Annotated in this window: 49 protein-coding genes and 1 tRNA gene (1 of these 50 running past the window's edge); 26 read left to right on the forward strand and 24 right to left on the reverse strand. The window is 69.7% G+C overall.

Annotated features, from left to right (window positions below; genetic code table 11):
• Positions 1 to 24, reverse strand: the 5' portion of a protein-coding gene (locus tag GWK15_RS11295; protein WP_168041376.1) for a class I SAM-dependent methyltransferase. Its footprint begins 576 nt before the window's first position; the window shows 24 of its 600 coding nt (coding positions 1-24); its start codon is at positions 22 to 24; its stop codon lies off the left edge, out of view.
• 116 nt (positions 25 to 140) lie between these two features.
• On the opposite strand from GWK15_RS11295, the gene GWK15_RS11300 reads away from it, so the two are divergent.
• Positions 141 to 1,514 (forward strand): PleD family two-component system response regulator, encoded by a 1,374-nt coding sequence (locus tag GWK15_RS11300; RefSeq protein WP_168041377.1) that lies wholly within the window; start codon positions 141 to 143, stop codon positions 1,512 to 1,514.
• Positions 1,515 to 1,535: 21 nt separating this feature from the next.
• On the opposite strand, the gene rpmG is transcribed toward GWK15_RS11300, so the two are convergent.
• From rpmG to GWK15_RS11345, 9 genes are all read right to left on the reverse strand, one after another.
• Entirely contained in the window at positions 1,536 to 1,703 is a 168-nt protein-coding gene (rpmG, locus tag GWK15_RS11305) for a 50S ribosomal protein L33 (RefSeq protein ID WP_168041378.1), read from the reverse strand.
• Positions 1,704 to 1,891: 188 nt separating this feature from the next.
• On the reverse strand, positions 1,892 to 3,313 hold the full coding sequence (locus GWK15_RS11310; protein ID WP_168041379.1) for a S41 family peptidase: 1,422 nt from the start codon (positions 3,311 to 3,313) through the stop codon (positions 1,892 to 1,894).
• Between the two features lie 83 nt (positions 3,314 to 3,396).
• Complete coding sequence (gene rnr, locus GWK15_RS11315; protein WP_245211523.1) at positions 3,397 to 5,553, reverse strand: ribonuclease R; 2,157 nt, start codon at positions 5,551 to 5,553, stop codon at positions 3,397 to 3,399.
• Positions 5,554 to 5,801: 248 nt separating this feature from the next.
• On the reverse strand, positions 5,802 to 8,504 hold the full coding sequence (gene topA, locus GWK15_RS11320; RefSeq protein WP_168041381.1) for a type I DNA topoisomerase: 2,703 nt from the start codon (positions 8,502 to 8,504) through the stop codon (positions 5,802 to 5,804).
• A gap of 11 nt (positions 8,505 to 8,515) precedes the next feature.
• Positions 8,516 to 9,619, reverse strand: a complete 1,104-nt coding sequence (gene dprA / locus GWK15_RS11325; protein WP_168041382.1) for a DNA-processing protein DprA — start codon at positions 9,617 to 9,619, stop codon at positions 8,516 to 8,518.
• A 156-nt stretch (positions 9,620 to 9,775) separates the two neighbouring features.
• Entirely contained in the window at positions 9,776 to 11,005 is a 1,230-nt protein-coding gene (locus tag GWK15_RS11330) for an MFS transporter (protein WP_168041383.1), read from the reverse strand.
• 63 nt (positions 11,006 to 11,068) lie between these two features.
• Entirely contained in the window at positions 11,069 to 11,506 is a 438-nt protein-coding gene (locus tag GWK15_RS11335; RefSeq protein ID WP_168041384.1) for an EamA family transporter, read from the reverse strand.
• A 112-nt stretch (positions 11,507 to 11,618) separates the two neighbouring features.
• Positions 11,619 to 12,215 (reverse strand): glycerol-3-phosphate 1-O-acyltransferase PlsY, encoded by a 597-nt coding sequence (gene plsY / locus GWK15_RS11340; protein ID WP_168041385.1) that lies wholly within the window; start codon positions 12,213 to 12,215, stop codon positions 11,619 to 11,621.
• Positions 12,212 to 13,489, reverse strand: a complete 1,278-nt coding sequence (locus GWK15_RS11345) for a dihydroorotase (RefSeq protein WP_168041386.1) — start codon at positions 13,487 to 13,489, stop codon at positions 12,212 to 12,214. Before GWK15_RS11345 ends, plsY begins: the two co-directional genes overlap by 4 nt.
• A gap of 181 nt (positions 13,490 to 13,670) precedes the next feature.
• Between GWK15_RS11345 and GWK15_RS11350 the strand changes: the two genes are divergently transcribed.
• Positions 13,671 to 14,102: a GFA family protein gene (locus GWK15_RS11350; protein ID WP_168041387.1), complete on the forward strand. Its 432-nt coding sequence runs from the start codon at positions 13,671 to 13,673 to the stop codon at positions 14,100 to 14,102.
• A gap of 78 nt (positions 14,103 to 14,180) precedes the next feature.
• Positions 14,181 to 15,074 carry a class A beta-lactamase gene (gene bla, locus GWK15_RS11355; RefSeq protein WP_168041388.1) on the forward strand — a complete coding sequence of 298 codons (894 nt, stop codon included), beginning with the start codon at positions 14,181 to 14,183 and terminating at the stop codon, positions 15,072 to 15,074.
• Here bla and GWK15_RS11360 read toward each other — a convergent pair.
• From GWK15_RS11360 to ruvX, 4 genes are all read right to left on the reverse strand, one after another.
• Positions 15,059 to 15,538 (reverse strand): DUF3592 domain-containing protein, encoded by a 480-nt coding sequence (locus GWK15_RS11360; RefSeq protein WP_168041389.1) that lies wholly within the window; start codon positions 15,536 to 15,538, stop codon positions 15,059 to 15,061. The two genes, bla and GWK15_RS11360, sit on opposite strands and share 16 nt — an antisense overlap.
• Complete coding sequence (locus tag GWK15_RS11365) at positions 15,535 to 15,978, reverse strand: GNAT family N-acetyltransferase (RefSeq protein ID WP_168041390.1); 444 nt, start codon at positions 15,976 to 15,978, stop codon at positions 15,535 to 15,537. Before GWK15_RS11365 ends, GWK15_RS11360 begins: the two co-directional genes overlap by 4 nt.
• Positions 15,975 to 16,910 (reverse strand): aspartate carbamoyltransferase catalytic subunit, encoded by a 936-nt coding sequence (locus GWK15_RS11370; protein WP_168041391.1) that lies wholly within the window; start codon positions 16,908 to 16,910, stop codon positions 15,975 to 15,977. Before GWK15_RS11370 ends, GWK15_RS11365 begins: the two co-directional genes overlap by 4 nt.
• A 302-nt stretch (positions 16,911 to 17,212) precedes the next feature.
• On the reverse strand, positions 17,213 to 17,710 hold the full coding sequence (gene ruvX / locus GWK15_RS11375; RefSeq protein ID WP_168041392.1) for a Holliday junction resolvase RuvX: 498 nt from the start codon (positions 17,708 to 17,710) through the stop codon (positions 17,213 to 17,215).
• A 46-nt stretch (positions 17,711 to 17,756) separates the two neighbouring features.
• Here ruvX and gatC point away from each other — a divergent pair, with 46 nt between their 5' ends.
• From gatC to GWK15_RS11405, 6 genes are all read left to right on the forward strand, one after another.
• The gene (gatC, locus tag GWK15_RS11380) at positions 17,757 to 18,053 is read left to right on the forward strand and encodes an Asp-tRNA(Asn)/Glu-tRNA(Gln) amidotransferase subunit GatC (protein ID WP_168041393.1); all 297 of its coding nucleotides are present in this window, start codon (positions 17,757 to 17,759) and stop codon (positions 18,051 to 18,053) included.
• The gene (gene gatA / locus GWK15_RS11385) at positions 18,053 to 19,540 is read left to right on the forward strand and encodes an Asp-tRNA(Asn)/Glu-tRNA(Gln) amidotransferase subunit GatA (protein WP_168041394.1); all 1,488 of its coding nucleotides are present in this window, start codon (positions 18,053 to 18,055) and stop codon (positions 19,538 to 19,540) included. Before gatC ends, gatA begins: the two co-directional genes overlap by 1 nt.
• On the forward strand, positions 19,537 to 20,988 hold the full coding sequence (gatB, locus tag GWK15_RS11390; RefSeq protein ID WP_168041395.1) for an Asp-tRNA(Asn)/Glu-tRNA(Gln) amidotransferase subunit GatB: 1,452 nt from the start codon (positions 19,537 to 19,539) through the stop codon (positions 20,986 to 20,988). Before gatA ends, gatB begins: the two co-directional genes overlap by 4 nt.
• Positions 20,989 to 21,052: 64 nt before the next feature.
• Complete coding sequence (locus GWK15_RS11395; protein ID WP_168041396.1) at positions 21,053 to 22,168, forward strand: AI-2E family transporter; 1,116 nt, start codon at positions 21,053 to 21,055, stop codon at positions 22,166 to 22,168.
• Between the two features lie 70 nt (positions 22,169 to 22,238).
• Positions 22,239 to 22,871 carry a glutathione S-transferase family protein gene (locus tag GWK15_RS11400; RefSeq protein ID WP_168041397.1) on the forward strand — a complete coding sequence of 211 codons (633 nt, stop codon included), beginning with the start codon at positions 22,239 to 22,241 and terminating at the stop codon, positions 22,869 to 22,871.
• 92 nt (positions 22,872 to 22,963) lie between these two features.
• A tRNA-Ser gene (locus tag GWK15_RS11405) sits at positions 22,964 to 23,056 on the forward strand.
• 61 nt (positions 23,057 to 23,117) lie between these two features.
• Here the strand turns inward: GWK15_RS11405 and GWK15_RS11410 are convergent.
• A complete protein-coding gene (locus GWK15_RS11410) occupies positions 23,118 to 23,630 on the reverse strand; it encodes a hypothetical protein (protein ID WP_168041398.1) in 513 nt (170 codons plus the stop codon).
• A 796-nt stretch (positions 23,631 to 24,426) separates the two neighbouring features.
• Here GWK15_RS11410 and GWK15_RS11415 point away from each other — a divergent pair.
• From GWK15_RS11415 to GWK15_RS11425, 3 genes are all read left to right on the forward strand, one after another.
• The gene (locus GWK15_RS11415) at positions 24,427 to 24,885 is read left to right on the forward strand and encodes a hypothetical protein (RefSeq protein ID WP_168041399.1); all 459 of its coding nucleotides are present in this window, start codon (positions 24,427 to 24,429) and stop codon (positions 24,883 to 24,885) included.
• Entirely contained in the window at positions 24,882 to 27,002 is a 2,121-nt protein-coding gene (locus tag GWK15_RS11420) for a hypothetical protein (protein WP_168041400.1), read from the forward strand. Before GWK15_RS11415 ends, GWK15_RS11420 begins: the two co-directional genes overlap by 4 nt.
• A 131-nt stretch (positions 27,003 to 27,133) precedes the next feature.
• Complete coding sequence (locus GWK15_RS11425) at positions 27,134 to 28,117, forward strand: BREX system ATP-binding domain-containing protein (RefSeq protein WP_168041401.1); 984 nt, start codon at positions 27,134 to 27,136, stop codon at positions 28,115 to 28,117.
• 250 nt (positions 28,118 to 28,367) lie between these two features.
• On the opposite strand, the gene GWK15_RS25915 is transcribed toward GWK15_RS11425, so the two are convergent.
• From GWK15_RS25915 to GWK15_RS11435, 4 genes are all read right to left on the reverse strand, one after another.
• On the reverse strand, positions 28,368 to 28,850 hold the full coding sequence (locus tag GWK15_RS25915; protein ID WP_245211611.1) for an integrase core domain-containing protein: 483 nt from the start codon (positions 28,848 to 28,850) through the stop codon (positions 28,368 to 28,370).
• Entirely contained in the window at positions 28,793 to 29,152 is a 360-nt protein-coding gene (locus tag GWK15_RS25920; RefSeq protein ID WP_338147235.1) for an IS3 family transposase, read from the reverse strand. Before GWK15_RS25920 ends, GWK15_RS25915 begins: the two co-directional genes overlap by 58 nt.
• Positions 29,153 to 29,202: 50 nt before the next feature.
• Complete coding sequence (locus GWK15_RS25925) at positions 29,203 to 29,469, reverse strand: transposase (RefSeq protein WP_245211524.1); 267 nt, start codon at positions 29,467 to 29,469, stop codon at positions 29,203 to 29,205.
• A 129-nt stretch (positions 29,470 to 29,598) separates the two neighbouring features.
• The gene (locus GWK15_RS11435; RefSeq protein ID WP_168041402.1) at positions 29,599 to 29,772 is read right to left on the reverse strand and encodes a hypothetical protein; all 174 of its coding nucleotides are present in this window, start codon (positions 29,770 to 29,772) and stop codon (positions 29,599 to 29,601) included.
• A gap of 493 nt (positions 29,773 to 30,265) precedes the next feature.
• Here GWK15_RS11435 and GWK15_RS11440 point away from each other — a divergent pair, with 493 nt between their 5' ends.
• The 8 genes from GWK15_RS11440 (at position 30,266) to GWK15_RS11475 (ending at position 36,199) form a co-directional block, all read left to right on the forward strand.
• A complete protein-coding gene (locus GWK15_RS11440) occupies positions 30,266 to 30,934 on the forward strand; it encodes a hypothetical protein (RefSeq protein ID WP_168041403.1) in 669 nt (222 codons plus the stop codon).
• 113 nt (positions 30,935 to 31,047) lie between these two features.
• Entirely contained in the window at positions 31,048 to 31,362 is a 315-nt protein-coding gene (locus tag GWK15_RS11445; RefSeq protein WP_168041404.1) for a helix-turn-helix domain-containing protein, read from the forward strand.
• Positions 31,363 to 31,371: 9 nt separating this feature from the next.
• On the forward strand, positions 31,372 to 32,064 hold the full coding sequence (locus GWK15_RS11450; RefSeq protein ID WP_168041405.1) for a hypothetical protein: 693 nt from the start codon (positions 31,372 to 31,374) through the stop codon (positions 32,062 to 32,064).
• 204 nt (positions 32,065 to 32,268) lie between these two features.
• Positions 32,269 to 34,137: an AAA family ATPase gene (locus GWK15_RS11455; RefSeq protein WP_168041406.1), complete on the forward strand. Its 1,869-nt coding sequence runs from the start codon at positions 32,269 to 32,271 to the stop codon at positions 34,135 to 34,137.
• 321 nt (positions 34,138 to 34,458) lie between these two features.
• Complete coding sequence (locus GWK15_RS11460; RefSeq protein WP_168041407.1) at positions 34,459 to 34,644, forward strand: hypothetical protein; 186 nt, start codon at positions 34,459 to 34,461, stop codon at positions 34,642 to 34,644.
• A gap of 122 nt (positions 34,645 to 34,766) precedes the next feature.
• Positions 34,767 to 35,114 (forward strand): hypothetical protein, encoded by a 348-nt coding sequence (locus GWK15_RS11465; protein ID WP_168041408.1) that lies wholly within the window; start codon positions 34,767 to 34,769, stop codon positions 35,112 to 35,114.
• Between the two features lie 16 nt (positions 35,115 to 35,130).
• Positions 35,131 to 35,628, forward strand: coding sequence for a terminase small subunit (locus GWK15_RS11470; RefSeq protein WP_168041409.1), 498 nt, complete (start codon positions 35,131 to 35,133; stop codon positions 35,626 to 35,628).
• A gap of 70 nt (positions 35,629 to 35,698) precedes the next feature.
• Positions 35,699 to 36,199, forward strand: coding sequence for a hypothetical protein (locus GWK15_RS11475; protein WP_168041410.1), 501 nt, complete (start codon positions 35,699 to 35,701; stop codon positions 36,197 to 36,199).
• A gap of 26 nt (positions 36,200 to 36,225) precedes the next feature.
• Here the strand turns inward: GWK15_RS11475 and GWK15_RS11480 are convergent, their stop codons facing one another.
• Entirely contained in the window at positions 36,226 to 37,539 is a 1,314-nt protein-coding gene (locus GWK15_RS11480; RefSeq protein WP_168041411.1) for a tyrosine-type recombinase/integrase, read from the reverse strand.
• 288 nt (positions 37,540 to 37,827) lie between these two features.
• On the opposite strand from GWK15_RS11480, the gene GWK15_RS11485 reads away from it, so the two are divergent.
• Positions 37,828 to 38,379, forward strand: coding sequence for a hypothetical protein (locus tag GWK15_RS11485; RefSeq protein WP_168041412.1), 552 nt, complete (start codon positions 37,828 to 37,830; stop codon positions 38,377 to 38,379).
• Positions 38,380 to 38,449: 70 nt separating this feature from the next.
• A complete protein-coding gene (locus tag GWK15_RS11490) occupies positions 38,450 to 40,132 on the forward strand; it encodes an AMP-binding protein (protein WP_168041413.1) in 1,683 nt (560 codons plus the stop codon).
• 9 nt (positions 40,133 to 40,141) lie between these two features.
• Here GWK15_RS11490 and GWK15_RS11495 read toward each other — a convergent pair whose 3' ends face one another.
• Both GWK15_RS11495 and GWK15_RS11500 read right to left on the reverse strand, forming a co-directional pair.
• Complete coding sequence (locus tag GWK15_RS11495) at positions 40,142 to 40,399, reverse strand: hypothetical protein (protein ID WP_168041414.1); 258 nt, start codon at positions 40,397 to 40,399, stop codon at positions 40,142 to 40,144.
• Positions 40,400 to 40,432: 33 nt separating this feature from the next.
• On the reverse strand, positions 40,433 to 41,185 hold the full coding sequence (locus tag GWK15_RS11500) for an SDR family NAD(P)-dependent oxidoreductase (RefSeq protein WP_168041415.1): 753 nt from the start codon (positions 41,183 to 41,185) through the stop codon (positions 40,433 to 40,435).
• A 176-nt stretch (positions 41,186 to 41,361) separates the two neighbouring features.
• Between GWK15_RS11500 and GWK15_RS11505 the strand changes: the two genes are divergently transcribed.
• Positions 41,362 to 42,594, forward strand: a complete 1,233-nt coding sequence (locus tag GWK15_RS11505) for an alpha-hydroxy acid oxidase (protein ID WP_168041416.1) — start codon at positions 41,362 to 41,364, stop codon at positions 42,592 to 42,594.
• 19 nt (positions 42,595 to 42,613) lie between these two features.
• Here GWK15_RS11505 and GWK15_RS11510 read toward each other — a convergent pair whose 3' ends face one another.
• Entirely contained in the window at positions 42,614 to 43,942 is a 1,329-nt protein-coding gene (locus tag GWK15_RS11510; protein ID WP_168041417.1) for an LLM class flavin-dependent oxidoreductase, read from the reverse strand.
• Positions 43,943 to 44,023: 81 nt separating this feature from the next.
• On the opposite strand from GWK15_RS11510, the gene GWK15_RS11515 reads away from it, so the two are divergent.
• Positions 44,024 to 44,725: a GntR family transcriptional regulator gene (locus GWK15_RS11515; RefSeq protein WP_168041418.1), complete on the forward strand. Its 702-nt coding sequence runs from the start codon at positions 44,024 to 44,026 to the stop codon at positions 44,723 to 44,725.
• 108 nt (positions 44,726 to 44,833) lie between these two features.
• Positions 44,834 to 45,808 carry a Bug family tripartite tricarboxylate transporter substrate binding protein gene (locus tag GWK15_RS11520; protein ID WP_168041419.1) on the forward strand — a complete coding sequence of 325 codons (975 nt, stop codon included), beginning with the start codon at positions 44,834 to 44,836 and terminating at the stop codon, positions 45,806 to 45,808.
• Between the two features lie 34 nt (positions 45,809 to 45,842).
• On the opposite strand, the gene GWK15_RS11525 is transcribed toward GWK15_RS11520, so the two are convergent.
• Positions 45,843 to 46,229, reverse strand: a complete 387-nt coding sequence (locus GWK15_RS11525) for a c-type cytochrome (protein WP_168041420.1) — start codon at positions 46,227 to 46,229, stop codon at positions 45,843 to 45,845.
• Positions 46,230 to 46,537: 308 nt separating this feature from the next.
• Here GWK15_RS11525 and GWK15_RS11530 point away from each other — a divergent pair.
• Positions 46,538 to 47,003: aminotransferase class I/II-fold pyridoxal phosphate-dependent enzyme (locus GWK15_RS11530; protein ID WP_168041421.1), on the forward strand; the 466-nt coding region annotated here is incomplete at its 3' end.

The raw sequence follows: 47,003 nt of genomic DNA on the forward strand, positions 1-47,003 counted from the left end.
GTTTCCGAGTATGATGCCCGACATGCCTCTCTCCGTGACAAAGCGATGACGATTCAAGGGGTTGTCATCCATCCGGTGATAGGTCGCGCATCCCGGGGCGGCCAGTTACCGTTCGGTGGCGCCGCCCGGGCGGCCGCGGCATGACCGCGCGCATCCTCGTCGTCGACGACGTGCCGGCGAACCTCCGCCTGCTCGAAGCCAAGCTGCGGGCCGAGTATTTCGAGGTCGCGCTCGCCGCCTCGGGGCCGGAGGCGCTGGCGCTGTCCTCGGCCTGGGCGCCGGATGTCGTGCTGCTCGACGTGATGATGCCGGGCATGGACGGCTACGAGGTCTGCCGGCGGCTGAAGTCCCAGCCGGCGACGGCCCATATTCCGGTGGTGATGGTCACCGCCCTGGTGGAGCAGTCCGAGCGCGTGCGCGGGCTCGAGGCCGGGGCGGACGACTTCCTGTCCAAGCCGGTCGATACGGCCCTGCTGCTGGCGCGGCTGCGCGCGCTGCTGCGGGTCAAGCAGGTTCTCGACGCCTGGCGGCTGCGCGCGGACACCGTGCGCGAGCTCGGCGTCGAACCGGCCGAGCCACCCGAGGAAGTCGCCTTCGGGTCCCGGCTGCTGTTCGCCGGCGGCGTACCGGGGGAGGCGGAATCGGTCGCCGCCGCGCTCGCGCCCGACGGCGTGCAGGTGGAGCATGCGCCGGACGAGGCCGCCGCCTGGGAACGCCTGCAGGATGACGAGCACGACCTCGCGCTACTGAGCCTGCCGCTCGCCGGCGGGGATGCGCTGCGCCTGACCTCCCGCCTGCGGGCGCGGACGGAAAGCCGCGACATGCCGCTGGTGATGCTGGCGGCGGAGGAACAGCGCCAGGCGCTGCTGCGCGCCTTCGACCTCGGCGCCAGCGACCACGTGATGCGGCCGGTGGATGCGCCTGAATTGCGGGCGCGGGTCCGCAACCAGCTGCGCCGGCGCCGCTACCAGGAATTGCTGCGGGACAATCTCGACCGGTCGCTGGAACTGGCGGTGACCGATCCGCTGACCGGGCTGCGGAATCGCCGCTATGTGCGCCGGCACCTGGACCAGCTGCTCGGGTCCGGGGCCTCGGCGGCGGTGCTGCTGATCGACGTGGATCGCTTCAAGCCGCTGAACGACCGCTATGGCCACGCCGTCGGCGACATCGCGCTGCGGGAGGTCGCGTCCCGCCTGCGCGAGCATCTCCGCGCCGTGGACGTCGTCGCCCGCTATGGCGGCGAGGAGTTCATGGCGGTCATCGCCGCGGCGGGGGAGGAGGAGGCGCTGGCCGTGGGCGAGCGCCTGCGGGCGGCGATCGCCGGGCAGCCGATCACGGCGCCGGGGCTGTCACTGCCCGTGACGATCAGCGTCGGCGCCGCCGTGTCGGAAGAAGGCGTCAGCCCGGAAAACCTGATCGCCGCGGCCGATGCGGCGCTCTATCGCGCCAAGGACCGCGGCCGGAACCGGGTGGAGAAGGCGGCCCTGGAGGACCGCAGGGCCGAGGCGCGCTGAGGCGGCGCCCCGGCCTTCCAATCACTTGATCTTGGCTTCGCGGAAGACGACGTGCTTGCGCGCGACGGGGTCGTACTTCTTCTTCTCCATCTTGGAGGTCATCGTGCGCGTGTTCTTCTTCGTCACGTAGAAGTAGCCGGTGTCGGCGCTGCTCACGAGGCGGATCAGGATGGTGTTCGACTTGGCCATGACAAAACTCCGTGGCCCGCAGGCCAAGGGGCCCCGGGTGCGAGGGACCGGAAACTAGCGTCCGCCACGCCCCAGTCAAGCGAAAGCGGGGCCGATCGGCGCCGGAATCGACGTCGCAGCGAGGCCACCAGGCGCCGGCCCGGGGCCGTGCCGCAGCGCCGAGGACCGCGGATGCGCTCCGCGCGGCGTCAGCGCGGCAGGGCGGCGACGATCGCGAAGGGGTCCGAGGCCAGCGCGCGGGCCGCGGCCAGTTCCGACTCGGTCGCATCGCCCGGCGGGCAGGCGGCGCGCAGGCGCTCGGCCTCGGCCTCCCGCACCGGCAGCCGCAGGGCGCGCTCGGCGGCCTGCACGGGGCCCATCGGCCGCGCCCCGGCGCGCAGCGCCGCGAGGTTCACCGCCGTCGGCTCCGGTCCCCCGGCGGTGCACAGGCCCGGGATCACGCCCACCGCCTGCAGCGGCCAGCCCGCCGGCATCACCAGCCGCGACCAGGAGATCAGCAGCTCCCCCCCGTCCGGCAGCGGGATCACCACCTGCACCGTCCCCTTGCCCATGGTGACGGTGCCGGCGACCGCCGCGCGGCCGCGGTCGCCGAGCGCGGCGGCGAGGATCTCGGCCGAGGAGGCGGTGCGCCCATCCACCAGCGTGACCACCGGCAGCCCGTCGGTGATGTCCGGCCCCGTGGTGACGTAGATCCGGCTGGCGTCGGGGTGCCGGCCGATGGTGCGGAAGGCCTCGCCTTCGCCGAGGAAGATGTCCGCCACCGCCGCCGCCTGCGACAGCAGCCCGCCCCGGTTGCCCCGCAGGTCGAGCACCACCCCGCGCGGCCGCCCCTGCGCGATGGCGCCGAGCAGCGCCGCGGCGACCTGCCGGTCGGTCTGGGCCGAGAAGGTGGGGATGCGGATGACGAGGATCTCGTCCCGCCGTTCCGAGGTCACGGGCGTGCCCATCGGAAGGGTGCGGACCAGCGTCACCTCCTTCCGGGTGCGGCCCTGCTGGACCAGCAGCTGCACCTCGGACCCTGCCGGGCCTTCGAGGAGCCCCGCGGCGACGCCCGGATCCCGCGTGCGCAGCGCCTGGCCGTCGATCGCCAGCACCCGGTCCCCGACCCGCAGCCCGGCCTGGGCGGCGGGCCCGCCCGAGGACACCGCGGCGATCACCGCGCCCACACCGCGCCCCGGCGCAAGGCGCAGGCCGAGCCCCGCCTCGCCGGTGCGCCGTTCCCGCGCGGCCTGGGCTTCCTCGGGCGTGATGTAGCGGCTGAACGGATCGAGATGCGTGAAGATGCCCTCGAAGCTCTCCGCGATGAGGCGCGGCGCGCCGGCGCGCCGCAGCAGCTGCGATTGCGACCAGGCGGCTTCCTGGAACCGGGTCAGGTCGTCCGCCGCGGCGCCGCCCGCGCGCGCCGGGCCGTCCGGGCCGCCCAGGGCGGGGGCGGTGCGCGTCAGCAGCGTCCGTCCGCCGACGGCGAGCGTCACGTCCCGGCCGGACCGCCGCACCGTCAGTGACGGCTCGACATCCGTCAGCCCCGTTAGCGCCCAGACGATGAGGTCGGCGGGCGATGCGGCTTCGAGGTGGCGTTCGAGGATGGCGGCGAATCCGGTGCCGAGCACCAGGCGCATTTCCTCGCGGGGGTAGGGGGCGTTGCGGACGGCTTCCTGCGCGGCCGCAAGGCCAGGCAGCAGGAGGACGAGGATCAGCGCCGCCGCTCGCGCTGCCGTCCCTTGGGCGCCGGACGGCCGCGGCCGCGGGCGGGCAGCCCCTGCATGATGTGGAACACCATGCCGCCGGTGCGCGGCGTGGCTTCCGCGAGCCTGGCCTCGACCGCCTGGCCCAGGCTGAAGGTCAGTCGTGTCCTGCGACCGGCCAGCGTCTGCGTGGCCTCGTCCAAGTCCCATCTGTCGTCCGGTAGAGAACCGAGTGGGACGATTCCGCTCGCCCCGTTCTCTTCCAGCGTGACGAAGAGACCGAAGCGAGTCACTCCGGAAATTCGTGCCTCGAACGACTCTCCGACTCGTTGTGCCATAAAGGCCGCGAGGTAGCGGTCGACGGCGTCGCGCTCGGCCGCCGCGGCGCGTCGTTCGGTCGCCGTGATGTGTTCGGCGGTGTCCGGGAAGCGCGCGGCTTCCGTCTCGTGCAGCCCGTCCTGGCCCAGCTTCAGGCCGCGGATCAGCGCGCGGTGCACCAGCAGGTCGGCATAGCGGCGGATCGGCGAGGTGAAATGCGCGTAGCGCGACAGCGCGAGGCCGAAATGGCCGATGTTGTCCGGCGCATAGGCGGCCTGGGACTGGCCGCGCAGGACGGCCTCATTGACCAGGCGTTCCTCCGGCGTGCCGCGCACCTTGTCCAGCACCCGGGCGAAGTCGCGCGGATGCAGGTGCCCGCCCTGGGGCAGCGTGATCTCGAAGGTCGCGAGGAACTGCCGCAGCCCTTCGAGCTTCTGGTCCGAGGGCCGGTCGTGCACGCGGTACATGCAGGGCTGGATGAGGCGTTCCAGTTCCTCCGCCGCGCAGACATTGGCGGCGACCATGAATTCCTCGATCAGCCGGTGCGAATCGAGCCGGGCGCGCGGGACGACGGCGGTCACCCGCCCCGCCTTGTCGAGCATCACCCTCCGCTCGGGCATGTCGAGGTCGAGCGTGCCGCGCTTCTCCCGCGCCGCGAGCAGCGCGCGGTAGGCGCCGTAGAGCCGCGCGACATGGCCGGAGGCGAGCGACGCCGGATCGGTCCCGGCATCGGCGGCCTCCTGCACCTGCTCGTAGGTCAGGCGGGCTGCGGAGCGCATCAGGCCGCGGCCGAAGGCGTGGGCGTGCTTCCGCCCCTGCGCGTCGAAGCGCATCTCGACATAGAGGCAGCCGCGCTCCTCGTCCGGGCGCAGGCTGCACCAGCCGTTGGACAGCGCCTCGGGCAGCATCGGCACGACGCGGTCGGGGAAATAGACCGAATTGCCGCGCGCCCAGGCCTCGCGGTCGAGATGGCTGCCGGGCGTGACGTAATGCGCGACGTCCGCGATGGCGACGAGGATGCGCCAGCCATCGCCGTCAGGCTCGGCGAAGACGGCGTCGTCGAAGTCGCGCGCATCCTCCCCGTCGATCGTCACCAGCGGGATGTCGCGCAGGTCGGTGCGGCCGCGCGCGGCGACGGCGCGCGCCTTCTCGGCCTGCTGCACGGCCTCGGCGGGGAAGATGTCGGGGATGCCATGGGCGTGGATGCACACCAGCGAGACCGAGCGCGGTTCCCCCATCACGCCGAGGCGCTCGGTGATGCGCGCCGGCTTGGGGCCGAGGTGGCGGGTGGAGGGCAGGGGCTCGGCGAAGACGATCTCGCCGGGCTTCGCGCCGTTCTCCTCGCCCTGCGGGACGTGCCAGATGCCCTTCTGGCGGCGGTCGGTGGGGATGATGCGGCCATCCTCGAAGACGCCGAGGATGCGCGCCGGCGCCGCACCGCCAATGCGCTTGAAGGTGCGGCCTTCGTACTTGCCGGGGCCGATCGGCCTGAGGCGTGCGAGGACGCGTTCCCCCGCGGTCAGCGCCGGGTGCCCCTTGGGTTCGGGGCGCATGTAGATGACGGGCGGGCGGCCTTCGCCCTGCCAGGCGACCGGGCGCGCGATCGGGTCGCCATCCGGGTCGGTGCCGGTGACCTCGACGGGGGCGATCTCGGGCAGGCGTGTCGGGTGGATGACGGCACGCTTTCCGGCGGGGGCGGAACCCCCCTCGGCGGCGAGCTCGCGCATCAGGACGCGCAGCGCGGGCCGCTGGTCGGAGGTGAGGCCGAAATGCCGCGCGATGTCGGATTTGGTGACGCGCCCGGATGCCGAGGCGAGGAAGGCGCGGAGTTCGGCCTTGCTTGGCAACGCGGCAGGTTCGTCGCTGCGTGCGGCGGCGCGGCGCTTCGCGCTGGCGCGAGGGCCGGCGGCGGATTTGGCGGTGGCGCGGTGCGGCTTGGCGGCGCGGCCGTGGCCCGGATCGTCCGCTGCCACATGGCGCGGCGTTGGCTCGTCGGCGGGACGGGACGCGCGTGGCGCGTTGGGCGCGGGCGGGGCGGCGCCCGGCTTGCGGGCGCGGGCCTTGTGGCCCTTCACGGGCGGCCCGCGCCTGGGCATCAGCGGGGCGTCTTTCCGGCGCGCGGCGCCGCCTTGGCGGCGGGCTTCTTCGCGGCGGGCTTGGCCGCGGCCTTGCGGGCCGGGGCCTTGGCGGCGGCCGCCTTGCGTGCCGGCTTGGCCTCGCCCTCGGCCGCCTTGCGGGCTGCGGGTTTCGCCGCGGCCGCCTTGCGACCGGCCGGGCCGCGCGGCTTTAGCGCCTTGCCCTTCTCCTCGAGCAGCGCGATGGCGTCCTCGAGGCTGATGTCTTCCATGGCCACGTCGCGCGGCAGGTTCGCGACCGTCTTCCCGTGCTGGGCATAGGGCCCGAAACGGCCCTTGCGGACCACGACCGGTTCCTTGTCCTTCGGGTGCGGCCCGAGTTCCCGCACCCGCGACCGCGCATCGGCGAGCAGGGCGAGGGCGCGGTTCATGCCGACGGTCAGCACGTCGTCATCCTTGTCGAGCGACTTGAACACCGACCCGCAGCGGACATAGGGCCCGAAGCGGCCGAGGCCCGCGGTGATCTCCTCGCCCGTCTCCGGATCGACGCCGATGATCCGTGGCAGGGAGAGCAGGCCGAGCGCCTGGTCGAGCGTTATGGCATCCGGGGAGACCCCGTTCGGCAGGCTGGTCCGCTTCGGCTTGGTCGGCTTGCCCTTGGCGTCCGTCCCGGGTTCGCCGAGCTGGATGTAGAAGCCGTAGGGCCCTCGCTTGAGCGTGACCTTCTGGCCCGTCGCCGGGTCCTCGCCGAGTTCCTGGTCGCCGCCCGCGGCCTCCGCGCTGCCGGAATCGACACCGAAGGGCCGCGTGTAACGGCATTCGGGGTAGTTCGAGCAGCCGATGAAGGCGCCCGTGCGGCCGAGCCGCAGCCCCAGCCGCCCGTTGCCGCAGGTCGGGCAGAGCCGCGGGTCGGTGCCGTCGGCACGCTCGGGGAAGATGTGCGGGCCGAGGTCCTCGTCCAGCGCGTCGATGACGTCGCGGATCTTGAGGTCCTTGGTCGCCTCGACCGCGGCCGAGAAATCCTTCCAGAAGGCGCGCATCACGGCGCGCCAATCGGTCTGGCCGGCGGAGATCTCGTCGAGCTTTTCCTCCATCGCGGAGGTGAAGCCCGTGTCCACGTAGCGTTCGAAGAAGCGGACCAGGAAGGTCGTGACCATCCGCCCGAGGTCCTGCGCGATGAAGCGCCGCTTCTCGAGCGTGACGTATTTCAGGTCCTGCAGCCGCTGCAGGATCGAGGCGTAGGTCGAGGGCCGGCCGATGCCCAGTTCCTCGAGCCGCTTGACGAGCGAGGCCTCGGAATAGCGGGGCGGCGGCTGGGTGAAGTGCTGGCTCGCGGTGACGTCGCCGCGCTTGAGCGGGTCGCGCTCCTTCATCGGCGGCAGCAGGCGGCTGTCCTCGTCCTCGCTCGGCTCGGCGGGCTTGAGGCCGGCGCGCAGGTCGGCGGCGCGGTCGTCCTCGTCCTCCCGGTACAGCTTCAGGAAGCCGTCGAAGGCGACGACCGAGCCGGTGGCGCGGAAGCGGATCTTCCCATCGGCCGAGGTGATGTCGACCGCGGTCTGGTCGAGCTCGGCCGCCGCCATCTGCGAGGCGACGGCGCGCTTCCAGATGAGTTCGTAGAGCCGCGCCTGCGCGCCTTCCAATTCGCCCTGCATGCTCTCGGGCGTGCGGGTCACCTCGGTCGGGCGGATCGCCTCGTGCGCTTCCTGGGCGTTCTTCGCCTTGGTCTGGTACTCGCGCGGCGCGGGCGGCAGGTAGTCGGCGCCGAAGGCGTCCTTCACGTGGTCGCGGATGGCGGTCATCGCCTCCCGCGCCATGGAGACGCCGTCCGTCCGCATGTAGGTGATGTGCCCGGCCTCATAGAGCTGCTGGGCGGTGCGCATGGTCTGCTGCGCGCCCATGCCGAGCTTGCGGCTGGCCTCCATCTGCAGCGTCGACGTCATGAAGGGCGGCGGCGGGTTGCGCCGGACGCGCTTCTTCTCGACCGAGTCGACGGCATAGGTCCCGGCCTCGGCCAGCGCCTTGGCGCGGTGGGCCGTCGCTGCGTCCGGCAGGTCGAACTGCTCGAGCTTCTTGCCGTCCAGATGCGTCAGCCGCGCCGTGAAGGGGGCGCCGGCTGGCGTCTGGAACTTCGCTTCCAGCGTCCAGTATTCGCGCGCCTTGAAGGCCTCGATCTCGGCCTCGCGCTCGCAGATCAGGCGCAGCGCCACCGACTGCACGCGCCCCGCGGAACGGCTGCCCGGCAGCTTGCGCCACAGGAGCGGGGAGAGCGTGTAGCCCACGAGGTAGTCGAGGGCGCGGCGCGCCAGGTAGGCGTCGATCAGCGGCACGTCGAGGTCGCGCGGATGGGCGACCGCGTGCTGTACCGCGCGCTTGGTGATCTCGTTGAAGGTGATGCGCCGGACGTCCTTGCCCTTCAGCGCGCCGCGGCTGCCGAGCATGTCCTTGACGTGCCAGGAGATCGCCTCGCCCTCGCGATCCGGGTCGGTGGCGAGGAAGAGGCGCTTCGCGCCCTTCAGCGCGGTGGCGATCTTGGCGACCTGCGCCTCGCCCCGCCCGTCCTTGCCCCACACCATGGCGAAGTCCTGGTCGGGCAGGACGGCGCCGTCCTTCTCCTCCAGGTCGCGGACATGGCCGAAGGAGGCGAGCACGGTGAAATCGCGCCCGAGATACTTCTCGATCGTCTTGGCCTTGGCCGGGGATTCGACGACGACGACGTCCGACATTGGCTTGAGGATCACCCGTTCGCAGATCGCATGACGCGATGGCCGGGCAGCAGTTCCACCCGGCCTTCGAGCTCCAGATCCGTGAGCACGGCCTGGAGTTCGGGGGCAGTCAGGTGGCAGCGCCGCAGCACCTCGTCAACCGATACTGGAGACAATCCAATCAATTCAATGATTTCGGCGGCCCCTTCCGGGGGCGGGCCGAGCGGGTCCGGGCCGGTTTCCGGGCTTTCCGGCCCCCCGGAGGCCATCCGGGCGGGGTCGAAGAGGGGGGCTTCCCGGGGCGCTTCGGGGAGGTGCTCGAAGACGTCCTCGGCGGTCTCGGTCAGGTGCGCGCCCTGCCGCAGCAGGTCGTTCGACCCCCGGCAGCGCGGGTCGAGCGGGCTGCCGGGGACGGCGAAGACCTCCCGCCCGTGTTCGAGCGCGAGGCGCGCGGTGATCAGCGTGCCGGATCGGTGCGCCGCCTCCACCACCACCACGCCGAGCGACAGGCCGGCGACGATGCGGTTGCGCTTCGGGAAGTGGCGGTTCAGCGGCGCGGTGCCGAGCGGCGTCTCGCTGACCACCGCGCCACGTTCGGCGATGCGCGCGACGAGGCCGGCGTTCTCGGGCGGGTAGGGGACGTCCACGCCGCCAGGCAGGACGGCGACGGTCCCACCGCCGCGCAGCGCGCCCTCATGCGCCGCGGTATCGATGCCGCGCGCGAGGCCCGACACGACCGTCAGGCCCTTGGCGGCCAAGGCTTCCGACAGTTCCTCCGCCACGCGTCGACCGGCGGAGGATGCGTTGCGCGCGCCGACCACGGCGACCGCCGGCGCGGCAAGCAGCGACGCGTCGCCGAGCACCGCCAGCACCGGCGGCGCATCCGGCAGCAGCGCCAGCAGCGGCGGATACAGGGGGTCATCGAGGAAGACGAAGCGGCCGCCCAGACGCGCCAGCGCGGCCATCTCGTGCTTCGCCCCGGCCTCGGGGAAGGGCTCCAGGCCGCGGCTCAGGGAGGGCAAGGCCGCCAGCGCCGCCGCGCCGGTCCGGTGCCGCGCCATCAGGCGCCGGAAGGTCATCGGACCGACGCCATCGGTGCGCGCCAGGCGCAGCATGGCGAGGACGTCGCGCGTCATCGTGGTTCGCGGGAGCGCTGCCCCCACACCCTTCGCCCGTGGCAGATGAACGCACCTGCCACGGGTGCCCAAGTCGCCGGGGTGCGCGGCGCACCCCGGACCCCGCCCGGAATCGTCATGGCGAGAAATTAGTCGGGTAATTCTACCTTGGGTAGATTATCCGCGACGGCGACCCGCCAGGAAGGCCACGACCGCCAGGGCCTGCACGACAAGGGTCAGGACCAGCATCGCCCCTGCGCCGGGGCCGGACCAGCCGCGCACCAGGCCGAAGGCCGCCGGGGCGAAGGCGTAGGTCGCCTGGGCCACCGCGACGATCATCGGCACGGCGCGCGCCACGTCCTCCCTCCGGAACTCCGCCTGCGCGATAAGCGGCGGCAGGGAGGTCGCATTTCCGATCCCGAAGCCGAACAGCAGCACGCCCAGCAGGATCGCCACCGGTCCCTCGAGACCCGAGGCCAGCAGCACGACCACGCCCGCCGCCTGCACCGCGTAGCTCGCGCAGGCCCAGCGCCGGCGATCCGCCCCGGCCGGCATCAGCCAGCCGAACAGCGTCCGCCCCAGGATCGCCGCGACCGTCGCCAGCCCAGCCACGACCCCCGCGAGCCCCGGCTCCAGCGGTCCCGCGATCAGCGAGAACAGATGCGCCAGCAGCCCGATCTGCGCGAAGAGGCCGAGCGCCATCCCCGCCGCCAGGCTGCGGAAGGCCGGATCGCGCCAGAGCATCGGCCCGGGCAGCGCGGCAGCCTCCACCCCGCCCGCGGCGGTCGCGGCGGCGATCTCGCCATCCGGAACCTGGCCGAGGTCGTCCGGCGTCACCGCCACGATCCGCACCATCAGCCATCCTACGACCACGATCGCCGCGAGGCCCACGGCGGCCGCCGCGGTCAGGAAGCCGAACCGCTCGATCAGCAGGACCCACAGCGGCGAGAAGACGATCCCGCCCACGCTCGCCCCGTTGTAGGCGGAGGACAGCGCCTTCGGCCGCAGCCGCACGAACCAGGGGGCGACCATGGCGTTGATCGCTGCCGCGCCGAGCGTCACCCATCCGCCGCCGGTCAGCAGCGTGGCGGCGAACAACTGCCAGGGCTCCTCGGACGCCGCCCAGCCGCACAGCCCGACCGCCAGTGCGACCGTCCCCACCCGCGTCACCGCGGCGAGCCCCCAGCGCGCATAAAGCCGCGGCAGCACCGCCACGAGCGCCGCCCCCGCCAGGTAGTGCACGGTGATCGCCGCCGAGACGAGCGCGACCGGCCACCCCCGCGTGGCCGTCACCGCATGCAGGTAGACGGGCGGCCCGTAGAAGCCGAGGCCCCATCCGAAGACGGCGACGACGAAGGCGCCGGCGACGACGCGCCAGCCATGGAAGGGTCGGGTCGATGCATGCATGGCCCGGATATGCTCGGTCGCCACGGCGCGATGCTCAGGTGCGCACCGAAAGACAGCCGCGTGTCACTTCAGTGCCACGAGCACCGCCCCGGCGGCGATGAGCGCGACACCGAGCCAGTTCACCGCGGCGAGGCGCTCGCCCAGGAAAACCACGCCGAAGACCGCCACCAGCACGACCGACAGTTTGTCGATCGGCGCCACCCGCGCCGCATCGCCGAGCTTCAGTGCCCGGAAGTAGCAGACCCAGGAGGCGCCGGTGGCGAGCCCGGACAGCACCAGGAAGATCCATGTCCGCGACGGGACGCTGCCGGGGTCCTGCCAGCCCTGCGTCGCGGTCAGGATCGCGCCGAGCGCGATGATGACGACGATGGTCCGCACGAAGGTCGCGAAGTCCGACCCGACATTGGCCACGCCGACCTTCGCGAAGATCGCCGTCAGCGCGGCGAAGCCGGCCGACAGCAGCGCCCAGAAGGACCAGGACCCAAGGAGCCAGGAACGCATGCGGTCGCCTCCCGCGCAGGGCGCGCCATGCGCACCGCCCGCGGCAGGCTAGGTGGGCGGGACCGTCTCCGGAATGGGCAGCGCGATGAACTCGCCGCCATGCCAGGGCGTTTCAGCCCTTCTGGCCGATCCGCGGTTCCGTCCCGGCGATCAGGCGGCGGATGTTCGCCTCGTGGCGCCAGAAGATCAGGACGCCGACCAGCAGGGCAAGCAGCGCGTGCTCGGTGTCGGAGAAGACCAGCGCCAGCACCGGCGCGGCCGCGATGGCGATCAGGGCGGAGGCCGAGGACATCTTCGTCACCTTGGCCGCGATCAGCCAAATGACGCAGCAGGCGATCCCGACCGGCCACATGGCGGCGAGGTAGACGCCGAGGCCCGTCGCGACGCCCTTGCCGCCCTTGAAGCCGAGCCAGACCGGCAAGGTATGCCCCAGCACCGCCGCCGTTCCCGCGACCAGGTCCTGGTCCCCCAGCAGCCAGCGCGCGAGCAGGATGGCGGCCGCGCCCTTCAGCCCGTCGAGCACCAGCGTCGCCGCGGCCAGGCCCTTGCGGCCCGTGCGCAGCACGTTCGTCGCGCCGATGTTGCCCGACCCGATCGACCGGATGTCCCCCAGGCCCGCCGCCTTGGTCAGCAGCAGCCCGAAGGGGATCGACCCGATCAGGTAGCCGCCGATCAGCGCGAGCGCGAAGGCGATGGACGGGTCGGTCATGCCGCGAACACCCTCCGCCCGGCCTTCCAGGTGCCGAAGACGCGCCCTTCCAGCGCCCGCCCGTCGAAGGGCGAGTTCTGCGCCTTGCCCGGCAGTTTCCCGGCCTCTACCTTCCAGCCGCGGTCGGGGTGGAACAGCACGAGGTCCGCCGGCGCGCCCTTGGCCAGCCGCCCGACCGGCAGGCCGAGCAGCGCGGCCGGCTTGCAGGTGAGCAGCGCCAGCGCCTCGAGCATCGTCAGGTCCTCGCCATGCACGCGGGCGAGGGTCACGCCGAGCAGCGTCGCGAGGCCCGCGCCGCCGGCCTCGGCCTGGGCGAAGGGCAGGCGCTTGTCGTCGGCATCGCGCGGCTGGTGGTCGGAGGCGATGGCATCCAGCGTGCCGTCCTTGAGCGCGGCGACGACGGCCTGGCGGTCGGCTTCCGTGCGCAGCGGGGGCGAGAGCTTCGCATAGGTGCGGTAGTCGCCGATCGCCGTCTCGTTCAGGTCGAAATAGGGGGGCGCGGTATCGGCCGTGACCTGCAGCCCCTCGGCCTTCGCGGCGCGGATCAGGTCCAGCGCGGCGATGGTCGAGACATGCGCGAAATGGACATGCCCGCCGGTGATGCGGGCGAGCGCGATGTCGCGCGCGACCATCATCGCCTCGGCGGCCGGCGGGATGGCGGGCAGGCCGAGCCGGGTGGCGAGCTCGCCCTCGGTCGCCGCACCGCCGGTGGCGAGCGCGGGTTCCTCGGGGTGCTGCACCACGAAGGCGCCGAAGGCCCGCGCATAGGACAGCGCGAGGCGCATCGTCCGCGCATTGCCGATCGCCTTGGCCCCGTCGGTGAAGGCGATCGCACCGGCCTCCCGCAGCAGGCCGAATTCCGCGAGTTCCTTGCCCGCGCAGCCCGCCGTCGCCGCGCCATAGGGCAGCAGGCTGACCGAGCCGGTCGCCTCGCCGCGGCGGACCATGAAGGATAGCAGCGCGGGGTCGTCCAGGGCCGGGTCGGTGTCGGGCAGGACGCAGAGTGTCGTGATGCCCCCCGCGGCGGCGGCGGCGGCGGCACTCGCGATGCTTTCGCGGTGCTCCGCGCCCGGCTCGCCGACATTGGCGCGCAGGTCCACGAGACCCGGCGCCAGGCAGCAGCCGGCGGCGTCGAGGGTCTCGGCGCCCTCCGGCGCCGTCAGCCCCGGCCCGAGATCGGCGATGACGCCGGCCCGCACCAGCAGCGCGCCCGGACCGTCGAGGCCGGAGGCAGGGTCGAGCAGGCGGGCATTGGTGATCAGGAGGTCGCGCATCGGGAGCGGTTATAGACGGGCGGCCGAGTCCTGCCACGGGGCGCCGTGCGTTCCGCCGGCCGTTCCGGCCCCTGTGGCACTTTTCCTTTGTGCCGCAGTGCGGCGACGTGCTGGCCTCGCCCGGCCGATGCCCCGCGCCACGGCAGACGCCCGCAACCCTTGCGCGGCAGGGAGACGTCCCATGGACAGGACCGCCCAGTGCCTCTGCGGTGGCCTGCGCGCCATCGTCTCGGCGCCGCCGCAGGGGGTGACGATCTGTCACTGCAGGGACTGCCAGCGCCGCTCGGGCGTGCCGCTCACCTGCAACGCCTTCTTCCGGACCGCCGACGTGCGGCTCGAGGGCGCGCACCGGGTCTATGTCCGTGACGGGCAGGAAGGTCGGAAGGTGCGCCATCATTTCTGCCCGGACTGCGGCACCACCGTCTTCTCGCAGGGCGAGAAGTTCCCGGGCCTGTGCATGGTGGTGGTGGGCGCCTTCGCGGATCCGGACTTCCCGGCGCCCACCGCCTCGGTCTTCGAAGAGACGATGCATCCCTGGGTCCTGCTGCCGCCCGGGATCGAGCATTACGCGCAGGGCCGCGCGGCCGGGGCGCTCAAGCCCAAACCTGCGTGATCGGGCCGTCGGCGGGCTTTGCCCCTCCCCACCGCCGTCCTAGACGACGCGCTCCGGGCGGTTCGGGGAAGGGTTGAGATGCGCGGCAGACGCGACTGCTTCGGCGCCATCGGCGCGGCCATCGGCGTCGCGGCAGGGGGTGCGCCAGCCATGGCGCAATCCGCCTGGTCGCGGCTCCCGGGCGAATTCGCCCGGATCGAGCGCAGCCAGGGCGGTCGGCTCGGCGTCGCGGTGCTCGACACCGGCGGCCGCCGCGCGGCCGAACACCGGGGCGGCGACCGCTTCCCGATGGCCAGCACCTTCAAGATGCTCCTCGGCGGTGCCGTGCTGGCGCGGATCGATGCGGGGCAGGACAGCCTCGAACGCCGCATCCGCTTCGGGCGGGGCGACCTCGTCACCTACTCGCCGGCCACCGAGGGGCAGGCCGGCGGAGAGGGCATGACGGTCGCCGCGCTGCTCGAGGCGATGATGACGCTCAGCGACAACACGGCGGCGAACCTGCTGCTCTCGGCGATCGGTGGGCCGGAGGGGCTGACCGCCTTCCTGCGCCGGCATGGCGATGCCGTCACGCGGCTGGACCGGATGGAGCCGGCGCTGAACGAAGGCACGCCCGGCGATCCGCGGGACACCACCAGCCCGGCCGCGATGCTGGCGACCATGCGGGCGCTGACGCTGGGGGAGGCGCTGTCCGCGCCGTCCCGCGCGCGGCTGGTCTGGCTGATGGAGGGCAACCGGGTCAGCGGGTCGCTGTTCCGCGCTCGGCTGCCGCAGGGCTGGCGCATCGGCGACCGCAGCGGCGCCGGCGGCTTCAACACCCGCGGCATCGCCGCCGTGATCTGGCCCTCGGGCGGGCGGGCGCCGTTGCTGGTGACGGCCTACCTGACCGAGGGGCCGCAGCGGACGCTGGCGGCGAGGGATGCCGTGCTGGCCGAGGTCGGCGGGGCGATCTTCGCGGCCTATGGCGCAGGCTGACCGCCGGGGCGGGGACGGCGTGCATTCGCCACCTCGGCCACCGCTGCGGCGGCGAGGGCGACGCCCAGCGCCAGCGTCGCCGCAGCCGATCCGATCCCGAGCCAGGACCAGCGCAGCGAATCCACCGTCGCCATGCGGCGCGGGTCGTGCGGATCGATCACCACCGCGACCCGCTCGCCGTGGCGGGGCGCGGGATGCGGATCGAGCCAGACGCCGGCGACCGGCCGGATGGTGCGCCCCTCGACGCGCCCGGCCGGCGTCTCGGCGAGCAACGTCAGGCCGGCCTGGTCCAGGCGACGCGCCGTGCGGGCTTCGGTGACGGTCGCGTCCGCGCGCGGCCAGGAGCGCAGCATCGCGAGGTCCGACCAGCCCAGCCAGGCGAACAGCAGCCCCGTGGGTAGGATCACCGCCGCCAGCGCGACGACCAGCCGCCCGAGCAGAGCATCCGTGTCCGGCGCGGTCACAGGGGTTTCTCCATGAAGACCCGGGCGAAGCCGTCCTGCTCGGCGCGATGCGTCTCGACGTAGCCGAGCGCCGCGTAGAGCGTGACGTTCCGCGCCATCCGCTCATGCGTGTAGAGGCGGATGCAGGGATGCCCGCGGCGGCGTGCCTCGGCCGCGGCGAAGGCCATCAGATCCCGGAACAGGCCGCGGCCGCGCGCGGACGGCGCGATCGCGATGTTGTCGAGCAGCAGCGCGCCGTCCTCGTCCTCGAGGATGAGGGCCGCGGCGAGGCCGCCATCGGCCTCCACCACCCAGGCCTCGCCCGCCGCGATGCGCGCGGCGTAGTCGTCGGTCATCGGGCCGGGCTCGCGCCCGATCACCGGGACCCATTCGGCATAGGCGTCGCGGACGAGATCGCGCAGCGCCGCGGCCTCGTCGGGCCGGGCGCGGCGCGGGGTCACCGGTTCCGCGGCAGCCGCCGCGCCAGCACGTCGAGCACCGCCATGCGGCAGGCGACGCCCATTTCCACCTGCTCCCCGATCACGCTGCGCGTCGGGTGGTCGGCGATGGCGCTGTCGATCTCGACGCCACGGTTCATCGGGCCCGGATGCATCACGATGCTGTCGGGCTTGGCGAGGGCGAGCTTCTCGGCATCCAGCCCGTAGAAGCGGAAGAACTCGCGGGCCGAGGGCACGAGGCCGCCCGACATGCGTTCGCGCTGCAGGCGCAGCATCATCACGACGTCGGCGTCCTTGAGGCCCGCCTTCATGTCGTGGAAGACCTCGACGCCAAGCCGCGCGGCGTCCGCCGGGATCAGCGTGGGCGGCCCGACCACGCGCACCCGGCTGCCCATCGTCGTCAGCAGGTGGATGTTGGACCGCGCGACGCGCGAATGGGCGATGTCGCCGCAGATCGCGACCACCAGGCCCTGCAGACTGCCCTTGTGGCGGCGGATGGTCAGCGCGTCGAGCAGCGCCTGGGTCGGGTGCTCATGCGTGCCGTCGCCGGCATTGATCACCGCGGCATCGACCTTCTGCGACAGCAGCGCCGGCGCGCCGGACTGCGCGTGCCGGATCACCAGCAGGTCGCACTGCATCGCGTTCAGGGTCGAGGCGGTGTCGAGCAGCGTCTCCCCCTTGTTCACGCTGCTGGTGCTGACGGACATGTTGATCACGTCCGCGCCCAGCCGCTTGCCGGCCAGCTCGAAGCTGGTCCGCGTGCGGGTGCTGTCCTCGAAGAACAGGTTGATCAGCGTGCGGCCCTTGAGCAGGTCGCGCTGCGTCTTCCCGCTGCGGTTCAGCAGCGCGTAGGATTCGGCGAGGTCGAGCAGGTCCGCGATGTGCGGGGGCTCGAGGCCCTCGATGGCGAGGAGGTGTTTGGACGGGTAGGACACGGGCCGGACCTTAGGCCGCCGGGCCGGATTCGGCCAGGGTCACCCGGGCCGCAGGGCGGCGCGCAGCCGGGTGGCCAGCGCGTCCTGCTCCTCCCGCGTCGGGCCCTCCTGGACCAGCCTTTTGCGGCCGTCCGCGGCAAGGATCAGGGTGCGCCAGATCGGATCGCCCTCGCCTTCCTTGCCCTGCCGGACCTCGACGGCGAGGCTGCCGGGCGAAGTTCAGCCGGGACGTCCCCAGCCCGTCGAAGCAGGGGGGGGGCGGTATCCAGGGACGGCCGGACGGCCCGGCCGCGCCGAGGGTCTCAGCCATCGTCCTCCGTGGTCCTCCCCCCCGGCGCGGGCTTCGTCGCGTCCAGGGCGGATTGGAGCATATACGCCGCCGCGGCGCGGTCCACGGCTTCGGCCCGCTTCGCCCGCGTCAGGTCGGCCTCGCTGATCAGCATCCGGTTCACCGCGGCCGAGGAGAGGCGTTCGTCGAACAGCGCGCAGGGCAGGCCGGTGGCCTCGCTCAGCGAGCGCGCCCAGTCCTTCGCCGCCTGCGCGGCGGGGCCCATGGTGCCATCCATCGACAGCGGCAGGCCGACCACCAGTCCCGCCGCGCCTTCCTTGCGCGCGATGGCGGCGATCTCGGCGGCATTGGCGGCGAGCTTGCCGCGCTTGAGGCTGCCATAGGGGCTCGCCAGCATAAGCGTGACGTCGGACAGCGCCACGCCGATCGTCTTGGTCCCCGGATCGAGGCCGATCAGCCGTTCGTTCCGGCCGAGGCCCGCGCGCAGTTCCTTCAGGTTGATGATGGCCATGCGCGGCCTTATGGTCCGCCGCCCGTTTCCCTGGAAGCAGAGAGTAATGTCCCTCGATACCGCCACCGTGCGGCGCGTCGCCGCCCTTGCCCGCATCCGCCTGCCTGAGGAGGAGGTCGCCCGCGTGCAGGGCGAGCTCAACGGCATCCTCGGCTGGATCGAGCAACTGCAGGCGGTGAACACCGACGGCGTGGAGCCGATGGCCGGCGGCAACCCCGAAGGCATCGCCGCCATGCCGATGCGCGACGACGTGGTGACCGACGGGGGCATCGCCCCGAAGGTCCTGGCCAATGCCCCCGATCGCGAGGGCGAGTATTTCGGCGTGCCGAAGGTGGTCGAGTGATGCATCCGACGGATTTCACCCTCGCCGGCGCCGTCGCCGCGCTCGAGGAAGGCGTCATCTCGGCCGCCGAGCTGACGCGCGCGCATGTCGAGGCGATCGAGGCGCTGAACCCGCGCCTCAATGCCCTGCTGACCGTCACCGCCGAGCACGCGATGGAGGCCGCGAAGGGTTCCGACGCGAAGCGCGCGCGGGGCGAGGCCGGGCCGCTCGAGGGCATTCCCCTCGCGATCAAGGACCTGTTCTGCACCGAGGGCGTGCAGACCACTGCGGCGTCGAAGATCCTTGAGGGCTTCATCCCGCCCTATGAGAGCACCGTGACGTCGAAGCTGAAGCGGGACGGGGCGGTGTTCCTGGGCAAGGCGAACCTCGACGAGTTCGCCATGGGGTCGTCGAACCTGACCTCGGCCTATGGCGGGGTGCTGAACCCGTGGTCCCGGCGGAACGATCCCGATGCGCGGCTGGTGCCGGGCGGGTCCTCGGGCGGGTCGGCCGCGGCGGTCGCGGCGCGCATGGCGCTGGGGGCGACGGGCACCGACACCGGCGGGTCGATCCGCCAGCCGGCGGCCTTCTGCGGCATTGCCGGCATCAAGCCGACCTATGGGCGCTGCTCGCGCTTCGGGATCGTGGCCTTCGCCTCCTCCCTCGACCAGGCCGGGCCGTTTGCCCGCACGGTCGAGGATTGCGCGATCCTGCTGCGGTCCATGGCCGGGCATGATCCGAAGGATTCGACCTCGGCCGACAAGCCCGTGCCGGACTTCGCCAAGGCCTGCACGCGGTCCGTGAAGGGGCTGCGGATCGGCGTGCCGAAGGAATACCGGCTCGATGGCACGCCGCCGGAGATCGAGAAGCTGTGGCGCCAGGGCCTCGACTGGCTGCGGGAGGCGGGGGCGGAGATCGTCGAAATCTCCCTGCCGCACACGCAGTACGCGCTGCCGACCTACTACATCGTCGCCCCCGCCGAGGCGTCCTCGAACCTCGCGCGCTATGACGGGGTGCGCTTCGGGCTGCGGGTGGCGGAGAAGACGTCCGACCTGCGCGACCTTTATGAGCGGACGCGCGAGGCGGGCTTCGGGCAGGAAGTGCGCCGGCGCATCATGATCGGCACCTATGTGCTCTCGGCCGGCTACTACGACGCCTACTACCTCAAGGCGCAGAAGGTCCGGGCGCTGATCGCCCGCGACTTCCGCGAGGCCTGGTCGCAGGTCGACGCGATCGTCACGCCGGCGACCCCCTCCGCGGCCTTCGCCGAGGGCGAGAACTCCGACGACCCGATCAAGATGTACCTGAACGACGTCTTCACCGTGACGGCGAACCTCGCCGGGCTGCCGGGCCTCGCGGTGCCGGCGGGGCTCGATCCGCAGGGGCTGCCACTCGGGCTGCAGGTGATCGGCCGGCCGTTCGACGAGGAGACGGTGTTCGCCGTCGGCGCCGCCATCGAGCGCGCGGCCGACTTCAAGGCGCTTCCCAGCATGAGGGCCGGGGCATGAGCTACACCATCGAGGGCGAGACCGGCCTCTGGGAACTGGTCATCGGGCTGGAAGTCCACGCGCAGGTCGTCTCCAACGCCAAGCTGTTCTCCGGCGCGGCGACCGCCTTCGGCGCCGAGCCGAACAGCCAGGTGTCGTTCGTCGATGCCGGCTTCCCCGGCATGCTGCCGGTGATCAACCGCGAATGCGTGGCGCAGGCGGTGCGCACGGGCCTTGGCCTGAACGCCAAGGTCAACCTGTGGTCGCGCTTCGACCGCAAGAACTACTTCTATGCGGACCTGCCGCAGGGCTACCAGATCAGCCAGTTCGCGCATCCGATCATCGGCGAGGGCCAGATCGAGATCGAACTGCAGGACGGCAGCACCAAGACCATCGGGATCACGCGCCTGCACCTTGAGCAGGATGCCGGCAAGTCGCTGCACGACCAGCACCCGTCCAAGTCCTTCATCGACCTGAACCGGTCGGGTGTCGCGCTGATGGAGATCGTGTCGGAACCCGACATGCGCTCGCCTGAGGAAGCCGGCGCCTACCTGACGAAGCTGCGGCAGATCCTGCGCTACCTCGGCACCTGCGACGGCAACATGGAGGAAGGGTCCATGCGCGCCGACGTGAATGTGTCGGTGCGCAAGGCCGACGAGGGCTACCGCACGCGCTGCGAGGTGAAGAACGTCAACTCCATCCGCTTCGTGATGCAGGCTGTGGAGGCCGAGGCGCGTCGCCAGATCGAGGTGTGGGAATCGGGTGGCACGGTCGAGCAGGAGACGCGCCTGTTCGACACCGGCCGCGGCATCACGCGGTCGATGCGGTCGAAGGAGGATGCGCACGACTACCGCTACTTCCCCGACCCCGACCTGCCGCCGCTGGTGATCGAGCAGTCCTGGGTCGACCAGCTCAAGGCCGCGCTGCCGGAACTGCCGGACCAGCGCCGCGCGCGCTACGTGCGCGACTATGGCGTGACGCCCTATGACGCACATGTGCTGACGCTCGAGAAGGAGACGGCCGCCTATTACGAGGCGGTCGCCAAGGGACGCGACGCCAAGCAGGCGGCGAACTGGGTGATGGGCGACCTGTTCGCAGCCATCAACCGCACCAAGACCTCGATCGCGGAACCGCCGGTGAGCGCGGCGGACCTCGGCGCGCTGCTCGACCTGATGGCGGACAGCACGCTGTCGGGGAAGCTCGCGAAGGAGGTCTTCGAGGTGATGGTCGAGACCGGCCGCGCCCCTGGCGTCATCGTCGAGGAGCGCGGCCTGCGCCAGGTGACCGACACCGGCGCGATCGAGGCGGTGATCGACGGCGTGCTCGCCGCCAATGCCGACAAGGTCGCGGAATACCGATCCGGCAAGGACAAGCTGTTCGGCTTCTTCGTCGGCCAGACCATGAAGGCCATGCAGGGCAAGGGGAATCCGGCCCTGGTGAACGAGGTGTTGAAGAAGAAGCTCGCCTGACGCCACGCTTCCCCTGGTGCGGCCGGGCATGCTTCGCTCGGCCGCAGAAGCCTGGGGAGCCGGCATGGAATGCGAGTCGCGGGGCGAGGACGCCACGGCGCCGGACGTGCGCCATGCCCAGACCGTGCTGCTTGCGGAGCGCGCCGCGGTCCTGATCCTGCTGGCGCTGCTGCTGTATGGCGTGGCGCAGGTCCTTGCCCCTTTCGCCATGGCGATCGCCTTCGGCGCCTTCACCGCCATCGGCACCTGGCCGCTGCGGGCCTGGCTGGTCGCGCGTGGGCTGCGGCCGGGCATGGCGGCGGCGGCGATGCTGGTGGGCGTCATCCTCGTCGTCGCGCTGCCGATGATGCTGATGGCGCCCGACCTCGCGGACCAGATCGGCGACGTCGTGACGCGCGGGCGCGAAATGGTCGAGCGGCTTCCGCCCGAGGCGCCGTCCTGGGTGCGGGACCTGCCGCTGGTGGGCGAGCGCGCGGCCGCCGGCTGGTCGCAGCTGCGCGCCTGGCAGGGAGATGTCCGCTCCCTGATCGAACCCTATAGCGGGCAGATCGCGCGGCTGCTGGTCGGCATCGGCCAGCAGGCGGCGGGGAGCCTGTTGCAGCTGCTGCTGTCCCTCGTCGTCGCGACGATGTTCTGGATCAGCGGCGATCGCATGGTGGCACAGCTGCAGGACATCGCGGGGCGGCTCGGCGGGCCGGTTGGGGTCGAGGCCGTGGAGGCCGCCGGCGGCGCGGTTCGCGGCGTCGCCTGGGGCGTGGTCGGCACCGGCGTGTTGCAGGCGGTTCTGATGGGCGTGGGGCTCGCGATCGCGGGCGTCCCGGGGGCGGCGGTGCTCGGCTTCCTGACCATGATCTTCTCGATCAGCCAGGTGCTCGGTCCGCTCGTCATCGTGACCTGGGGCGGCGCGGCAGCCTGGCTCTACGGCCAGGGGGATACGGGCTGGGCGCTGTTCATGCTGGCCTGGGGCGGCGTGCTGGTGTCGGGCAGCGACAACATCGTCCGCCCGCTGCTGATCCAGCGCGGGAGTGCGATGCCGCTGGGGCTCATCATCCTCGGCGTCTTCGGCGGGCTGGTGGCCTTCGGCTTCCTCGGGCTGTTCGTCGGGCCGGCGCTGCTGGCGGTGGCGCATGGGCTGCTCGGCGCTTGGCAGGGCAGGGGGACGGACAGGGCCGAGGCCTGACGCCGCCCGATGGACGGGCCAGGGCCGGCATGCGAAGCCTGCGGGCAACGCCTTCAGGGAACATGCGCGCATGAGCATCGAGTTCTGGACCTGGAACACGCCGAACGGCCGCAAGATCAGCGTGGCACTCGAGGAGATGGGGCTGCCCTACACGGTGAAGACCGTGAACATCTCCAAGGATGAGCAGTTCAATCCCGAGTTCCTCGCCTTCAGCCCGAACAACCGCATCCCCGCGATCAAGGACCCCGAGGGTCCCGACGGCAAGCCGATCACGGTGTTCGAAAGCGGCGCGATCCTGCTCTACCTCGCCGAGAAGACGGGGAAGTTCCTGCCGAAGAGCCTGCGCGACCGCGTGCCGGTCTATGAATGGCTGATGTGGCAGATGGGCGGCTTCGGGCCGATGCCGGGCCAGGTGCACCATTTCCTGATGCAGCCCGAAGGGCCGGCGCGGGACTACGGCTTCAGCCGCTATCACAAGGAGACGGTCCGGCTGTACGGCGTGCTGGACCGCCAACTGGAAGGGCGGGACTTCGTCGCGACGCGCGGCGAGCCGAGCGTGGCCGATTTCGCGATTCTCGGCTGGGCCTGGCGGCATGAGAGGCACCAGGTGGACCTCGCGACCGTGCCGAATGTGAAGCGGTGGTACGAGGCGATGATGGCCCGCCCCGCGACAAAGCGGGGCTTCGAGGTCGCGCTGTCCTAGTTTTCGCGGCGGGCGGCGCGGGAGGTTTGACGGCCCGTGCCCCCGCCGTTAGAAGCAGCGCCCTGCAACGCCGTGTGACTTTCCACTCCTGCGGAGGGGTGGCCGAGTGGCCGAAGGCGGCGGTTTGCTAAACCGTTATAGGATGTCAAGTCCTATCGTGGGTTCGAATCCCATCCCCTCCGCCATTTCTCGAGGTTTTCTGCGGGTCTCGGGCAGGTTGTGACCCATGCCCCCTCAAATGCCCCCTCAGTCGAGGGCCGATGCAGCCGGCGCGTTTAGCGTCGATGGGGCAACCGGCGTCCAAGAGATCGTACCGAGCCGGCGCAGCAATTCTGCCGGCGCAACGCGACGGGCGCGCGCATTGGATCCCGGCTTTGCCAGATATTCTTCCACCTTTCCCATCGCGACCTCGCGGACTTCAACAAGGTTCAGATCGTAGTCGTAGACTGCGATCAGCAACGCGTCGGCGTCCTTGGCAGTCGGGAAGCGCGACAGCATCCCATGCGCGGCCTTCGCGCCCTTCTTCATGACGGTCGACTTGATCTCCAGCCGCCGATCTGTCTTTGGGCACGTTGCGTCGAAACCAGCGGAAAGGGCCGCCGCCTTGTTCAGCCCGAGGCGATGGATCACGTCCAATTCAGCGAGAAAGCCCATTGTTCCGCGGCTGGCCGCGCCCGTCTCTCGATGGAGCCGCACGCCGACAGCCCGAAGCAGATCCAGAAAGTCTCGTTCAGATAGGCCATCGAGGTAGGCATGCACGGCAAGGCTCCCTGAGAGAAATGCGGGCAGCACCGTAGCGCTAGAGCGAGCCTCCGAGGCAACGAGGAGCGCCTGTCCTACCGGGCCGACTGCGAATTGTACTCGGGTGCACCACCCCCGCCCCTCCGGGGGCGTTCGCTCGCGCGGCCTCGTGTCCCTGACGGACGCCGATACAAAATCCGCCGGGAAATCCAATGTTCTGGCGGCGCTGCTTCAACTCGATGCACTTCGCGCGAACAAGCGACCTCGCGCAAACAGCGGGGTCTCCGCTACCGGGGGGGGCGACCACAAGAGTAGGAAGTGCCGCAGCGACCCATTAACGGACCAGTGCTCGAAAGGCTGTGCCGCGCGTTCAGGCCCCAGTTCGGCGGCGTGATCGGCCGAAAACCACCGGCGCGCTTCGCTTCCGCGGCGGCCAAAGGATTTTGGCCGGGAAGCCGGTCATCTGGCTCGGCCCTTCCCTGGCATCGCGGCGCCGGATGCGAAAACATGATCGAGACGATGGAGGGCTTCATCCTGCGCGCGACGACGGGTCGATGTTGGCCTGTGCGTTTGGTCCCGCAGCACGAGCCGGTTCAGAGCGCTGAGAGCGAGGGAAGAGCGATGGGAGGGTAGCTTGGACGGCCTTGCGACCAGATACCTGTTAGTGCCGGCCCCATGGCAACCCGTAGGGCGGCAGGCAAAAAGCCCCTTCTCGCTAGGCCTTCGGCCGTCCATGCTCCTTTGCAATGGTGGGCGCAGCATTGGGCACCGATACTATGCCGGCGTCAGAATCTGGTTAGGGCAAGAGGGCGGGATGGAGACCGAGGTCCAGACAAGCTTCCGCGTGACTGTGTGGGAGCCCTACTTCAGCAAGCGCATGATCCTTCACGTCGACCAGCCGAGTTCGGTGAAGCTCTATGGTCGCGAGCACGAATTGCAACATGAGGTGTTCACATGTGAGATCGCCGAAGACGTCTGGGGCGGTATCACAGACGATACGAGCCGGGAGCAGCTCCAGCGAGGATTCCTCGGAGCATTTGAGGCAAGCCAGCCTCCGTCGAGCCGAAGCATGGTGCACCTGGGCGCCTACTTGAATCTCGTTGATCTGGCAATTCGTTCAGGTCACAGCAGTTGGTCACAGAGCCAGTCCCAGATATCGGATATCGGCGCAGCACCGGTGCTAGCAGACACGCTCTATGCGTTTCACCAGCAGCTGTCGTGGATCTACGAAACTTTTCGGGATGTTCCCGGCGCCACGGTGTCGGTCAGATGACAGTGCCAAGTCTCGCGTCGCCAAAGATTGCCGAAGACGCTCTCGCGCGACTGTTCCTCGCCGGACAGCCGGCCACGCTTGAGGTGAGCGAGGAAACCGCGTTTTGCGGCGGTCGTTTGAATCTTGGTCAGGTTATGGTCCAGGCGCCCGAGACAACAAACGTTGGCCTACGAACGAGCGTGCGCGTCGGTAGTTTTATATGGATCGTACCACCACGCGATGAGGTGGAGGCTGGTCTGAAGTCGCTTGCGAGCAAAGCGGGGCAATCATTCTCGGGTGCAGCGGCACCCCGTTCGGAGGCAAAGCTGGCCTCGGCTTTGGATGCGATTGTTCAGGTCGCAGCCCGTATCGGCCTTGTGAAGCCAGTCTTCGATGCCCGCATCGTACAGCGGTTCCCTTTGCACCGGCCGGCTACAGTGGTTGCCGATACATCCGGCGTCCATCATGGTGCATTGAATTTTGTTGCGAGCTACCTGCAGCCAATGGCGCGCATCAAGTTACCGGCCATTCTCCACATGGAGATTGTCAATCAAGCTGATCGGTACTTCAGTGCGCGGAGGAAACGAGGCAAGCCTCTTGATCAGCTCTGCGAGCACCTCAAAAGCCAAACAGGTCAGCGCGCGCTTCTCCGGCTGGAGTTGAAGGACGACACCGAGATAGAGCGCAACTTTCTGCTGAGCGATCCCTTGCGGAGTGCCTTCATCCCCGACAAAGACGAAGATCTCAAAGATCTAAATCTCAGCGTGCCGCTAAAAAGCTATGTCGACCGCCTGATTCTCGAAGCGGCGCGCCAGCATCAATACCACGCGCCTCCTGGACACGACGTCTTCGTTCTGACCGGCGATCAGGGGCTAGCACGAATGGCCATCGCGGAGGGCGTGCCGCCGATGTTCTTTCGCCACGTCAGGCCTGAACAGTTCTTCGATCGCCGCCTGAGCGGCGCACTGCTTCACCCGATCAAGGGAACGCTCGTAGGGCACTCGCTGGCTGAGGTGCTTTGGGAACTCGCAACTGCATTTGGACAGGCGCGGCTGTCAGTCGGCGAAGCGTTTGTTGAAGCGACTGCGCTCCATGCAGATCTCCCTTGGTCCTCCTATCATACCCAAGACGATTTGCTCTGGTTCTCGACTGGGGGCCTTCCGCAGTGGCCCGTTGAATCCAGGGACGTGGAGGCGGCCACCATTGCTGGCCTGGCAATCGCGAGTCCTACAGAGACCGCGTCGCAGGACGGCGAGTCGCCGTTGAGCGCCGCTACCATTGCGGCGCCCACGAAACCTAAGTCCAAGGCGACACGCGGGCGTTCCGCAACGCAAACATCGACGTCCGAACGAGGTGGAGTACGATTTCACCGCTTCAGTCCTCAAACACTGGTCACGTTGGTCGACGCACTCTCTGAAAGCGGTCCAACCAGCGATGCTGACATTGCCCGAAGGTTCAAGCTATCCAACAAAGACACGCGTGCCGAGCACCGACGCTTGCTCGTATCGGGTGGGTTCATCCGGTTCGACGCTGGGTCGTGGATTCCAACAGATGCGCTTCAAGATCTCGCGCTGGCGCAACGCTTGGGCGATGTGGTTCAGATGGCCACTCACTTCATGAAGATCCCGTCGTATCAAGTGGTTGCAGATGCGCTCACCGATGCGTGGAACTCAAAGCAGGCACTCGCGTTGGAACTTCCGCAAAGGGTACGTGCCAACTACACGGTCCTGGCAGAGATCACAGGGATCGGTGCAACGGTCGAGGGTATCGGATTGCTCCCAACGCCGGAGCACCCGTCCGTTGCTCGCTTCACGGATATCGCCATGCAAACGTTTCACAATTTGGCAGCTGGTGAACGCTTGGTTTCGGCAGGCGCGTGGCTTGAAGCGTTGGTCCAGCAATGCGGCGTCCATCCGCTGGTTGCGAGAGACAAGCTAAGGGAGGCTGCGGCTGCGAGATTACTACGGCCGCATACCGAGGGATCGACAATCGATACAAGCTTCGATGATCATACGCTTCGGGTGCTGCAGTTGAAGGATGGGCGCCCCGTTGTCGAAAACGTATTCCTTTACCGCGGCGATTTTCTCACGCCTGGAAAGGCGAGCACGAGCCTCAGTTTGGAGCGCGTGGAGCCATGAGCCTCAGAGACAGACTGAAGGCGGCCAGGGCTGCCAAGCCGGGCGATGTGCGGGATGTCTTCACGCGGTTCGGTACGCTGGGAAACCCATTCCCCTCATCGACGCACAACACAGATAACCCTCATCTCCGCATGCACTACGATGACGACATTGAGGCACGCATTGAGGCCTTCATGGCTGATCACCGGACGAGAGTTGTCATCATCGAAGGCACACAGGGAACAGGGAAGACGAACCTCCTAAACCACTACGCGAGCGAAATCCGGAGCGCCATTGAGGATGACATGGGCTTCTATGTCGTGCGGTATCTAGCCGACCCGGAAGCTTCGTTCGATGGGACTATCCGCCGATTGCTGCATGAGCTTGGCCCAGAGCATCTGCAGGTCCTGGGTCAGAAGTTGGCGCAAACCGGCAACGGCGCGATTGAGTCGGCACGTAGCGTGGAGGTGAGAACAGCACTGTATAACTTGTCGGCAGATCCTACCCTAGATGTCGCACGCAGCTTCCTCGAATGGCTGCTCGGGATGCGTCTACTCAACGCTCACCGCAACTCACTTGGCGTGGGGTTTCGGCTCGATACGATCGAGGCACGTACGGCAGCGCTGAGAGATCTTGTGACGGTGAGCGCAGAGGTCGGTTTGCTGAACGGGATCTTCCTGCTACTTGACGAGCTAGAGAAGCAGGATGGCGTCTTGTCGCCAACGGCCGTCGTTCGCTATCTCTCTGCGCTTCGCGCAATCATAGACGCATTGCCATCACACCTATTTATGATGCTCGCGATGACGCCGGATGCAATGCGCCGGTACTCAGTATCACTACCCGCGTTCCGTAGCAGGTTACAGGATCGGGTGGAGTTGACGCCGCTGCAGACAGAAGATGAGTCGGTAGCACTTGGTCGCTTCTATTTGGACCAAGCGCGCGATGCCGCGCGAAGGATCCGCGGGCCGCTTCCGAAAGGTGTGCAGCCGATCGTGACAGAAGCGGAGATGCGTAGTTCCTTCCAACGCCTCTTGCCGGCCGCCCAGCGACTTAGCGACACCGGCGTCCGGCAGCGTAGATTCCTTCACGACTTGTTTGAAATGGCGGAGCGGCGCATTTACGAGTCTGAGGTCTGAGGATTTGGATCGGGGTTAACCAGACGGTATGCCGTTGCTTCATCGCCGCGCCCGTTATGGCCGGCGACGCACAAGCTCCAACGCAGGACCGCCGACCGCGTTGCACTGAATGGAGCTGGCAGGTCGATCTTTAGGCCACATACTGCGCAGCTTCGCGCCGCGTAACGCGTGAGCAGCGTAAACATCTGCTCCGAGCCCTGATCCGAACCCCGTCGTTGGAGCGCCCGAGGGTGGAGCTTTCGGGCCTTGATCACGATGGCGGGCTGATGATGCCACCGGGATTCTGCAACGAAATGGGCGGCTTCTGCCCGATCGCCCCATGTGGGCGATCCTCATTGTAGTACTTGCGCCAAGCCTCCAACTTTTCCCGCGCATCGGCAAGCGTCAGGAACCAGTGCGCGTTCAGGCATTCCGCCCGGACGCGCCCATTGAACGCTTCGGCGAAAGCATTGTCCGTCGGCTTGCCCGGACGTGAGAAGTCGAGCGTCACCCCCTTCGCGTACGCCCACAGATCCAGATCGCGCGAGACGAACTCCGTGCCCTGGTCGACCCGGATGGTCTTCGGATAGCCCAGCACGGCGCAGGCCTCCTCCAGCGCCGCCACGACATCTTCGGCCCGATAGCTGAACCGCGGATCGATCACCGGCGCGTAGCGCGAGAAGGTGTCGACCACCGTCAGCACCCGGATCTTCCGCCAGTGGCGAGCTGGTCGTGGATGAAGTCCATCGCCCAGGTCTCGTTCGCCTGGCTCGCTGGCCGGCGATCCTCGCGCAGCTTCGCCTTGACCCTTCGCTTGGGCGTCTTGTTCCGCAGTTGCAGGCCGAGTTCCCGATAGATCCGGCACGTCCTCTTATGGTTCACGCACCAGCCCTCCCGCCGCAGCAGCACATGCACGCGCCGATAGCCGTAGCGCACGCGCGTCGCGCAGATCTCCCTGATGCGCCCCTCAAGGCCGGCCTGGTCGGGTCGACGTGAGCGGTAGTGGTAGGTCGACGTGTCGACTTCCAGAACCCGGCACGCGCGCCGGATCGACACGTCCCACTCCCGCCGCACCGTGTCGACGAGTTGGCGCTTGCGACCAGGCCTCAGATTTTTCGGCGGATGACGTCTTGCAGCATCTCGCGATCCAGCGACAGGTCCGCGACCAGCTTCCGCAACTTGCCGTTCTCGTCTTCCAGCTGCTTCAGCCGCCGCATCTCAGGCGGCGTCATCCCGTCGTACTTCTTCTTCCAATTGAAGTAGGTCGCCTGGCTGATCCCCGCCTTGCGGCAGATCTCCGCCACCGGCATCCCCTCCGCACCCTGCTTCAGGATGAACGCCTTCTGCGCATCACTGAACTTCGAGGCCTTCATCGGCTCCGCTCCTCCCAGCCCAGGGAAACCCGGCACCGAAAACTCTACCTCCAACCGCTCCAGTTTCTCGGGCTCAGATCACACCTCCACCACACCCAGAATCACGCCCCGCCGCGTCGCTCCAAGCGATTAATGGGTCCTGAGCCTAACGCGCAGCGCGGGCGAGGAAGCCCAGGCGAGACGAAGCATCGGCTCGAGGTCGGCGGCGAGATCGCCGGCGCGGAGCGTGGCGCATGCGCGCCAGAATGCCGCGGCCTCGTCCCGTCGCGGCGCGCCGTCTGCGTTCGGGCTGGTGGTGTCCATCGTGAGCGGTCCTCCCGGGATGGCTGTGGTGGAGGCGGTAGCGGTGACGGTGCTCGTTAGGCCAGCCGCCGCAGGCGGCGCGCTGCCTCTGCGCGGGCAACGTGCGGTGCGCCCTCAACGGTGGTCAACGCGAATGGCGGGCATGATGACGAGCGCAATTCCGGACGGCGCTCGACGTTACGGACGATGGCGGAAGGCGCGAGCAGATGAGGCCGCGGGGGCGATGGAGGCGTTGGGCGTTGTCGGTCGTGTTGCGCGCCGGAACAATTTTCGAGATTGCCGAGACGGCATCGCGAAAGGCCCGGCTGTCGGCCGAATCCTGCCCGCTATGATGTGTCATCCTGGCTCGCTTCGTAGCGCGCAATATCGGCGGATGATGCTGCTAAGATACTGAAAATGCTTTATCGGTCACTGTGTCCGAAGCGTGCCAATGTGGCATTGTGTGTTGCGGCGTCGCTCGCAATTGATTGCCCGCGTTCGCTATTCTTAGCGCATGAACGAGAACGTCATTTCGCATTCCCCTGACAGCATTACGGGGGGGCAGCGCGCCGGCGTTGCGGGCGAGCCAGCCGACCCGGCGACACGGCTTTCGCGGGTGGACGCGGAGATCGCGGCCATCGAGCGCGCGATGAAACGCCTCCCGGCTTTGAAGCGCGAGAGGATCGCGCTGCGAAAGGCGTTGGCGAAGCCTGACCCGTCGCGGCTTCCCTACTCGGCTATCGGTCGCGTGGCGCGCCGCAGCGCGCTCAATGACGCGCTGAGCGACCATGGGATGAACTGGCACGCTGACTTGAGCGCCGAGGATGCGCCGGCGGCCGCCCTCGGCTACGCGGCGGCCGATATCCGCGAGCGGGAAGGCACCTTGGCCGCGGCTGTGCGACGTAAGGCCGAGGCGTGCGGCGGTAATTTGCGCGAGGCGGCGCGCCTTGTAGAGCGCGAAGTGCTCCGGGAATGGTGGCTTGCGTCGCTGGAGGGAGAGAGGGCCGCCGGCGAGGGCGAGGCTACGGCGCGGATGAGGGCAAACGCGCACCTTGCGCGGCAAGCCACGTTCGGCAGGGGCAGGCTGCGGCCACTCGCGGCCGCGCTCTACAAGGCCGCGACGGCGAGGCCGAATGCGCTCGCAGAGTTGCGGGAGATCGAGGCTCTACAGGGCGTGCCGTAGGATCCGCGGCGCCGCTCTTTCCGATTTGCGGAACTACGTCGAGGCACCTTTCAGCACGAAACGGAAAACGCGCCGCTGCACGCTCCTGTCCGTCGTCGAATACGACGTTGGACATGGAGAGATCGGAAATGCCATCGAGTGAAGTGAAGCCGGCGGCCTCGGGTGCCGTGCTCGCCTACCGCATGAAGGATGCCGCTCACGTCCTCGGCCTGAGCGTGACCACGCTCTATGAGATGCGCCGAAAAGGCGAACTTCCCGCTGTGCGGATCGCCGGCCGCGCCCTCATTCCGGCAGAGGCCCTGCGGCGACTGCTTGCGGAGGCGCCGGCGGCCCGGCCCGACGACGGGGACGAGCGGGCGGCGCGGGCGCGGCATGCCGGCGCCGTGCGGCGAGATCGGGCATCGCCGGGTGCCGCCGAAGCCGCGTAGGGCATCGCCATGTGCGAGCCAATTAGCACGTCCGGGGCCCTCTCCTATGCCGCGCTCGCCGTAGGCGCGGCGTCGGCAGTCGGCGGCGCCTACATGCAACAGCGGGGGCAGCAACAGGCTTCCGACGATGCTGCGGCCGCCCGCACTCGGGCCGCATCCGCCGCGCGCATCGAGGCCGAGTGGCAAGACCAATTCGCGGCGCAGCGCCGCGCGGCCGCCGCCGATGCTGTGAGCGCCGTGACGCCAGGGCAAATCCAGCAGCACATGGACCGGGCCGCGGCGGAGCGGACGGCGCTGCCTGTTCTGCCGACCGATGGGATGGACCCCAATCAGGATCTCCTCGGGGGCCAGGCCGGAGCGAGTGCGACCGCCCGCAATATGCTGTCGGAACGCGCCACTGCTACTCGCGAGAAGCTGACGCGCGAAGCGCAGGCGCGCGCGGAGCTGTCATCCTGGGGTGATGCGTTCCAGCGAGCGGGGGAGGCGGCGCAGCCGGCGCGTGAGCGTCTCGACATGTTCGGGGATTTCGCCGGCGGAAGGGCGGGTGTGAGCGGCCTCGAGACGAACGCCTACGGCATGACGAACCCTGCCGCCGGCGCCGCGGCGCGCGCGATCGGCAGCGGCCTTTCCGGCGTCGGCAACGCTGCGATGAGCAATGCCGGCTCGATCGGAAGCTACTCCGCGGCGCCGCAGGCGCGCTGAGGCGCTGCAACTCAAAGCACCACACACCGGAAGAGGACCACAATGTCTGAGAACGACGACGGCGCGCCTGGTGCGCCGCAGGGGACGCCGCATGGCCTGCCGGCCGTGCCCATGGCAGCCTCACCATTCCCGCCGCCGAGGGGTTCGGCGCCGTCTCCGGGCTTCGGTGCGGTCGTGCCGGCTTTGCCAGCGGCGGGCGTTGGCATGAGCAGTGACCAGGATGAGCCCAGGCCCGATCCCGCAGCCGCCGCTGAGGCCCGGCGCGATGCGCGGAGCAATGAGTGCCTGCGATCGGAGGCGGCATGGACAGAACGCAATCGCGCAGCGGGCGTTCTCTTTGGCGTCCTCGCGCCATCGGCGGCCTTCGCCGCCGCTTGCGCCGCCTTGGAAGCCTTCCGGACATCCCCTCCCGGCGATGAAGATCTCCCAAACGATATGAGCGACAAGCAAGCTGAGGCTGCGTGGCGACGCTGCGCGGCGCGGACTGCGGAGCACGCCGACCTTGCCGGCCGCGCGCTGGAGGCTGCGGGCTTCATGGTCGTGCGCAGCAATTGCGGACGGGCCGTGTTCTTCCTGGGCCGCCTCCAGGATGCCGACCGTGCGCGTGGCGACGTGGTCGATGAGTGGCTTGATGATCTTGGGGGCTTCAAGCCCGCGGCCGGCCGCCTCAGCGACGGCGATGAAGATCGCCTGACGCGCCGCGGCCTGATGGACCGCACCGGGGAGGCGGCGGCGCCTGACGCGATCCTGCGGGCGCTGGCAGGCGCATCCAGGTTTGTGGCGCTGGCGCCGGTCGATCTCATCGACAGCGCGAGGCTTTGCGGTTCCGTCTTCAACTTCCCTCCGGAGCTAGCGGTGGATCCTGCCCGCCCTTTCGAGGCGCTGTGCGGGCTCGCGCCAGAGGTCATGTCGGTCGAGCGCCTGGACGCGCACCGTCAGAGCGTATGGGGTGCCGATCGTCAGCGCGTCGTGAGGGACGGCGACGGCAGGATATGGCCCTGGACCGAGCGTCGCACGCCGCGCAACGGCGCGAGCCTTCTCGCGCTCGTCGCGCGTCTGGAACAGACGAAGAGGATCGCGGCGCCACGCCCCGAAGATCGGACCCGCTTTGTGGTGGAGGGCATACTTCCGATGGCGGCAGTCAGCCTCATCACTGGCCCGGCCGGCAGTGGCAAGAGCACGCTCGCGCTACAACTGCTGGCGGAGGTCGCCAACGGAGGGGGTGCCACGATGGGCCGCGAGATCGGCGCTGACTTCCGCGGTCGCGGCGTGGTCTATCTGTCGGGCGAGGATAATGAGGCGGCGGTGAGCGGGCGGCTCGCGCGCCTCTTTGATGCAGGGCTGGCGGCAGACTTTGTGCATGTCGTGCACAAGGCGCCGGGCATGTCGTTGGGTAAGGCGCTCGACGAGGCGCGGAGCCTTCCGAATGTCGCGGTGGTGATCGTGGACCCTGCCGGCGTCTGGATGGAGGAATACGGCACCGCGAATGAGGATAAGCCCGTGAACGCATTCCTCGAGCGGCTCCGCCTCTTCGCTGAGGAGACAGGCGCGGCGGTGGTGGTCATCCACCACCCTGCGAAGCGTCTCGGAAGCCGGCAACCGAAGCACGAGCCGCCGCGCGGATCGCAGGCCTGGATTGATCGCGTGCGCCTGTCCATCTCCTTCGTCCGGAAGGCTGGCGGTGCCGCGCTCACGATCGAGAAGAGCAACCTCGACGCCGCGCCTGTCGGGCGCGTCCTGGCGCTCGACTACGATCCCGCAACCGGCCTGTATCGGGCCGCACTGGCGGGCGCTGCCGCCGCAGTGCCTGATGTGCAGGGCGGTGCTGCCACTTCGCCGGCGACCGATGCGGATGCAGAGGTCGTGATCGCCGGCGTCGCCCGGCTTACAGAGGCCGGCCACAAGGTGACGCGCACCGGCAAGGCCAGCCTCTTCGAGCGGCACCAGCACAAGCCGGCGAACGTGCCGGAAGTCGAGGGCTGGTCGCGCTCGCGGTGCGCCGAGGCGGTGGAGGCCGCGCTAACGGCTGGCCGCATCGTCGCCGATCCGAAGGCCGGCCTGCGCGCCGCATGATCTTAGCGTTCACGTCCCCGGCCGTTCCCGATCATTCCCAAACGTTCCCGGGAACGGTGGGAACGCCGGGAACGCTGCTTCGAAATCCGCAGATTTCCGCGGGTTTCGCGTTCCCGATCTTTTCGTCATTTCGGCTCACTCTTGGGAACGCAAAACCCGAGGAATTCTGTGGGTTTGCCGGTAGGTTTTCATCGTTCCCAAGCGTTGCCCCATAGGGGGTAATAACCACCCCACCCCAAGGTGGGGGTGTGGTGTTTACCCCCTCCCTGGGGCCGCTCGCGGGGACGCCTCGAAGCCACCATCCCCGAGAGGACCGCGACTGTGACCACCACCGAAATCATGAGCACCGGCTTCATCTGCCTGCACCCGGAAGTCATCACTGCCTTTCCGATCGAAGGGGAAAGCATGACCGATGCGCGCATCCGGGCGCGGCGGATGTATCCGGGGCGGTCCGGCATGCTCGTCAGCCGGGAGGCGGCGGCGCGTCTCGCGCGTCGCGGCCACTAGGAAGGCCGCGGGCGGCGGGGGGGCGGTTCTTGCAGCGATCGCTCCCGCCGCAGCCTTCAGAGGCGCCAGCGGCGTCCGCAGCGTTCCCGCGGTGGCATCGAACGAAGGACAGGGACAGGACGATGATCGCGGCGACAAGGATGCTGGATGGAGCGGCGGCCCTGCCGCCGGACCTGGCCGGCGCGCCGATCCTCGATCGGTTGCTTCTCCCCGCTTGGCACGCGGCGCTGGCGACGATGCGGCGCGCGGCTCAGGGCTCGCCGGAGGCGCGTAGCGCAGCGGTGATAGCGGCGGAGATCACGGGCGCGCTGGCTGACATGTCGTTCGCCGACGGCGCGCGGTCAGCGCCCGGCACGTTAGCGGCTATCGCGGAAGCCGCGGAGACGGATCCGCTCTTTGCGGACGGGCGGCCCGGCATGCTCGATGACTTGCGGGGCACGCTCGACGCGATCGCGCGGGCGGGCACATGAGGAAGGAGAGGCTCAAATGCGCGGCGATCTGACGGAGCAGCAGGCGGCCTTCGTGTTCCACTACACCAGCGACCCGGCGTGCCTGGGGAATGGCAGCGCCTCGGCGCGCGCGGCCGGCTATTCGGACGAGAGCGCGGGCGAGATTGCACGGCAACTGCTGGAAAAGCCGCACGTCCGCGCCGCGGTGGATGCAGCGCTGCGGTCGCAGATCAGCGGTCGTATGGCGGTGAAGGCGTCCCGGCTATTGGAGCGGGTGATCGACGATGAGGACGCGCCGCTCAAAGTGCGCGTGGAGGCGGCGAAGACGATCCTCGACCGCGGCGGCTTCGTCGCGCCGTCCGCATTCGAGAAGGCCGCTGAGGCGGCGCGGCGCGAGGGCAAGACCGTGAACGCGCTGACGCTGGACGAACTGCGCGCGGAGATCGCGGCCATCGCGCAGTCGGCGGTGCCAATGCCAGCCGGCGGGCGCGTGATCGACGTGGAGGTCGGGGAGTTAGTGAAGACGCGGCACTGAAGCGCAACGCTGGACATTCGCAGGCCGATCCGTTCCCCTTGCTGCGAAGGGTATGAATGGAGGCGCCGGGATGGAGGGGACGCGCGGCGACAAGATCCGCGATCAGTCGGCAGAGCCCTTGTTTGGCAACGAGAGGCCGAAGAGTGCCGCGGTCATCACCGATCGTCTGATGGCAGAATTCACAACCGATGCCGCGGGCGGCATCCGGACCACCGAGCGCCGGCTTCGCAACATCGTCGCGCAGGCCGTGGAACTTGGAGCGATGCAACGCGCCGCTGCCATCGCGGGAGCGAATGCGCAGCGGACGCGGCAGGTCGAAACGGCGTGGCCATCGCCTCGGCGGCGAGAAGGGTTGCGTCGGCTCTACGTCGCTGCGGCGTGCGCCTGGGCGGTCGTTCTTCTCGTGATCGTCTTGGAAATCGCGACCAGCAATCAATCCGTCACGGCTGGCCAAGCGGCCGGAATGTGGCTGCTTGGATTTGGGGTTCCGGCTCTTGCCGTATTCGCCGGCTACAGGGCGGTCGCATGGATTGCGCGAGGCTTCCAGGATGGGCCAGCGGATCCGAAATAGCGGCGGCACGCGGCCCTTCGCCCAGGCTAGGCGGCCGGCGTCTCGTCCAAGGCGCGCCTGCGACGCTCGCCGGCCTTCACTACGCTCGCCGGCTTCTTCGCGCAGAAGGCGGCCCAATCCTCCATCAGCTTCCGGCGCTTCGTGAAGAGATCGCCGCGCGCATAGGCCTGTTCCACCTTGTCGCCGGTCCGGTGGGCGAGGGCGGCTTCAACAACTTCGCGGGCATGGGCGGTCGTCTCGCCCGCCCAATCGCGGAAGGCGGAGCGAAAGCCATGCACGGTCAGGTGGCCGTTATCCATGCGCCGGAGGACCATCGTCATCGCCATGACCGACAGGGGGCGGCCCTTCCGCTGACCGGGAAACACCAGCGCATCGGCGCTGTCGTCTTCCCGCAGCTTCGCCATGCGCTCGATGATGACCAGGGCAGGGGCTGATAACGGGACACGATGCTCCTTCCCGGCCTTCATCCGGTCAGCCGGCACCGTCCAGACCTGGGCAGCAAGGTCGACCTCGGCCCATCGGGCGCCGAGGACTTCGCCTGACCGCGCCGCCGTCAGGATGCAGAAGGCGAGGGCATCCGCGGAAACCCCCTCGCGCGCCGCCAGCGCGGCCGTGAATGCGCCGACTTCCTGCCAGGGCAGGGCGGCATGGTGCTTCACGGCGCGCACCTTCGTCCGGCGCGGGAACACCTTGTCGAGATGGCCGCGCCAACGGGCCGGGTTTGCGGCCTCGCGCCAGCCATGCACCGTGGCGAAGTCGAGCACCGCTTCAATGCGGCCGCGGAGGCGCGTAGCCGTCTCCGGCTTCGTCTCCCACAGCGGCCGCAGAGCGGCTGTGACATGCGCCGTCTCGATGTCCGCAACCGGCATGTCGCCCATGTGCGGGCCGGCATACTCCTTGAGCGTCATCTTCCATTGCGCCCGGTGCTTCGGGTTCCGCCAGCCGGCCGCATGGGCCGAGAGGTAGAGCGCGGCCACGTCATCGAAGGTCTTGGCGCGCGCCTGCGCGGCCTGCGCTGCGGCCTTGGCGGCTGCCTCGATGCCGGCGCGGTGCTTCAAGGGGTCGGATCCTGACCGCGCCAGCTTCAAGCCCTCGGCGGCGCGCTCGCGGGCTTCCGCGAGGCTGACGGCACCCGGCCCAACGGCGCCGCCAAGGCCCATGTCGCGGCGCCTTCCGGCCAGCATGAAGCGGAACACCCAATAGGCGCGGCCGCCCTTGGTCTCGAGGAAGAGCCCGTCGCCGTCCCAATGCCTGGCTGCTTTGCCGGACGCCTTGGAAGCGGCCAGCGCCTTCGCCGCCGTGAGGTTCTTCACCGCTACCGCCGTTAGATTTCCGGCCATGGGCTCGTCTCCGCGAAACCGCTTGCCCCCTCAATTGCCCCCTCAGTCGGGGCCGGATAGGGGCGTGCTATGGCGGAAAGTAGTGAAGCGAGGCGCAGAAAACGGCAAGCAAAATGCTGCCTTCAGGAACGGCGATGTGAGGGGGCGAAATTGAGTATGGCGGTCATCCCCTCCGCCACCTCCCCCATGACATGCCCCGGATCGCTGGCGCACCCCCCGTGCGGGCCTTCCGGCCATCCGCTATCGTGAGGTCGGACTCGCCGCACCTCATCTGGGCGTGATCATGGAATGACGACGCAGCAGTCAGAGAGCATCCAGCGCAACTTCCTGCTCCTGGTGAACGAGGCGATCAGCGCCATGAAGGCGCAGGCCGTCGCGAAGGACGGCCTCGTCGAGACCTTCCTGAACGACGGGGAGGCCTTCGTCCTCGTCTACTGCGCCTTTTCCTTCTTCATCGCGGCGGACAGCCACCTCGCGCCGCAACTCTCGACGCTCAACGGTACGCTGGCCGCGGAACTCACGCGCACCATCACCTACTATGCGGATCGCGGCCATGTCGGAAAGCGGCCCTTCACCCAGGACGAGCGCACGAGCTTCGCGCAGGCGATCTACGGTCAGGTCTATGCGGGCATGGCCAGCTACCAGCCGGTGCTGCAGAAGGACATCCGTCAGATCGCGCACCGCCAGACGATCATCTTCGCCGAGACGAGCCGGCATTTCCTCTCCCGCTACATCACCGAGCCGCCGGCCCGGGCGCGCGTCTCCGACCACTTCGCCGCCTATGCCGAGGTGGTCGACCGCGTGATCGACGGCGTGACGCACTGTTTGCGGACGAACTGACGGGCGCATTTGCCGCCGTGCCGGCGGCACGGCTAGGCTTCCGCGCAAGACCGGAATGGGAGGGTCGTCCATGGGCACCGCAGCCTTCAAGGAGGCGCGCGACTTCCTCTTCGCGCATCGCGGGGATTACGAAGGCGCGCATCGCGGCTTCCGCTGGCCGAAGCTCGAGACCTTCAACTACGCGCTCGACTGGTTCGACGCGGAACTCGCGCGCGGGCCGCTGGGCAATTCCACCGCGCTCAGGATCGTCGGCGACGGGGCAGCGACGCGTAGTTTCGCCCAGCTGTCCGCGGACTCCTCGCGCCTCGCCAACGGGCTGCGCGACCTCGGCGTGAAGCGGGGCGACCGCATCCTGATCATGCTCGGCAACACGGTGCCGCTGTGGGAGACGATGCTCGCCGCGATGAAGCTCGGCGCGGTGGTGATCCCGGCGACGACGCTGCTGACGCCCGCCGACCTCGCCGACCGCTTCACCCGAGGGCGGGTCCGCCACGTCGTCACCGGATCGGCGGAAGCCGCGAAGTTCGACGGGCTCGATGCCTCGGTCACGCGCATCGCGGTGGGCGGCGCGCCGGGCTGGACCGACTACGACGCGGTGAAGCAGGGCAGCGCCGCCTTCGCGCCGGACGGGACGACGCGCGCGACGGACCCGCTGCTGCTGTACTTCACCTCCGGCACCACGGCGAAGCCGAAGCTCGTGCTGCACGACCAGCAATCCTATCCGGTCGGGCACCTGGTCACGATGTACTGGCTGGGCCTGCAGCCGGGGGACGTGCACCTCAACATCTCCTCGCCGGGCTGGGCGAAGCACGCCTGGTCCTGCTTCTTCGCGCCCTGGAACGCGGGGGCGGCGGTCTTCGTGAACAACCAGCCGCGCTTCGACGCGCGCGGCACGCTGGAAGCGATCGCCGCGGAGGGCGTGCAGACCTTCTGCGCCCCGCCCACCGTCTGGCGCATGCTAGTCCAGCAGGACATGGCGCCCTTCCGGGGGCAGCTGCGCGAGGTCTGCTCGGCCGGCGAACCGCTGAACCCCGAGGTGATCGAGCATGTCCGCAAGGTCTGGGGCATGACGATCCGCGAGGGCTACGGCCAGACCGAGACGACGCTGCAGATAGGCTTCTTCCCCGGCCAGACGGTCGAACCCGGGGCGATGGGCCATGAATCGCCCGGCTACCGCATCCGCCTGCTCGACCCCGAGGACCGCGAGGTGGAGGAGGGCGAGGTCTCGATCCTGCTCGACAATCCGCCGGTCGGGCTGATGCGCGGCTACCAGCAGGATGACGGGACGCTGGCGCCGCTGGGGCAGGGGGCCTATCGCACCGGCGACGTCGCGACGAAGGACGCCGAGGGCCGCTTCACCTATGTCGGCCGTGCCGACGACGTGTTCAAAGCCTCCGACTACCGCATCTCCCCCTTCGAACTGGAAAGCGTGCTGGTCGAGCACGAGGCGGTGGCCGAGGCGGCGGTGGTGCCCGCGCCGGATGCCGTACGCCTCGCCGTGCCCAAGGCCTTCATCGTGCTGGCTCAGGGCGCCGATCCGGGGCGGGAGACCATCGCCTCGATCTTCCGGCACCTGCGCGAGCGCCTCGCCCCCTACAGGCGGGTGCGCCGGATCGAGATCTACGACCTGCCCAAGACCATCTCCGGCAAGATCCGCCGGGTCGAGCTGCGCCAGGCCGAGCAGCGGCATTTCCGCGAAGGCACCCGGTCCCCCGGCGAGTTCCGGGAGGAGGATTTCCCCGAACTGCGCTGACCGGCGCGGTTAATCTGGCGCGCCGGCCGCCGCGGCCAGCGCCTCGGCGATCATGGTCATCGGCAGGGCAGGGTGGCGGGCGAGCAGGACGTCCTGCACGACCTGACGCACCTCCTGGGCGGGGCGACCGCGCGCGGCCGCCGCGGCGCCCGCCGCCCGGGCCAGGCGCAACGTCGCAACGCCCAGCCACGCCGGCACCGGGGGCGCCAGCGGTCGCTCCACCAGATCGAGGACCATGGCGGCAGAGTGGGCGAAGGTGAAGAACAAATCAAGAACATGATCCGGCCGGGCTGCGCGCGGTCAGCTGCCCCCGCCATCCACCGCGAAGGCCTGGGCGGTGACCATGGCGCTGTCATCCGCTGCCAGCCACAGCACCATCCGCGCGATGTCGTCCGGCTGGAGCCGACCTTTCAGGCATTGCTGGGCCTGGCTGCGGGCCTCGGCCTCCGGCGTCACCCACAGCGCGATCTGGCGTTCGGTGTAGACCCAGCCGGGCACCACCTCGTTTACCCGGATGCGGTCGGGGCCGAGGTCCCGCGCCAGGCCGCGGGTCAGCCCGCGGATCGCGGATTTCGCCGTGATGTAGGCGGGCATCCCGCCCTGTCCCTTCACCCAGGAAACCGAGCCGAGGTTCACGATCGACCCGCCTCCGGCGCGGCGCATCATCGGCACCACCGCCTGGGCGCAGAAGAACTGGTGGCGCAGGTTGATCGCCATGCGTTCGTCCCAGTAGTCCGGCTCCACGCTCTCGAGGCTGTGGCGGTCGTCCCGCGCGGCGTTGTTGACCAGCACGGTGATGTCGCCGAGCCGCCGCCCGGCCTCGGCCACCGCTTCGCGCAGGGCGGCGATGTCGCGCAGGTCGCAGGGCAGGAAGGCCGCGCCGGTGGCGCCCGCCGTCGCCTCGCCCGCCGCGGCGTCGAAGTCGAGGAAGGCGACCCGCGCGCCCTGTTCGGCGAAGCGGCGGACGATCTGGGCGCCGATGCCGCTCGCGCCCCCGGTGACGAGCACGGCGCGGCCCTCGAGGCTCGGGTACCGGGCGAAGCGGTCGGTCATGCGGGTCCTCCCTGTGTGGCGGGGCGCATCCTCGCAGGGCCGAGGGCAAGCGGACAGGCGGGGGCGCTTCCGGCGCCCGGCGGTCCTGCCCTGCGGGGCGCGCGCGCCTGGGGCTCTGGCCTCGCCGGGGCTTAGCGGCCAGAATTGGCCGAAATCAGATACCGGGTGACCCGTCCATGACCGCTGAAGGCACCGCGCAATCCCGCGCACCAGCCACGACCCAGGCCCTGTCGCAGAAGCGTGCGGCCCCGCCGGTGCCGCCGCGCCTCGCGAAGTTCCTCTCGCTCGCGGATTTCGAACGCGCAGCCGCGCGGCACCTGCCGAAGATGCTGCATGGCTACCTCGCCGGCGGCGTCGAGACGGACTGGTCGCTCGAGGACAATCGCCGTGCCTTCGCCGAATGGGGCTTCATCCCGCGCTGCCTGGTCGATGCGCGGGCGCGGCATACGCGCGTCAGCCTGTTCGGCAAGGAATACAGCGCACCCTTCGGCATCCCGCCGATGGGATCCTCCGCGCTGATGGCCTATCGCGGCGACCTGGTGCTGACGCAGGCGGCGCGCGCCAAGAACATCCCGATGATCATGTCGGCCTCCTCGCTGATCAAGCTCGAGGAGATCGCGAAGGCCAACCCGGACGCCTGGTACCAGGCCTACCTGCCGGGCGAGCCGTCCCGCATCGAGCCGCTGGTCGACCGTGTCATCGCAGCAGGGTTCAAGACCTTCGTCCTCACGGTGGACGTGCAGGTTTCCTCGAACCGCGAGAACAACATCCGCAACGGCTACACCATCCCGCTGAAGCCGACATTCAAGCTGTTCTGGCAGGGGGCGACGCACCCCCAATGGGCCTTCGGCACCTGGTTCCGGACGCTGAAGAACCACGGCATGCCGTATTTCGAGAACATGGATGCCGGGCGCGGCCCGCCCATCCTCTCGCGTGAGCTCGAACGCGCCTTCGGCGCCCGCGACGGGCTGTCCTGGCCGCACCTGGAACTGATCCGCAAGCGCTTCCCCGGCAAGCTGCTGATCAAGGGCGTGCTGCACCCGGATGACGTGGTGCGCGCGAAGGAGATCGGCGTCGACGGCTTCATGGTGTCGAACCATGGCGGGCGGCAGCTCGACGGCGCGGTGTCCGGCCTGCGCATGCTGCCCGAGATCGTGAAGGTCGCCGGCGGCCTGCCGGTCATCTACGACGGCGGCATCCGGCGCGGGACGGACGTGCTGAAGGCCTATGCGCTCGGGGCGGCCTTCGTCTTCGTCGGCCGGCCGATGCTGTGCGCGGCGGTGGTGCGCGGGCAGCCCGGCGTCGAGCGCGCGATCGACCTGCTGCAGGAGGAAGTCCATCGCGACCTGGCGCTGATCGGGGCGAATACGATGGATCAGCTCGGGCCGGAATTCCTGATGCGGGCCTGAGGGCCCGCGCCGCGCCGGATCACCCGAACCGGCGCGGCGGGCGCTTCAGCCCCAGGTTCTCCCGCAGCGTCCGCCCCTCATACTCCCGCCGGAACAGCCCGCGGCGCTGCAGTTCCGGCACCACCAGGCGGGTGAAGCGCTCGAGGCCTGTCGGCACCACCGGGGCGGCGATCATGAAGCCGTCGCAGCCCTTGCCGCGGTACCATTCCTCCATCACGTCGGCGACCTGCTGCGCGTCGCCCTTGAACATGTTGCCGGCCATCTGCGGCAGGATGCGCCGGTAGGTCTGGCGCACCGTCAGCCCCTGTTCCTTCGCCACCTTCACGATGGCGCGGCCGATGCCGGTATGGCCGACATGCTCCTCCTCGAAGTCGGGCATGGGGCCATCGAGCGGATAGTCCTTCATGCTCCGCCCGACCATCTTCGACAGGTAATCCACCCCAACCGGCGGCGGCACCAGGTCGTCGAGTTCGCCGGCGATGTCCTCGGCCTGCTGCGCCGTCTCGCCGACGATGATGGTCACACCACTCAGGATCTTGAGGTCGTCCGGGCCACGGCCGTACTTCGCAAGCCGCCCCTTGAAGTCGGCATAGAGCGCCTGCGCGGCGGGCAGCGTCGCCTCGATCGCGAAGATGCAGTCGGCGTGGCGGGCGGACAGGTCGCGCCCGGCCTCGGACTGGCCTGCCGAGAAGACCACCGGGTATCCCTGCGGCGGCCGCGGCGCGTTGAGCGGCCCCGCGACCTGGAAGTGCTTGCCCTTGTGGTTCAGCACATGGACCTTCGCGGGGTCGAGGAAGCGACCGGACGCCTTGTCCTGCGGGAAGGCGTCGTCGGCCCAGGAATCCCACAACCCCTTCACCACGTCGGCAAATTCGTTGGCGCGTTCGTAGCGCTGGTCGCGCGCGACGTGCTCCGCATGGCTGAAGTTCAGCGCGTCGCCGGGATTGGAGGTGGTGACCAGGTTCCACCCCGCGCGCCCGCCGCTGATGTGGTCGAGCGAGGCGAAGCGGCGCGCGACATGGAAGGGCTCGTCATAGGTCGTCGTCGTCGTGGCGACGAGGCCGATGTGCCGCGTCGCCATCGCGAGTGCGGAGAGCAGCGTGACGGGTTCGAAGACGCCGGGCCGGTCCGAGGGCGAGGTCGCGGCGAAGAGATCCGGCTTGTCCATCTGCCGCACGCCGTTGCCGTCGGCGAGGAAGAGCAGGTCGAATTTCCCGGCCTCGGCGATCTGCGCGAGCCGCACCGCATTGGCGATGTTCGCCGCCGGCCGGTCCCAGGCATCCGGGTGGCGCCATTCACCGACATGGCTGCCCTGGGCATTGGCGTTGGCGGCGAGGATCATCGGCATGCGGGGGCTCCGGTCGCGGTGTCGGGCCAGAGGCTGCTTGCATCGCGCGAGGCTGTCCAGCATTTTGAATTCAATTTTGCCATGACCCGTGCCCCTTATCTCCGCCTTCCGAAACCGCGCCCCGGCGCGCAGGACGCGCATGAAAGCCTGCCGGCCTTCGTCGCCGAGCGGCTGCGCGAGGCGATCCTCGCCGGCACCATCCCGCCGGGCGCGCTGCTGCGGCAGGAGGATGTCGCCGGCCGCCTCGGCGTCAGCCGCCCGCCGGTGCGCGAGGCGCTGAAGCAGCTCGAGACCGAGGGCCTGGCGCAGTACCGCCCGCGCCGCGGCTACGTCGTCGCCGCCCTCGACCCGGCCGACATCGCCGAGATCTTCGAGATCCGCGCCCTGTTCGAGGAACGGATCGGGCAGGCCGCCGCCCTGCATCGCACCGAGGAGGATCTCGTGGCGCTTGACGCCGAGATCCTCGCCATGGAGGCGCTGCCCGCCGGCACGCCGGAAGGCGGGCGCGCCTTCGGCCTGCACAATCGCCGCTTCCACGACCGCATCCGCGCGGCGAGCGGGATGCGGGTGATGGGCGAACTGCTCGGCGTGCTGGCGAACCGGGTGGAGCGCTACATCCGCCTCGGCGGCCGCCTTGCCAACAGCCGGGAGCAGGTGAACCGGGAACACCGGGACATCCTCGCCGCCCTGCGCGACGGCGACGGCCAGCGGCTCGGCCTGTTGTTGCGGCTGCATGTGCACGATGCGGGGGCAAGGCTCCTGCGCTCGCTGAAGGAGCGCTGAGAAGGGCGGTTGCAAATTGAATTCAAATCGGCTGCCATCGGGGATGAGGGCGCCAGTCGTCACCACCCCGCCGGCAACGACCGGCCAAGCCGCGAGCCGGAGCCGCCGATGACGATCACCACACGCCGCCAGGCCCTGGGCCTCACCGCCGCCGCAGGTCTTGCGCAGCCCGCCTTCGGCCAAGGCGGCTACCCCAGCCGCCCCATCCGCGTGATCGTGCCTTTCGCGCCGGGCGGCACGACGGACCTGATGACGCGCCTCGTCGCGGACAACCTCGGCGCGCCGCTCGGCCAGCAGGTGGTGGTCGAGAACCGCGCCGGCGCCTTCGGCGTGATCGGCGCCGATGCGGTCGCGAAGGCCGCCCCGGACGGATACACGCTGCTCGCCGGTAGCCCGGGACCGATGGCGGTGAACGGGCATGTCTACCGGAACCTGCCCTACGATCCCGCGCGCGACCTCTGCGGCGTCTGCATGGTCGCGAACATTCCCTATGTGATGGCGGTGCCGACCTCGCTGCCGGTGGCGAACGTCCAGGAATTCATCGCGCTCGCACGCGCGCGGCCGGGCAGCCTGAACTTCGCGACCTCGGGCATGGCCTCCCGCCTCACGGTCGAGATGTTCCGCGCCATGGCCGGCGGGGTCGAGCTGGAGATGGTGCAGTATCGCGGCGGCGCGCCGGCGCGCACGGACCTGCTCGCGGGGCGCATCCAGCTGGTGATCGAGCAGGCGCCCGCCTTCCTCGAGGATTTCCGCGCCGGCCGGCTGCGGGCCCTCGCGGTCGGGACGAAGCGGCGCTTCTCCCTGCTGCCGGACGTGCCGACCATGGAGGAGGCCGGGCTGCCGGGCTACGAGGCCAATGCCTGGATGGGCTACGGCGCCCCGGCCGGCACGCCGATCGAGATCCGCCGCCGCCTCGCCACCGAGATCGACGCGATCGTCAAGACGCCCGCGATCCGCGAGCGGCTGGTCTCCTGGGGATCGGAGCCGCTTGGCGGCACGCCGGAGGAGATGGACCAGATGCTCGCCGAGGATCGCGAGCGCTGGGGCCGCGTGGTCCAGATGGCGGGGATTGAGAAGGAGTAGGCGGCGCCGCTTGGGCGCGGCGCCGCCCTGCGCCTCACTTCAGCGTCGAGAGATAGGCGATCAGGTCGTTCAGCTGCGTCTCGTTGCGCAGGCCGGGGAAGGACATGCTGCCCTGCGGCACCACGGCCTTGGGGTTGGTGATGTAGGCCCGCAGGCGGTCCTCGTTCCACTCCAGCCCACCTTCGGCGAGGCTGCGCATGTTGGCGGAATAGCGGAAACCGTCGATCGAGGCCGCCTTGCGGCCGACGATGCCGAACAGGTTCGGCCCGACGCCGTTCCGCCCGCCCTGGTCGGCGGTGTGGCAGGCGCGGCACTGGTTGAACACCCGCTGCCCGGCGGCAGCGTCGCCCGACTGGGCGGAAGCGATACCCGGCAGGCTGGCCGCGGCGGCCACGAGCATCGGCAGGATCAAGCGTCGCATGCGAACTCCCTTTCTTGCAGCCCGGTACGAGGGGGCGTCGGCGCCGGTCTCGCAACGGCCGAGCCTAGGCAATGGCCCCGGCGGGCCAATCTGGCAAGGTCAGGCGATGAAGGAAGCGTGGTGCTTGTCCGGCCCGGCGAATGGTCCTATGGCCCCGGCCGCCGGCGCGGCCTGGATCGCCGCGTCCGGCCCGGCGGCATGATCTGCGTCAAGACAATGGCCGGCGGCATCGCTTTCATGGGCAGGATCCGGGACCGGGCCGCCAGGGGGCGGCTGCGGCGACCGGCTCGCACCCGGAGGTCGAGGTGATGGACTACGAGGCCTGGTTCCGTTCGCAGCTCGATGGCCTTCGCCGCGAGGGCCGCTACCGTGTCTTCGCCGATATCGAGCGCCAGGCCGGCCAATACCCGCGCGCGATCCGCCACGATGCCGGCGCGGCGCGGGAAGTCACCGTCTGGTGCTCCAACGACTATCTCGGCATGGGGCAGCACCCCAAGGTGCTCGCCGCGATGCATGCCGCACTCGACCGCTACGGCGCCGGGGCGGGCGGCACGCGCAACATCTCCGGCACCAATCACGAGCATGTCCTGCTCGAACGCGACCTCGCCGCGCTGCACGGCACCGAATCCGCCCTGCTGTTCAACTCCGGCTACATGTCCAACTGGGCGACGCTGTCGACGCTGGCCTCCCGCATCCCCGGCTGCGTCATCGTCTCGGACGAGATGAACCACGCCTCGATGATCGAGGGGATGCGCCATTCCCGCGCCGACCGCC

This window comes from Neoroseomonas oryzicola, from assembly GCF_012163135.1.
Lineage (GTDB): Bacteria > Pseudomonadota > Alphaproteobacteria > Acetobacterales > Acetobacteraceae > Neoroseomonas > Neoroseomonas oryzicola.

Excerpts from the sequence above, each read along its gene's own strand:
- GWK15_RS11300 (WP_168041377.1), top strand. The coding sequence starts at position 141 with ATGACCGCGCGCATCCTCGTCGTCGACGACGTGCCGGCGAACCTCCGC.
- rpmG (WP_168041378.1), bottom strand. The coding sequence starts at position 1,703 with ATGGCCAAGTCGAACACCATCCTGATCCGCCTCGTGAGCAGCGCCGAC.
- topA (WP_168041381.1), bottom strand. The coding sequence starts at position 8,504 with ATGTCGGACGTCGTCGTCGTCGAATCCCCGGCCAAGGCCAAGACGATC.
- dprA (WP_168041382.1), bottom strand. The coding sequence starts at position 9,619 with ATGACGCGCGACGTCCTCGCCATGCTGCGCCTGGCGCGCACCGATGGC.
- GWK15_RS11330 (WP_168041383.1), bottom strand. The coding sequence starts at position 11,005 with ATGCATGCATCGACCCGACCCTTCCATGGCTGGCGCGTCGTCGCCGGC.
- GWK15_RS11335 (WP_168041384.1), bottom strand. The coding sequence starts at position 11,506 with ATGCGTTCCTGGCTCCTTGGGTCCTGGTCCTTCTGGGCGCTGCTGTCG.
- plsY (WP_168041385.1), bottom strand. The coding sequence starts at position 12,215 with ATGACCGACCCGTCCATCGCCTTCGCGCTCGCGCTGATCGGCGGCTAC.
- GWK15_RS11345 (WP_168041386.1), bottom strand. The coding sequence starts at position 13,489 with ATGCGCGACCTCCTGATCACCAATGCCCGCCTGCTCGACCCTGCCTCC.
- GWK15_RS11350 (WP_168041387.1), top strand. The coding sequence starts at position 13,671 with ATGGACAGGACCGCCCAGTGCCTCTGCGGTGGCCTGCGCGCCATCGTC.
- bla (WP_168041388.1), top strand. The coding sequence starts at position 14,181 with ATGCGCGGCAGACGCGACTGCTTCGGCGCCATCGGCGCGGCCATCGGC.
- ruvX (WP_168041392.1), bottom strand. The coding sequence starts at position 17,710 with ATGGCCATCATCAACCTGAAGGAACTGCGCGCGGGCCTCGGCCGGAAC.
- gatC (WP_168041393.1), top strand. The coding sequence starts at position 17,757 with ATGTCCCTCGATACCGCCACCGTGCGGCGCGTCGCCGCCCTTGCCCGC.
- gatA (WP_168041394.1), top strand. The coding sequence starts at position 18,053 with ATGCATCCGACGGATTTCACCCTCGCCGGCGCCGTCGCCGCGCTCGAG.
- gatB (WP_168041395.1), top strand. The coding sequence starts at position 19,537 with ATGAGCTACACCATCGAGGGCGAGACCGGCCTCTGGGAACTGGTCATC.
- GWK15_RS11395 (WP_168041396.1), top strand. The coding sequence starts at position 21,053 with ATGGAATGCGAGTCGCGGGGCGAGGACGCCACGGCGCCGGACGTGCGC.
- GWK15_RS11400 (WP_168041397.1), top strand. The coding sequence starts at position 22,239 with ATGAGCATCGAGTTCTGGACCTGGAACACGCCGAACGGCCGCAAGATC.
- GWK15_RS11415 (WP_168041399.1), top strand. The coding sequence starts at position 24,427 with ATGGAGACCGAGGTCCAGACAAGCTTCCGCGTGACTGTGTGGGAGCCC.
- GWK15_RS11420 (WP_168041400.1), top strand. The coding sequence starts at position 24,882 with ATGACAGTGCCAAGTCTCGCGTCGCCAAAGATTGCCGAAGACGCTCTC.
- GWK15_RS11425 (WP_168041401.1), top strand. The coding sequence starts at position 27,134 with ATGCACTACGATGACGACATTGAGGCACGCATTGAGGCCTTCATGGCT.
- GWK15_RS25925 (WP_245211524.1), bottom strand. The coding sequence starts at position 29,469 with ATGAAGGCCTCGAAGTTCAGTGATGCGCAGAAGGCGTTCATCCTGAAG.
- GWK15_RS11435 (WP_168041402.1), bottom strand. The coding sequence starts at position 29,772 with ATGGACACCACCAGCCCGAACGCAGACGGCGCGCCGCGACGGGACGAG.
- GWK15_RS11440 (WP_168041403.1), top strand. The coding sequence starts at position 30,266 with ATGAACGAGAACGTCATTTCGCATTCCCCTGACAGCATTACGGGGGGG.
- GWK15_RS11445 (WP_168041404.1), top strand. The coding sequence starts at position 31,048 with ATGGAGAGATCGGAAATGCCATCGAGTGAAGTGAAGCCGGCGGCCTCG.
- GWK15_RS11450 (WP_168041405.1), top strand. The coding sequence starts at position 31,372 with ATGTGCGAGCCAATTAGCACGTCCGGGGCCCTCTCCTATGCCGCGCTC.
- GWK15_RS11455 (WP_168041406.1), top strand. The coding sequence starts at position 32,269 with ATGAGCAGTGACCAGGATGAGCCCAGGCCCGATCCCGCAGCCGCCGCT.
- GWK15_RS11465 (WP_168041408.1), top strand. The coding sequence starts at position 34,767 with ATGATCGCGGCGACAAGGATGCTGGATGGAGCGGCGGCCCTGCCGCCG.
- GWK15_RS11470 (WP_168041409.1), top strand. The coding sequence starts at position 35,131 with ATGCGCGGCGATCTGACGGAGCAGCAGGCGGCCTTCGTGTTCCACTAC.
- GWK15_RS11475 (WP_168041410.1), top strand. The coding sequence starts at position 35,699 with ATGGAGGGGACGCGCGGCGACAAGATCCGCGATCAGTCGGCAGAGCCC.
- GWK15_RS11480 (WP_168041411.1), bottom strand. The coding sequence starts at position 37,539 with ATGGCCGGAAATCTAACGGCGGTAGCGGTGAAGAACCTCACGGCGGCG.
- GWK15_RS11485 (WP_168041412.1), top strand. The coding sequence starts at position 37,828 with ATGACGACGCAGCAGTCAGAGAGCATCCAGCGCAACTTCCTGCTCCTG.
- GWK15_RS11490 (WP_168041413.1), top strand. The coding sequence starts at position 38,450 with ATGGGCACCGCAGCCTTCAAGGAGGCGCGCGACTTCCTCTTCGCGCAT.
- GWK15_RS11500 (WP_168041415.1), bottom strand. The coding sequence starts at position 41,185 with ATGACCGACCGCTTCGCCCGGTACCCGAGCCTCGAGGGCCGCGCCGTG.
- GWK15_RS11505 (WP_168041416.1), top strand. The coding sequence starts at position 41,362 with ATGACCGCTGAAGGCACCGCGCAATCCCGCGCACCAGCCACGACCCAG.
- GWK15_RS11510 (WP_168041417.1), bottom strand. The coding sequence starts at position 43,942 with ATGCCGATGATCCTCGCCGCCAACGCCAATGCCCAGGGCAGCCATGTC.
- GWK15_RS11515 (WP_168041418.1), top strand. The coding sequence starts at position 44,024 with ATGACCCGTGCCCCTTATCTCCGCCTTCCGAAACCGCGCCCCGGCGCG.
- GWK15_RS11520 (WP_168041419.1), top strand. The coding sequence starts at position 44,834 with ATGACGATCACCACACGCCGCCAGGCCCTGGGCCTCACCGCCGCCGCA.
- GWK15_RS11525 (WP_168041420.1), bottom strand. The coding sequence starts at position 46,229 with ATGCGACGCTTGATCCTGCCGATGCTCGTGGCCGCCGCGGCCAGCCTG.